A 54808-nucleotide genomic window follows, 5' to 3' on the forward strand; every position below is an offset into this window, starting at 1 on the left:
CGAGCAGCGCACGCTGGCCGGGCTGTACATGCGCTCCAGCGCCACCCACGTCGCGCGTTTCGAGATCGAGGCCAGCCGCCGCGGCGGCACGCCCTTCCCGGCCGAGGTGTCGCTGTCGCGCACCGAGACCGACGACGGCCTGCGCTACGCCGCGGTGGTGCGCGACATGACCGAGCAGCGCATGACCTTCTCGATGCTCAAGCTGTACAGCCGGGCGCTGGAGTGCACCAACAACGGCGTCATCATCTGCGACATGTCGCTGCCGGGGTTCCCGATCTTCTACGCCAACCCGGCATTCAGTCGCATCACCGGCTACGCCAGCGACGAGACGATCGGCCGCGGCTGCGGCTTCCTGCAGGGCGAGGACCGCGAGCAGCCGCAGCTCGCCGAGCTGGCGCAGGCCATCCGGCAGGGCCGTTCGACCCAGGTCGTGCTGCGCAACTACCGCAAGGACGGCGCGCTGTTCTTCAACGAGCTGACGGTCTCGCCGGTGCCCAATGCCGAGGGCGCGCCGCAGCACTACGTCGGCGTGCTCAACGACGTCACCGAACGCGAACGGGCGCGCATGGCGATCGCCGAGCGCAGCGCGCGGCTGAACGCGGTCTTCGACCTGTCGCCCGACGGCTTCGTCGTCTTCGACGGTGCCGACGGCGGCCAGCTCGTCTACTGCAACCCGGCCTTCCTCGTGATGTCGGGCTGGGACGCGGCCAGCGCCGAGGCCGGCATCGGCGTCGACGAGTTCGACCGCCGTTTCCTCCGGCAGTGCGACCCGGCGACCCCGTACGCGCCGGTGTCGCTGGCGCTGGCCGCGGATGAGCGCAGCGAGGGCCCGGACATGCTGCAGCTGCTGCGTCCCGAACGCCGCGTGCTCGCGCGCATGGCGCGCCGCGCCGGCGACGGCCATCACGAGACGATCCTGTTCTTTCGCGACGTCACGCGCGAGACCGAGGTCGACCGCATGAAGAGCGAGTTCCTGAGCACCGCCGCGCACGAGCTGCGAACGCCGATGGTCAGCGTCTTCGGCTTCACCGAGCTGCTGCTGCGCCGCCCGGTCTCCGAGGAGCGCCGTCGCGACATGCTGGAGACCATCCATCGCCAGGCCTCGCTGCTGATCAACATGGTCAACGAGTTGCTGGACCTGGCGCGCATCGAGGCGCGCCAGGGCAAGGACCTGAAGCGCGAGCCCTGCCGCCTGGACAGCCTGATCACGCAGGCGGTGGGCCCGCTGCTGATCGCCGGCGGCGCACACGACCTGCAGATCGACGTCGCCCACCCCGACTGCGTGCTCGACGTCGACCCCGAGAAGACGAACCGCGCGCTGACCAACGTGCTGTCCAACGCGGTGAAGTACTCGCCCGAGGGCGGCGCGATCCTCGTCACGACGCAGTCCGGCGAGCTGCGCGGCGAGCCCGCGGTGGGCGTGCGGGTCACCGACCACGGCATCGGCATGGCACCCGAGCAGCTGGCCCGCATCTTCGAGCGCTTCTACCGGGCCGACCCGTCGGGCAGCATCCCCGGCACCGGGCTGGGCATGAGCCTGGTCAAGGAGATCGTCGAGCTGCAGGGCGGCCGCGTGGACCTGTCGAGCACGCCCGGGCGCGGCACGACGGTGACGCTGTGGCTGCCGTTGTCGCGTGCCGGCGGCACGCCCGGCCGTCATGCCGATGCCGCGGGTGCGATGCAATAATTCCAGCTTCCCCGTTGAGCGGGACCACCCCATGGAACAGCCACCTAGTCGCTGACCGTCGGCTCCGGCATCGAACTGGAGCGCGGCGGTCTCCCCCAGCCCCTTCAGACCATCGACCGCGCCGGGCCGCTCCGCGGGGGGCGTCGTGGCGCGATGCCGAGATACCGCGATGCTCAACGTCTTCACGCTGGCCAACGGCCGGCTGTTCCAGGAAGAGATCGACAACCCCACGGCGCTGGCCGGCGTGCAGCCGGTGTGGGTCGATCTGGAAGCTCCCACCGCCGAGGAAAAAGGCTGGGTCCGCGCCCGTTTCGGCCTCGCCATCCCCGAGGACGTGGTCGACGAGGACCTCGAGGAGTCCGCCCGCTTCTACGAGGAGGACAACGGCGAGCTGCACATCCGCTCGGACTTCCTGATCGACGCCGACAGCGGCCCCGACGGGCAGGGCTCGCGCAACGTGCGCGTGGCCTTCATCCTCTACGAGAAGGTGCTGTTCTCGGTGCATGCCGAGGACCTGCCGGTGTTCCGGCTGCTGCGCCTGCGCGCACGCCGCATCCCGGCGCTGATCGAGGACGCCAAGGACGTGCTGCTCAAGCTCTACGACGCCGACGCCGAGTACTCGGCCGACGCGCTCGAGGGCGTCTACGACAACCTGGAGAAGGTCAGCGCACGCGTGCTGACGCAGGACGTCGACGACCGCAGCGCCGGCGAGGCGCTGGCGGCGATCGCGCGCGAGGAAGACCTGAACGGCCGCATCCGCCGCAACATGATGGACACGCGGCGCGCTTTGAGCTTCCTGATGCGCAGCCGCATGCTCAACGCCGAGCAGTTCGAGGAGGCGCGCCAGATCCTGCGCGACATCGACTCGCTGGACTCGCACACCGCCTTCCTGTTCGACAAGATCAACTTCCTGATGGACGCCACCGTCGGCTTCATCAACATCAACCAGAACAAGATCATCAAGATCTTCTCGGTCGCCTCGGTCGGGCTGCTGCCGCCGACGCTGATCGCGAGCATCTATGGCATGAACTTCCGCCTCATGCCCGAGCTGAACTGGGACTACGGCTACCCCTTCGCGATCGGGCTGATGGTGGCCTCGGTCGCCGCGCCCTTCCTGTACTTCCGCCGAAAAGGCTGGTTGCGTTAGTTCCTGCTCGGCCATTGCGGCGGCGGCCCGTGGGCCTCAGCATGGCCGGCCACCGACCATCGTGTAGTCTCTCGTCGCGGCCGCGCTTGCCGGCCGCGCCTCCACGATTCGGACGCAGGACCCATGAATCGACTCCCGCCCCTGACCGCGAGTGCCCGCCTGCGCCACGCCGCCGCGGTGGCCGTGCTGGCGGCCCTGGCGTTCGCCGGCCCGGCACGCGCGCAGTTCGCCTCCGTGCCCGCGCCGGTGCTCGACCAGCCGCCGGCGGCATCGGCCGCCGAGCACGAGAAGCAGTACCGCGTCGACGCCGCCCGGCACGTCTACGCGGCCTATCCGGCGCGCATCTACAAGGGCCGGCTGCCACCGCTGCTGTATTCGGTGATGGTCGTCGAGACCGAGATCGACGCGATGGGCCAGGTCGCCGGCGTGCAGGTCGTGCGCAAGCCGGCGGCCGACGAGGTCGCGCCCTGGGTCGTCGCGATGATCAAGCGCGCCGCGCCCTATCCGGCGCCGGCGCGCCTGGGTGTCGCGCGTTTCACCGAGATCTGGCTCGTCGACAAGAGCGGGCGCTTCCAGGTCGATGCGCTGACCGAAGGTCAGCGTTAGCAGTCCGGGCGGCGTCGCTGCCCGGACTGCTGCCGCTGTCGCTGAACGTTGGGCTCCCCGCGGCCCCCTCCAGGAGGGGGCTCCGGCTCGTTCGACGGCTCCCTCCAGCCTCCCTCCGTGAGGGAGGCTCCAGACGGTTTGACGATGGGCGGCGTGCGCGCGAGCGAGGCACGCCCCGCGATCAGCTCGACGCGCGGCGCTTGAGCCAGCGCATCGCGGCGCCGACGGCGGGCAGCTTCTCGTACAGCTCCTCGGCGGCGTCCCAGTAGTCGCGGTGCAGCGCGACGCGGCCGTCGGCGGCAAAGCGCAGGTGCGTGGCGCCGCGGATCGTCTGCTCGCCGCGCACGAAACGTTTCATGCGGTAGTGCATGTCCCAGGTCAGGAAACACTGGTCGCCCGCGGCCACCGCCTCGTGCACGACGAAACGCGGTGCCTCCAGGGTGCGGAACATGTGCTCGAAGATCGCCGCGATCGCCGGCACGCCGCGCACCTCGTTGAACGGGTCCTTGAACACGGCCTCGGCGGCGTAGACCTCGCCCAGCCCCGCCAGCGCGGCCGGCGACAGCGTCTCGAAGGCCTCGACGAGGCGCTGCACGCGCGGATCGGGATGCGGGCTCTTCATCGTCACAGCCCGGTGGAGCGCCGCACCGCGGCGAAGTACGGCCCGTAGCCGACGTGGCGCAGCGCCTTCAGCCACAGCGTGAATCGGCGCGGGAAGTGGATCTCGAAGTCGCCGCGCGCCCAGCCGCGCAGCATGGCCTCGGCGGCTTCGTCGGGGGTCAGCAGCGCCGGCATGCGGAAACCGTTCTTGGCCGTCAGCGGCGTCTCGACGAAACCCGGGTTGACGATGGACACGCCGACGCTGGCCGGGTGCAGGTCCAGGTACAGCGTCTCGGCGAGGTTGATCAGCGCCGCCTTCGTCGGCCCGTAGGCCAGCGACTGCGGCAGGCCGCGATAGCCGGCGACGCTGCCGACCAGGCTCAGGTGCGCGCCCTGGCCCGCGGCGGCGCGGGCACGCATCGCCGGCAGCAGCGCGTCCAGCCAGTGCAGCGCGCCGACGTAGTTGACCTGCACGTGGTGCAGCGCGAGGTCCAGGTCGAAGGCGGTGGCGCGCATCGGCGTGTAGGTGCCGGCACAGTACAGCGCCAGGTCCGGCGTGCCGCTCTGTGCGATCACCTGCCTGGCGGCGGCCTGCACCGCGGCGCGGTCGGTCACGTTCAGCGGCAGGGCGACACTGCCCGGATGGGCGGCGACGAAACGCGCCAGCGCGTCGGCGTCGCGCGCCGAGACGGTGACACGCGCACCCAGCGCGTGCAGCCGCGAGGCCGTGGCGCGGCCGATGCCGGTGGAGGCGCCGACCAGCCAGGCGCTGCGGCCCTGCCAGTCGCGCAGCGGAGGGTTCAGGGGCATGGTGTTCAGCGTTTGTGGAAGGCGAGCGTGACCTCGCCCAGGCGCACGCCGAACTTGCTCATCTCGGCCTTGTTCAGCATGACCTTGTCGTCCATCTGGAACATCCAGTCGTCGAACTGGACCTCGTAGACGCTGCCGTCGACCGGCAGCTTCAGCGTGTAGCGCCAGTTCAGCGCGTTGCCGGCGGCCGTGCCCTGGGCGACGCCGACGACGTCGTCGGCGCGGCCCTCGTAGCGCCCGCCGCCCAGCGACTTGAGCTTCCAGACGCGGCGCTCGGTCTTGCCGTCGCTGTAGGTGAAACGTTCGTCGAGCACGCCGTCGTCGCCGGTCCAGGTGCCGGTCATCTGCACCGTGAAGCGGCGCACGACCTTGCCCGAACGGTCGCTGAAGATGCCGTGCGCCGTCATCTCGCCGTCGAAGAAGGTCTTCAGGTCGAGCTTCGGGGTCTCGGCGGCGTAGTCGGCGGGCGTCGGGCCGGCGCAGCCGGCCAGTGCCGCCGCGGCGGCCAGCCCGAGCAGCAGGCGTCGGTTCATCGTGGGTTCTCCTCGTCGAGTCGGTGCCGCCAGCGCCACAGCAGCACGGCGGCGGCGGTCTTCAGCACACAGGGCAGCAGGCAGTAGGCGGCGGTGAGCGCCGCCAGCGCCTGGGGTTCACGGGCGCCGGGCGCGTAGCCCAGCAGCCCGAGCAGCGGCAGCGCCAGCCCGGCGGCCAGCGCCAGGTTGAGCTTGGTGGCCAGGTTCCACCAGCCGAAGTACGCGCCTTCGCCGCCGCCGTGCCCGGCGCGGCGCACGATGCCGGCGAGCAGCGCGCCGGGCAGCGCCAGGTCGGCGCCGAGCGCCACGCCGCTGGCGATGCAGACCGCGGCGAAGCCGGCGGTGTCGCCCTCGCCCAGCGTCGCCGCCCAGACGAAGGCCGCGACGGCCAGCGCCATGCCGGCCAGCCAGGCGCCGGCCAGGCCCAGACGCGGCACGAGCCGCACCCACAGCGGCATCGCCAGCGCCCCGGCGGCGAAGTAGGCGGCCAGGAACACCGGCTCCCAGGCCGGTGCCTGCAGCCGGTCGCGCACGAAGAACAGCACCAGCGTCGCCGGCACCGCGCTGGCGATGCCGTTGACGAGGAAGACGGCGAGCAGGCGGCGGAAGGCCGGTGTCGCCAGCGGGGCGCGCCACTCGACCCGGGCCGCGGCCGGCGTCGCCTCGGCGCGCGGCGCGCCGGCCAGCAGCACGAGGCCGACCACCAGCGTGACGGCGAAGACGGCGCTGGTGGCCGGCAGCCCGGCCGTCGACGGCAGCACGCTGGCCACCAGCACGCCGGCCAGCGCCAGGCCTTCGCGCCAGGAGACGATGCGCGCGCGCACCGCGGCGTCGCCGCCCAGCCGCGCACCCCAGGCCTGGTGCAGCACCGAGAGCAGGCTGTAGGCCAGGTAGGCGGCGACGAGCAGTGCCGCGCACCAGGCCAGCAGCGCCGTGCCGCCGGTCACCGGCGGGAAGAACAGGCCGTGGAAGGCCGCCGCCAGCAGCACCGCCGCTGCCGAGGCGACGGCCAGCAGCCGCGCCGGCGAGCCGGTGAACAAACGGTCGACGAGGCGGCCCAGCGCCGGGTCGATGACGGCGTCGAGCCCGCGCACGGCCAGAAGCAGCGCCCCCAGCGTCGCCAGCGGCACGCCGTACGTGGCAGCGTAGTGCGGCGGCAGCAGCACGTACAGCGGCAGCGCGACGAAGGCCAGCGGCAGGCCCAGCGCGCCATAACGCAGGCCGTCGCCGAGGCCGCCGCGCCAGCGCGGCGCCGCGGCTCCGGGCCCGCGTGCGTCCAGGCCCGCAGTGTTCATGCCGTCTGCCCGAACAGTCGCGCGCGCAGCGTCGGCTGCGAGGTCTGCGGTGCCAGCCAGATGCCGAAGAAGCGGCGGCCGAACTCGGTGTCGTCGACCTCGCCCAGGCGGCGGCCGTTGGCGTAGAAACGCGTGCCGCCGTCGGTGCGGCGCACGCCGACCAGGCGGTCGCCGGGCTTCACGTCGGGGAACAGTGCCGCCATCGCCTGGCGCCAGCGCTGCGCCTGCGGCTCGGGCAGTTCGCCCTGGCGGCGCATTTCGTCCAGTGAGCGGGCGGCGATGTCCGAACCCTCGAAGGCGCGGGCGTAGCGGATCTCCAGCGCCAGCGGCGCGTCGGCCCAGCGTTCGGGCGTGAAGCCTTCGCCGACCCACAGCCGGGCGTCGTAGACGGCAAAACCCAGCACGCGCAGCCGGCCTTCGCCCTGCAGTGCCAGCGGCGCGTAGGCGGCAAGCTCGGGCGGCGCCGGCGTCCGGCCCGCGGCCGCGTACGCCGGGACCAGCGCGGCGGCGAGCAGGGCACGGCGGGCGTGGTCCATTCAGGCACGGCGCAGCGTGAACTGCACGACGTCGGTGTTGCCGGTGGCGAAGGCCGCCTCGCAGTACGCGAGGTAGAACTCCCAGATGCGCACGAAACGCGTGTCGAAGCCCTGGCCGCGCACCGCGTTCTCGTTGGCCAGGAAGGCGACGCGCCAGCGGCGCAGCGTCTCGGCATAGTCGGCACCGAAGGCGAGTTCGCCGACGACCTCCAGCCCCGCCTTGCGCGCCTCGGCGCGGAAGGCCGACGCGCTGGGCAGCAGGCCGCCGGGGAAGACGTACTGCTGGATGAAGTCGGTGGAACGCAGGTAACGCGCGAACAGGTCGTCGCGGATCGTGATCGACTGGATGCAGGCGCGGCCGCCGGGCTTGAGCCGGTCGCGCACGGTGCGGAAGTAGCTGCCCCAGTACTCGCGGCCGACGGCCTCGAACATCTCGATCGAGACCACGGCGTCGAAGGGGCCGTCCTGGATGTCGCGGTAGTCCTGCAGCCGCAGGTCGGCCCGGGTGCCCAGGCCCAGGCGCGTCAGGCGCTCGCGGGCATAGGCCAGCTGCTCGGTCGACAGCGTGACGCCGGTGACGCGGGCGCCGAACTCGTTGGTCGCGGCCTCGGCCACCGCGCCCCAGCCACAGCCGATCTCGAGCACGCGGTCGCCGGCACGCACGCCGCACTCGCGCAGCGCGCGCCGCACCTTGGCGCGCTGGGCCTCGGGCATGGGCTTGGCGGTGTCGCCGTCGAACCAGGCGCTCGAGTAGTTCATCGTCTCGTCGAGCCAGAGACGGTAGAACGGGTTGCCCAGGTCGTAGTGGGCGTGGATGTTCTTGCGGCTGCCGCGGCGCGAGTTGCGGTTCAGCAGGTGCTTCAGGCGGTGCGCCAGCGAACCCCACCAGCGGCCGTAGATCGCGTCCTCGACCGCGTCGCGGTTGGCGATGAACAGCCGCAGCAGCGCGACCACGTCGGGCGAGGTCCACTGGCCGTCGATGTAGGCTTCGGCGAAGCCGATGTCGCCGCTCTTCAGCGTCGCCGAGCAGACGTTCCAGTCGAGCAAACGCATCGACGCGCGCGGCTCGCCGTCGCGGCCGGTGCCGAAGTGGGCCAGGCTGCCGTCGGGCAGCTGCACGTCCAGCTGCCCGACGGCCAGCCGGCGCAGCAGGCGGAATACGGTGCGGGCCGCCGCGGGGGCGGATTCGGGCAGGGCGAAGGCGTTGGCGGTCGTCGTCGTCATGGCGGTTCCTGGAATCAGCGGGTCGTGAAGGCCCGGGGCGGCTCGGGCTTGCTGATGAACGGCACGCGCTTGAGCCACAGCTGCAGCGCCTGCCAGTGGATGCGCACGATGACGCCCAGGGACATCATCGGCATGCCGAAGAAGGCCGCGCGGGCGGCCTTCGCGGTCAGCGGGGCGAGGCGGCCGCTGACGCTCGTCAGCAGCAGCGGGCCCTCGTCGTCGTCGTGGTCGACACGCGCCACCGTGCGCTCGGCGGTGCGCAGGAAGCGGAAGCGGTAGCGGCCCTCGACACGGCAGAACGGCGAGACGTGGAAGACCTTGCGCGCGACGAGCTCGCGGCCCCAGCGCAGGTCCTCGCCGGCGAGCAGGTAGCAGTGGCGCTCGCCGAAGGTGTTGTTGACCTCGGCGACGATCGCCGCCAGCGAGCCGTCGCGGCGCTCGCAGTACCAGAAGCTCACCGGCTTGAAGACGTAGCCCAGCACGCGCGGGTAGGTGTGCAGCCAGATCTCGCCGTCGGCGTCGGCGATGCCTTCGGCGGCGAGCAGCTCCTCCAGCCAGGCGAGCGAGTCGGCGCGGCCGTCGCCGTGGTCGGCGTCGTGGAAGGCGACGAGGCCGAAGCGGTTGCGCCGCACCGCGGCCTCGGGCTGCGCCCGCAGCCGGCGCATCGGCAGCAGCATGAAGTAGGTCGGGTACTCGAAGGTGTGCCCGGCCGGCTTCAGGCGCCGGTGGCGCACGACACCGGTGCCCAGCAAGGCCTGCGGGGTGGCGCCGTCCATCACGCCGCCTCTTGCAGCGCCGGGCGGCCGGCCTGCCAGTGCGCACGCAGCGAGCGCACCACGTCCAGCGCCGAGGCCAGGCCGTCCTCGTGGAAGCCGTAGCGTGTCCAGGCGCCGCAGAACCAGGTGCGGGCGCGGCCCTGCAGCGCCGGCACGCGGCGCTGGGCCTCGATCGCGGCGAGGTCGAACACCGGGTGCGCGTACTCGATCTCGCGGAACACGGTGCCCGGCGCGGGCTCGGTGACGGGGTTCAGCGAGACGATGACCGGCGTCGTCCAGGGCAGCGGCTGCAGCCGGTTGAGCAGGTAGTGCAGGCAGACACCGGCCTGTTCGCGGCCGCGGTCGGGCGAGCGCACGTAGTTCCACGAGGCCCAGGCCAGCTTGCGCCTGGGCAGCGCGGTGGCGTCGGCGTGCACGACGGCGCGGTTGGGCTGGTAGCGGATCGCGCCGAGCACGGCGCGCTCGTCGTCGCTGGCGTCGGCCAGCAGCGCCAGCGCCTGGTCGCTGTGGCAGGCGAGCACGACCTCGTCGAAACGCTCGGTGCCCGCCGGCGACGTGACGGCCACGCCCTCGGCGTCGCGACGGATCGCGGACACCGGGCTCGAGATGCGCGCGTCGGCGATGCGCGGCAGCATCTTCTCGACGTAGTTCCGGGCGCCGCCCTTGACCGTGTGCCACTGCGGACGGTCGTTCACCTGGATGAGCCCGTGGTTGTGGCAGAAGCGGATCATCGTCGCCACCGGGAAACGCAGCATCTGGTCGGTCGGGCAGGACCAGATGCAGCCGATCATCGGCAGGAAGTACCAGTCGCGGAAGTCGTTGCCGAAGCCGTGGCGGTCCAGGAACTCGCCGATCGGCTCGGCCAGCGCGTCCTCGGCCGCCGCCTCCGCGATCGCGGTCGCCAGGCGGTTGAAGCGCACGATCTCCGCGAGCATCTTCAGGAAACGCGGGCGCAGCAGGTTGCGGCGCTGGGCGAAGACCGTGTTCAGGTCCGAGCCGCTCCACTCGAGGTCGTGCTCGCGCGCCTGCACAGAGAACGACATGTCCGACGGCGCGGTCTCGACACCGAGCTCGGCGAACAGGCGCAGCAGGTTCGGGTAGGTGCGGTGGTTGAAGACCAGGAAGCCGGTGTCCACGCCGTGCGTGACGCCGTCGATGCGCAGGTCGATGGTGTTGGTGTGGCCACCGAAGTAGTCGCCCGCCTCGAACAGCGTGACGCGCGCATCGGAGGACAGTTCGTAGGCTGCGGCCAGACCGGAGATCCCGGAGCCGACGACGGCGACGCGGCGCATCAGCGGCTCCCCACCGCGCCAGGCGCGTTCAGCGGGGCCTGGCCCCGGAGGGCCGGCGTACCGCGCGGGGCGGTACGTCGGGAAAGAAAGGCCGTCGTGCGGCGGCGCTGAGCGAACGAGGGAGGGAGGGAGGAGGAGGAGAAACGCTCAGGCTTGGCAGACAGGGAACCCGTGAGTCCGCACGACAGGAAAACCGTGGCCGCGCTGGCGGCCTTCTTGCCCGCTGTGACCGGCGCCAGGGCGCAAAGTTCCGCAGCCGCGGCCTGCGGTGCTGGGCAGGAAACGATCCTGGGGATCGGCAAGGGCTTCGACATCGTGTGAACCTCTCGGTATGCAACGCGACTATACAGTCATCTTTCGATGTCTGCAGTTCATCTCTTGGCTTTGACGAAGACATGTCCTGTTCAAAACCGCGACTTGGACCTATATTAGGGCAGATTCAGAGAATTGGCATGTTTGTGTCCAGGACAAATACAAGGCGAGTGCGATGAATGACCGCAGTTCGGCCGACAAGCTGACGCTGTCCATCGCGGCTGTCGAGCGTGACACCGGCCTGAGCAAGGACACGCTGCGTGTGTGGGAGCGGCGTTACGGCTTCCCTTCGCCGGCGCGGGACTCGCAGGGCGAACGCGCCTACCCGCTGGAGCAGGTGGAGAAGCTCCGTCTCATCAAGCGCCTGCTCGATGCCGGCCATCGGCCGGGCCGCATCGTCCCGATGCCGGCGAGCGAGCTCAACGAGCTCACCGCGTCCACCGTCGACCAGCCGCAGCGCAGTGCCGGGAACCCGGTGGTGGCGGCCGATCTGGAGCGTGCGCTGGACCTGTTGCGCAGCCACGATCCGGCCGGCCTGCGGCGCGAGCTCGGCCGCATGCTGGTGCGCCACGGCATCTCGCGTTTCGTCATCGATGTCGTCGCGCCGCTGAACACCGCGGTCGGCGACGCCTGGCTGCGCGGCCAGGTCGAGGTCTACGAGGAGCATCTCTACACCGAGACCGTGCAGAGCCTGCTGCGCCAGGCGATCGCCTCGGTGCCGGAGCCGCTCGGCGGCGGTGCGCCGGCGGTGCTGCTGACCACCTTTCCCGGCGAGCCGCACGGCCTGGGGCTGCTGATGTGCGAGACCCTGATGGCGATGGACGGCTGCCGCTGCGTCGCGCTGGGCACGCAGACGCCGCTGTGGGACGTGGTGCTCGCGGCGCGCAGCTACCGCGCCGACATCGTGGCGCTCAGCTTCTCCGGCTGCATGAGCCCCAACCAGGTGGTCGACGGCCTGAGCGAACTGCGCGAGAAGCTGCCCGCCGCCACCGAGCTGTGGGTGGGCGGCAGCGCGCCGGTGCTCTTCCGTCGCCGTGTCGACGGCGTGCTGCCGATCGAGGCGCTGGAGCACATCGGCATCGAACTGCGGCGCTGGCGCGACGCACGCGGCTGAACACCCCGCTGCGCACGCGGGAGGTCGGCGCTGCCTAGACTGGGGCGTCCCGACACCTTTGGCCCGTCATGCTGTATCCCGAACTCTTCAAGCAGCTCGAAGCCGTGCGCTGGAATCTCGACACGGACATCCCGTGGCAGAGCTTCGACGCCGCCTGCCTCAGCGACGAGCAGGCGCAGACCATCAAGATGAACGCCATCACCGAGTGGGCGGCGCTGCCGGCCACCGAGATGTTCCTGCGCGACAACCGCGGCGACAGCGACTTCTCGGCCTTCATCAGCGTCTGGTTCTTCGAGGAGCAGAAACATTCGCTGGTGCTGATGGAGTACCTGCGGCGCTTCCGCCCCGAGCTCGTGCCGACCGAGGACGAGCTGCACGCGGTGCGCTTCGAGTTCGACCCGGCGCCGGCGCTGGAGACGCTGATGCTGCACTTCTGCGGCGAGATCCGGCTCAACCACTGGTACCGCCGCGCCGCCGAATGGCACACCGAGCCGGTCATCAAGGCGATCTACGAGACGCTGGCGCGCGACGAGGCGCGCCACGGCGGCGCCTACCTGCGCTACATGAAGCGGGCGCTCGTGCGCTGCGGCGACGAGGCGCGCACGGCCTTCGCCAAGGTCGGCGTGCTGATGGCCAGCGCACGCCGCACCGCGCAGGCGCTGCACCCGACCAACCTGCACGTCAACGCCAGCCTGTTCCCCAACGACACGGTGCAGAGCCGCCTGCCCGACCCGGCCTGGCTCGAAGCCTGGCTGGACCGCCAGATCCGCTTCGACGCCGACTGGGAAGGCCGCGTCGTCGAACGCATCCTGCACAACCTCGGCCTGCTGTTCGGACGCAGCTTCGCCAACGTCCAGGACCTCAACCGCTACCGCAAGGAACTGGGGCGCGGCGCCCAGCCGGCCTGAATCCCGGCCCGGCCGCCACGCGGGCGTTCAGCCGCGGTTGACCAGCGCGATCCCGGCGCACACGGCCGCCAGCGCGACCAGCAGCTGCGCCGTCGCCGGCTCGCCGAGGATGAGCACGCCGGCGACCAGCCCGAAGACCGGCGTCAGCAGCGTGAACGCCGACAGCCGCGTCGCCGGGTAGTGGCGCAGCAGCCAGAACCAGGCGAGGTAGCTGGCGAAGGTCACGACGACGATCTGGAAGGCCAGCGGCCACAGCGCGCCCGGCCCCGGGGTCATCACCAGCGTCTCGCCGCCGGCCCAGGACGCGGCGGCCAGCGCGACGGCCGACACCGCGAGCTGCCACAGCAGCGTCTTCTCGGGCGCCGCGCGGGCCAGCCGGCTGCCGCGCAGCGTCAGCGTCGTCAGCCCCCAGATCACCGCCGCGGCGACGCCCAGCGCGTCGCCCAGCCATTGCCGCTCGCCGGCCGTCGGCGCGTGCAGCCCCTCGGCGAAGGCCCAGACGACGCCGCCGAAGGCCGCCGCCAGCCCGGCCAGCTGTGCCGGGCGCAGGCGTTCGTCGCGCGCGACGAAGGGCATGCCCAGCGCGACGACGAAGGGCGCGAGGTAGATGAAGACCACCATGCGCGACGCGGCGGTGTGCTGCAGGCCGATGAAGATGCAGCCGAACTCGAGCGCGAACAGCAGCCCCATCGCCAGCCCGGCGCGGGCCGTGCCGTCAGCCTCGAACAGCCGGATGCCGCGCCAGCGCGCCCAGGCCGCGACCAGCAGCGCGGCGCCGGCCGAGCGCATCGCGGCCTGCATCAGCGGCGGGATCTCGGCCAGCGCGAGCTTGGTCGCGACCTGGTTCAGGCCCCACAGCGCGCAGCAGACGACGACGAGCACGACGGCGCGGCCGTCCAGCCGCGCGCGGCGGTCGGTCGGGGACATCGGGCGGGTCAGCCTGCGCCGAAGACGGCGCGCCAGAGCGCCAGCACCGCGTCGCGCTGCGGCGCCAGCCCTTCGGGCTCGAACTGCGTCGGCTGTTCGTCCAGGCGCGCGGTGTGCTGCGCGCGGCGCAGCTCGCGGTAGGCGTCGGCGGCGGCGCGGCCGACGCCGGCCGGCAGCAGGCCGCCGTCCTCGGCGATGTGCAGCAGCGCGATGTTGCCGAGGTTGCCGATCAGCGCCGGGTGGGTGCGCGAATGCGCCAGCACCAGGTACTGGACGGCGAACTCGACGTCCATCATGCCGCCCGGCGAGTGCTTGACGTCGTAGCGCCCGGCACGCACCGGATGCGCGTCGCGCACCTTGCGGCGCATCGCGCCGATCTCCTCGCGCAGCGCCTGCGGGTCGCGTTCGGCCACCAGCACCGCGCGCCGCGTGGCGTCGAAGGCCGTGGCCAGCGCCGGGCTGCCGGCGGCGCAGCGTGCGCGTGTGATCGCCTGGTGCTCCCAGGTCCACGCGGTGTTGCTGCCGCGGCCGACCTGGTAGCGCTCGAACGAGGCGATCGAGGTCACCAGCAGCCCGGAGTTGCCGTTGGGCCGCAGCGCGGTGTCGATGTCGAACAGCTCGCCGGCGGCGGTGCGCAGCGTCAGCCAGGTGATCAGCTTGCGCACGAAGGCGCCGTAGATCTCCTGCGCGCGTGCCGGGTCGGCCTCGTCGGCGTCGTCGAAGAGGAAGACGACGTCGAGGTCGCTGCCGTAGCCCAGCTCCTTGCCGCCGAGCTTGCCGTAGGCGATGACGGCCAGCGCCGGCTGCTCGCGGTGGGCCTGGCGCAAGCCGCTCCAGGCCCAGCGCACGGTGACGGCGAGCATCGTGTCGGCCAGCGCCGACAGGTCGTCGGCGACCTGCTCGACCGTCAGCTCGCCCTCGACGTCGCGCACCAGCGTGCGGAAGACCTCGGCGTGGTGCGCCTGGCGCAGCATGTCCAGCAGCCGCTCCTCGTCGCACTCGCCGGCACGGTCCCAGGCGGCGCGGCGCTCTTCGAGCTCGGCGGCGAAGCTCTCGCGGTCGAAACGCTGGTGCTGCAGCCGCGTGTCGGCCAGCTCGTCGATGACGCCCGGGTGGCGCATCAGGTACTGCATCGGCCAGCGCGCCAGGCCCAGCAGGCGCAGCAGCCGGCGCTGGACCTCGGGGCGCTCGGCGAGCAGCGCGAGGTAGCTCTCGCGGCGCAGCAGCGGCTCGACCCAGTCGACGAACCGCAGCGCCGCCTGCTCGGTGCAGCCGCCGTCGGCGATGCCGCGCGCCGCGGCCTGCATCAGCCGGCCCAGGCGCAGCCGGCTCTCGTCGCGCAGCGCCTGCACACGCGGCTGCGTCGCCCAGTGGCGCAGGCGCTCGGCCAGCGCCGGCGGCATCTTCTCGAGCAGCTGCTCGCTGTCGATCGGCAGCGGCCCGCCGCCGCACTGGCGGCAGCCGTTGCGGCCGTGGCCGTTGCCACCCCCGGCGCCTTCCATCAGCAGTGCGTCGAACTCGGCGGCCACGGTCTCGCGCGCCTCGCAGAGGCGGTCGAGCATGGTGCCGGTGTCGCCGCCGTCCGGGGCCAGGCTGGCGGCGATCCAGGCCAGGTCCTCGTCGCCGGTGGGCAGCAGGTGCGTCTGCTGGTCGTCCAGGTACTGGATGCGGTGCTCGATGCAGCGCAGCAGCACGTAGGCGTCGGCCAGGCGCTGCGCGGTCTCGGCCGACATCAGCCCGCCGGCGGCCAGCTTGCCCAGTGCACGCAAGGTGCTGCGTGTGCGGATCTCGGGGAACTGGCCGCCGCGCACGACCTGCATCAGCTGGACGATGAACTCGATCTCGCGGATGCCGCCGCGCGACAGCTTGACGTCGTTGGCGCGCTCCGGGCGGCCGGCAGCGCGGCGCTGGGCCTCGTCGCGGATCTTGCGGTGCAGCTGGCGCAGGCCCTCGAAGACGCCGTAGTCCAGGTAGCGCCGGTAGACGAAGGGCGTGACCAGTGAGCGCAGCGCCAGCGCGCGCTGGGTGCCGACGGCCGCGCGCGGCGCGACGATGCGGCTCTTCAGCCAGGCGAAACGCTCCCACTCGCGGCCCTGGACCTGGAAGTACTCCTCCAGCATGCCCAGGCTGACGACCGGCGGCCCGGAGTTGCCGTTGGGCCGCAGCGCCAGGTCGACGCGGAAGACGAAGCCGTCCTCGGTGGTCTCGCCGATCAGCGCGTACAGGCGCTTGGCGACGAAGGCGAAGTACTCGTGGAACGAGACCGGGCGCTCGCCCGTGGTCTGGCCTTCGTCCTCGTAGACGTAGATCAGGTCGATGTCCGACGAGACGTTGAGCTCGCGCGCGCCGAGCTTGCCCATGCCGATGATCCACAGGTCCACCGGCTGGCCTTCGGCGTCCAGCGCCGCGCCGTAGCGTTCGTCGGCGTCCTGTCTTGCCTGGGCCAGTGCCAGGTCCAGCGTTGCCTCGGCCAGCCAGGTCATCGTCGCGGTGACGGTGTCCAGCGGCGCTGCCTGCTCGACGTCGAGTACCGCCAGGCGTTCGAGTACCAGCTGGCGTGCGACACGCAGCGCGGACGGCAGCTCGCGGCCGCGTTCGCGCAGCGTGGCGACGAGCGCGACGATGGTCTCGAAACCGGGCGCTCCCGGCGGCAGCAACGCACGCTCGGCTTCGTAGCGGCGCCGGATGCGCTGCACGAAACGGCTGTGCGCCGCTGACACGGCGGCGCTCTGGACGGCTGACATGGACGACCCTCCGAAGGTCTTTGCTCTTGTCGAGGGCGCCGATTCTGCGCTGAAGGCCCTCGGCGTGCAGGCGGCAGGGCCGATGGCGATCTGCTATGGCGCTGAAGCAGAATGGCCCCATGAAGGTCGCCGCCGTCCAGATGGTCAGCACGCCCGATCTCGGGCGCAATCTCGAAGCCGCCGCCCGCCTGGTCGGCGAAGCCGCCGCCGCCGGCGCCGGTCTCGTCGCGCTGCCCGAGTACTTCTGCCTGATCGGCCTGCGCGACACCGACAAGCTGCCGTTTGCCGAGCCCGAGGGCGACGGCGCGATCCAGCGTTTCCTCGCCGACATCGCGCGCCGCCACGGCGTCTGGCTGGTCGGCGGCACGCTGCCGCTGCGTGCGCCCGACGGCCTGCGTGTCTACAACCGCTGCTGCGTCTACGGGCCCGACGGCGTCGAAGCCGCGCACTACGACAAGATCCACCTCTTCGCCTTCGACAACGGCCGCGAGCGTTATGCCGAGGCGACGACGCTGGCGCCCGGCGACACCCCGGTGGCGCTGCAGTGCGGGCCGCTGCGTGTCGGCCTGTCGGTCTGCTACGACCTGCGTTTCCCCGAGCTGTACCGCGCGCTGATGGCGCCGCCCTGCGACCTGCTGTGCGTGCCGGCGGCCTTCACCTACACCACCGGCCGCGCGCACTGGGAGCTGCTGCTGCGCGCCCGCGCCGTCGAGAACCAGTGCTACGTGCTCGCGCCGGCGCAAGGCGGCCAGCACGAGAGCGGCCGCCGCACCTGGGGCCACAGCCTCGTCGCCGACCCCTGGGGCGAGGTGCTGGCGGTGCGCCCGGAAGGCGAAGGCGTCGTGCTCGCCGAGGTCTCGCCGCAGCGCCTGGCCGAGGTGCGCACTCAGCTGCCGGCGCTGGCGCACCGGCGGCTGTAGTCAGCGCGATCCGAACATCATCCTGCGTGCCAGCCAATGGCGCGCCGGCGCGACCTGCTGCAGCGCTGCCAGCCCGAGACCGCGTGCCAGGCCCAGCCCGGGCAGCTGCCAGGTGAAGCTGCGCGCCAGGAAGTCGGTCGTCGCGATCGTCGCCCAGCGGTCGGGCGAACGTGCCCATTCGACCCGCGCCAGCGCGGCGTCGACGTCGGCGGCATGGCGCAGCGCGGCGACCAGTTCGTGCGCGTCGCGCAGCCCCAGGTTCAGGCCCTGGCCGGCGACCGGGTGCAGCGTCTGCGCGGCGTTGCCGATGCGCACCGAGCGGCCGTCGACCAGCGTGCGTTCGGCGTTCAGGCCGAGCGCGAAGTCCTTCAGCGGCGTGATCTCGCGCGGACGCCCGGCGGCGGCCGGCAGGCGCTCGGCCAGCAGCGCCAGGCGCTGGCGCGCGGCCAGCGGGCGCACCGGGTCGTCGTCGCTGGGCACGCACCAGACCAGCGAGGCGCGGCCGTCGGCGCGTGGCAGCAGCGCCAGCGGACCGTCGCGCGTGAAACGTTCGAAGGCCACGCCCGGCGGCAGCCCGTCCAGCGCCAGCGTGCCGACCCAGGCCGTCTGGCGGTAGTCGTGCACGACGGCCTTGCGCACCTGGCCGGCGAAGACGCCGCCTTCGGCGACGACCGCGAGGTCGAAACACTCGGCGATGTCGGCGTCGAGCTCGACGCCGCCGGCCATCGGCTTGACCGCCTGCACCGCGGTGCCCAGGCGCAGCCGCAGCCGGCGCGGCTCGGCGGCCACGGCCGCCTCCCAGCCGCGCTGCAGCGGCGCGACGACTTCGCCATACGTCGCCACCGCGCCGAGCAGCGGCACGCCCATCTCGGCGGCGCGGATGCGCACCTCGGCGTCGCCGAAGGACGGCGGCTGCTGCGAGACCTGCACCTCGGCGATCGGCTGCGGCGGTGCCCAGCCGACGAGGCGCTGCAGGAACTGCACGCTGCCCAGCGACAGCGCCAGCGTGCGCGGGTCGGCGGCGACGTCGTGTGTCGCCGGGCGGGCGTCGAAGACGGTGATGCGCGCCGCCGGCAGCAGCCGCGCGGCGTGCAGGGCCAGCGCCAGCCCGACCGGGCCGGCGCCGACGACGGCGATGTGGACCTCGTGCATCGCCCGATTCTCGCCGGCCGGCTTGGGCCCGCTCAGGTCGAGGTCACCCAGCCCCGGCGTTCCGGATGGTCCAGGTGCGGCAGGTGGTTGAAGGCGACGAGCATCAGCCGCTTCGGCGTGATCGCGACTTCGGTCAGCGCGCTGTTGCGGATGCGCAGGTTGAGGTCGATCGTCACCTCGTGCGGCGTGCGCAGCAGGTGGCCGACGGCGGTGCAGATCGGCCCGCCGCTGGCCACCAGCAGCACGTTGCCGCCCTGCACGCGCTGCACCTCGTCGAGCACGCCGACGATGCCGGCGCGCCAGTCGGCGTAACTCGGCATGCCGGCGGGCGCGATCTCGCCGGCCATCCAGCGCCCCAGCGCCGTGCGCAGCAGCTGGAAGTACTGGCGGTAGGACTCGGGCGTGTCGGCCGCCGGCAGCGGCTCGGGGTGGGTGGCCTTCAGCAGCGCCAGGCTGTCGTATTCGTCGAGCTGCGGCCGCAGCGCCGCCGGCGGCACCGCGCCGTGGCCTTCGGCGATCGCCTCGCAGGAGGCGCGCTGGCGCTTGAGCGAACCGTGGAACGCGGCCTCGAACGTGATGCCGCGCTCGCGGAACCAGATGCCGAGCTGGCGGCACTGGCGATGGCCGAGTTCGCTCAGCACGTCGTAGTCGTCGGCGCCGAACGAGGCCTGGCCGTGGCGCACGAGGTAAAGCGTTCCCATCGCGCCGATTGTGGCTGCCCGGTGCGGGCGCTGCTGTCGCCGCAGCGACCCACTAGCATCGGCCGCATTCCTTTCATCCGTCGGATCACCGCATGCAATACCGCCGTCTGGGCCGCTCCGGCCTGCGCGTCAGCGCGCTCTCGCTGGGCTCCTGGGTCACGTACCACAACCAGGTCGACGTCGACGCCGCCGTCGAGATGATGGCCGCCGCCTACGACGCCGGCGTCAACTTCTTCGACAACGCCGAGGCCTATGCCGGCGGCCAGAGCGAGCTCGTGATGGGTCAGGCGCTGCGCCGCCTGGGCTGGCCGCGGCTGAACTACGTCGTCACCAGCAAGTACTTCTGGGGCCTGGACCGCCAGGGCGAGGCCGTCAATCGCAAGGACACGCTGAACCGCAAGTACCTGATGCAGGCCGTCGACGCCTCGCTGCAGCGTTTCGGCCTGGACTTCATCGACGTCATCTACTGCCACCGCCCCGACCCGAACACGCCGATCGAGGAGACCGCGCGCGCGATGAACGACCTCATCGTGCAGGGCAAGGCGCTGTACTGGGGCACCAGCGAATGGAGCGCCGCCGACATCCGCGCCGCCTGGGAGCTGGCCGAGCGCCACGGCTGGCACAAGCCGGTCGTCGAGCAGCCGCAGTACCACCTGTTCCACCGCCGCCGTGTCGAGCAGGAATACGCCCGGCTCTACGAGGATCTGGGCCTGGGCCTGACGACCTGGAGCCCGCTCGCGTCGGGCCTGCTGACCGGCAAGTACCGCGGCGGCGTGCCCGCCGGCAGCCGCGGCGCGATGGACAGCATGGCCTTCCTGCGCGACGGCCTGACCGACGCGGCGAAGAACGCGGCCGTCGCCCAGCTCGAGCCGATCGCCGCTGAACTCGGCGGCACGCTGGCCCAGCTGGCGATCGCCTGGGCGGCCTGCAACCCGCGGGTCAGCAGCGTCATCACCGGCGCCTCGCGTGTCGATCAGCTGAAGGCCAACCTGGGCGCGATGGCGCTGGTCGAGCGTCTGACGCCGGAGATCCTGTCCCGCATCAATGGGGTTACCCAGGGTCTAGTGGACTGACGTTTGTCATGTCTCTGTCGCGAGCGCCCGGGAGCATCCGGGCTTTCGCGGCAGGCCCCCGCCTGCCCAGCACCCCAGCAGGAGCCAGGCATGAAGGGCAAGCAGCATCCGCGCAACGATGTCTCCCTCAACCCGTCGACGGCGCGTGACATCCACGCCGTCGTCGACGCCGTCGACCCGGCGCGCCGGCGTTTCGTCGGCCGCGGCCTGGGCGCCGCGGCGCTGGCCTCGGCCGGCGGGCTGACGCTGGGGGGCCTGGTCGACAGCGTCGAGGCGCGCCCGCTGGAACGCGCCACCGCCTCGTCCGGCCTGCCGGGCATCGGCTTCACCAGCGTGCCGCCCAGCCTGGCCCCGGTGGCCGACCGCGTGACCGTGCCGGCGGGTTACACCGCGCGTGCCTTCGTCGCCTGGGGCGACCCGATCATGCCGGGCGGCCCGGCCTTCGCCGGCGACGCACGCGAGAGCGCCGCCGAGCAGGCGCTGCAGTTCGGCATGCACAACGACGGCATGCACTTCTTCCCGTTCCCGCGCCGCGACGGCAGCGAGAACCCCGAGCACGGCCTGCTGTGCGTGAACAACGAGTACACGCACGAGGAAGTGCTGCACGCCGACGGCCTGGTCGGCGCCGGCTACACGCTGGCCAAGACGCGCAAGTCGCAGGCCGCGCACGGCGTGTCCGTCGTCGAGGCGGCGCGTCTGCGCGGCCAGTGGCGCGTCGTCAAGCGCTCGCCCTTCGGCCGGCGCATCACCTCCAACACCTTCATGCGCATCTCCGGCCCGGCGGCCGGCCACGCGCTGCTGAAGACACGCGAGTTCACGATCACCGACGCCGCGACCACGCCCACCGGCGGCACGACCGACGGCACGGTGGCCTACGGCACGATCAACAACTGCGCCCACGGCTGGACGCCCTGGGGCACTTTCCTCACCTGCGAGGAGAACTGGAACGGCAACTTCGGCGCCAACGGCACGCTGGACACCTCGGCGGCCACCGAAACGGCCAAGCTCAACCGCCGCTACGGCCTCAGCGCCTCGGGCAACGGCTATCGCTGGCACACCACCGACCCGCGTTTCGACCTCAGCGGCAACCCGAACGAGCCGCACCTGTTCGGCTGGGTCGTCGAGATCGACCCCTTCCGCCCCGACAGCACGCCGGTCAAGCGCACCGCGCTCGGCCGCTTCAAGCACGAGAGCGTGCAGCACGTCGTCGACGCCGACGGCCGGATCGCCTTCTACATGGGTGACGACGAGCGCAACGAGTACATCTACAAGTACGTCGCCAAGCGCCGCTACAACCCGGCGCTGCGAGCGGCCAACCGCCAACTGCTCGACGAAGGCACGCTGTACGTCGCGCGTTTCGACAGCGACCTGACGGGCGTCTGGCTCGCGCTCGCGCCCGACACCGTCGGCGTCGACGGCGTCAAGCTGCGCGACAACCCGAACTTCGCCGGCACTGACGACGCCGAAGTCCAGGCCAAGATCCTGATCAAGACGCGCATGGCCGCCGACGCCGTCGGCGCGACGATGATGGACCGCCCGGAGTGGACCGGCGCGCGCCCGCGCATCGCCGGTTTCGACGAGATCGAGGTCTATTGCACGCTGACCAACAACAACCGCCGCGGCACCAGCACCGCCTCGTCCAACGCCGCCGACGGCAGCACCGCCGCCGCCTCGGCGCGCCCGCCGGTGGACGCGGCCAACCCGCGCGAGGACAACGTCTACGGCCACATCATCCGCTGGCGCGAAGCCGGCCGCAGCGTCGCTGCGACGCGTTTCGCCTGGGACCTGTTCGTGCAGGCCGGCGACAGCGCGACGACCAAGACCGCCAAGCCGAGCAACGACTACCGCGGCGACATCGCCGACGACCCGAACGGCAGCGCCGACTACGGCGCGCCCGACGGCCTGTGGTTCGATGCCTTCGGCCGCCTGTGGGTGCAGACCGACCAGGCCGGCAACGCCGAGGGCGACTGGGTGCACATCGGCGCCAACTGCATGGTCTGCGCCGACCCGGCCACCGGGGCCACGCGCCGCTTCCTGACCGCGCCGCCGCACGCCGAGGTCACCGGCGTGACGATGACGCCCGACGGCCGCACGATGTTCGTCGGCGTCCAGCACCCGGGCGAGGACTCGACGGCGGCCAACCCGACGCAGTACTCGAACTGGCCGCAGGCGCAGTGGACGGTCGAGGCCGACGGCGTCACGCCGCTGCCCGGCGGGCGCCCGCGTTCCACGGTGGTCGTCGTCACCAAGGACGACGGCGGGATCATCGGGACCTGAGGCCGATCCGGGGCGGCCCTTCGGGGCCGCTCAGCCTAGCGCCGCGAGCTGCGCCGGCGTGCCGACGTTGTGCCACTCGCCGCGCCAGGGCTCGCCCGACAGGCGGCCCGCCGCGGCGGCGGCGAACAGCGGCGGGCCCAGCGGCGCACGCGTGCCGGTCTCGATCCCGGCGACGATCGCCGGGCGCAGCAGCGCGAGGTTGGCGTAGGTCCAGGCGCGTTCGCCGTCGCGCGACAAACGGCCGCCGGGGCCGAGCGCGAAGTCGCCGCGGGTGTTGAACTCGGGGTTGGGCACCAGCCAGAGGTGGCCCAGGTCGCCGCTGTCCTCGAAGCGGCGGCGCTCGGCGTCGTCGAAGCCGAAGTCCGGCGCGACGATGTCGCCGGACACGACCCAGAAGGCTTCGTCGCCGTGCGGCGCCAGCCACGGCAGCGCAGTCGCGATGCCGCCGGCGGTCTCCAGCGCGCCGCCGTACGTGGCCCCCTCGGCCGACCAGCGGATCACGAGCCCCCAGCGCGAACCGTCGCCGAGCGCGGCCGGGAACTGCTCCTCCCGCCACGCGGTGTTGATGACCACCTCGCGCACGCCGGCGCGCGCCAGCGCCAGCAGATGCCACTCGATCATCGGCCGCCCACGCACCGGCAGCAGCGGCTTCGGCGTGGTGTCGGTCAGCGGTCGCATGCGCTCGCCGCGGCCGGCGGCGAGGATCAGGGCTCGGGCGCTCATCGGCCGGCAGTGTAGGGGCGCCCTAGAATCGACGGCTTTCTCCACCCACGACGGCGCCCTCGCGGCCGCCGGCGCAGCATGGCCAAGACTTCCTCCCCCGACACCGCGCTGATGGCCAACGCGGTGCGAGCGCTCGCGATGGACGCGGTGCAGCAAGCCAACTCCGGCCACCCCGGCGCCCCGATGGGCATGGCCGAGATGGCCGTCGCGCTCTGGGGCCGCCACCTCCGGCACAACCCGGCCGACCCGAAGTGGGCCGAGCGCGACCGCTTCGTGCTCAGCAACGGCCACGGCTCGATGCTGATCTACGCGCTGCTGCACCTGAGCGGCTACGACCTGCCGGTCGAGGAACTGCGCAACTTCCGCCAGCTGCACAGCAAGACCCCGGGCCACCCCGAGGTCGACGTGACGCCGGGTGTCGAGACGACGACCGGCCCGCTGGGCCAGGGCATCACCAACGCCGTCGGCATGGCGCTGGCCGAGAAGCTGCTGGCCCAGCAGTTCAACCGCCCGGGCCACGAGATCGTCGACCACCGCACCTACGTCTTCCTCGGCGACGGCTGCCTGATGGAAGGCATCAGCCACGAAGCCTGCGCGCTGGCCGGTGCCTGGAAGCTCAACAAGCTGGTCGCGCTGTACGACGACAACGGCATCTCGATCGACGGCCAGGTCACGCCCTGGTACGTCGACGACGTCGCCAAGCGCTTCGACGCCTACGGCTGGAACGTCGTCGGCCCGGTCGACGGCCATGACGTCGCCGCCGTCGACGCCGCGCTGACCCAGGCCCGCGCCTCGGCCACCCAGCCGACGCTGGTGATCTGCAAGACGACGATCGGCAAGGGCTCGCCCAACCGCGCCGGCACCTCCAAGGCGCACGGCGAGCCGCTGGGTGCCGCCGAGATCGCGCTGGTGCGCGAAGGCCTGGGCTGGACCCACGAGCCCTTCGTCGTGCCCAAGACCGCCTACGCCGCCTGGGACGCGCGCAAGACCGGCGCCGCCGCGCAGGCCGCCTGGAACAAGGCTTTCGCCGCCTACCGCAGCGCCTTCCCCGAGCTGGCCGCCGAGTACGAGCGCCGCATGAAGGGCGAGCTGCCCGCCGGTTTCGCGCGCATCGCCGCCGACGCCGCGATCGCCGCGCACGACAAGGCCGAGACGGTGGCCACGCGCAAGGCCAGCCAGCTGGCCCTGGAAGCCTTCACCAAGGCCCTGCCCGAGCTGCTCGGCGGCTCGGCCGACCTGACCGGCTCCAACCTGACCAACACCAGCTCGACGCCGGCGCTGCGTTTCGGCGACGACGGCGCGGCCAACGGCGGCCGCCACATCAACTACGGCGTGCGCGAGTTCGGCATGGCGGCGGTGATGAACGGCGTCGCGCTGCACGGCGGCTTCATCCCCTACGGCGGCACCTTCCTCACGTTCAGCGACTACAGCCGCAACGCGATCCGCATGGCCGCGCTGATGAAGCAGCGTGTCGTGCACGTCTTCACCCACGACTCGATCGGCCTGGGCGAGGACGGCCCGACGCACCAGAGCGTCGAGCACGCCGCGTCGCTGCGCCTGATCCCGAACCTGGACGTCTGGCGTCCGGCCGACACCGCCGAGACGACGGTGGCCTGGACGGTGGCGATCGGCAACACCGAGCGCCCGACGGCGCTGCTGCTGTCGCGCCAGAACCTGCCCTACGCGCCCAAGGCGACGCTGGAAGACATCGGCAAGGGCGCCTACGTGCTCGCCGAGCCCGGCGAGGTGGGCCTGAAGAAGGCGCCGCAGGCGGTGATCATCGCCACCGGCAGCGAGGTGCAGCTGGCGCTGCACGCGCAGGCCCAGCTGGCCGCCGCCGGCATCGCCGTGCGTGTCGTCAGCATGCCCAGCACGACGACCTTCGACCGCCAGAGCGTCGAGTACAAGCTCTCGGTGCTGCCGGCCAAGCTGCCGCGCATCGCCGTCGAGGCCGGCGTCACCGACGGCTGGTGGAAGTACGGCTGCGCGGCCGTCGTCGGCCTCGACCGCTACGGCGAGAGCGCGCCGGCCGGCGTGCTGTTCAAGCTCTTCGGCTTCACGCCGGAGAACGTCGCCGCGGTCGTGCGCAAGGTGCTCGACCGCTGACCCGGTGGCCGGCGCATCCCGCCTTTGCCCACCACCGCCTACAGGGCGGCGCGTGACCCGTCGCGCCGCCTGCGGCAAGATCGCTCCCTAGTGGCGCCGGCCGGTCCGCGAGGCCCGGTCGCCCAGGCGCCGAAGCCCGTTCACCTTCACCGTTCAGGAGAGACGACATGACCATCAAGATCGGCATCAACGGCTTCGGCCGCATCGGGCGCATGGTGTTCCGCGCCGCGATCAAGCATTTCGACGACATCGAGGTCGTCGCGATCAACGATCTGCTGGAACCCGACTACCTGGCCTACATGCTGCAGTACGACAGCGTGCACGGCCGCTTCAAGGGCGACATCTCGGTCGACGGCCACACGCTGATCGTCAACGGCAAGAAGATCCGCCTCACCGCGATCAAGGACCCGGCCGAGCTGAAGTGGGGCGAGGTCGGCGCCGACATCGTCGTCGAGTCCACCGGCCTCTTCCTGACCAAGGAAACCGCCGAGAAGCATCTGGCCGCCGGCGCCAAGAAGGTCATCATGAGCGCGCCGTCCAAGGACGACACGCCGATGTTCGTCTACGGCGTCAACGACAAGACCTACGCCGGCCAGGCCATCGTCTCCAACGCCAGCTGCACGACCAACTGCCTGGCGCCGGTCGCCAAGGTGCTGAACGACAACTTCGGCATCAAGCGCGGCCTGATGACCACGGTGCACGCCGCCACCGCGACGCAGAAGACCGTCGACGGCCCGAGCAACAAGGACTGGCGCGGCGGCCGCGGCATCCTCGAGAACATCATCCCCAGCTCCACCGGCGCCGCCAAGGCCGTCGGCAAGGTCATCCCCGAGCTGAACAAGAAGCTCACCGGCATGTCCTTCCGTGTGCCGACCTCTGACGTCTCGGTCGTCGACCTGACCGTCGAGCTGAACAAGGAAACCTCGTACGAGGAGATCTGCGCGGCGATGAAGGCCGCCAGCGAGGGCCCGATGAAGGGCGTGCTCGGCTACACCACCGACAAGGTCGTCGCCACCGACTTCCGCGGCGAGAGCTGCACCTCGGTCTTCGACGCCGACGCCGGCATCGCGCTGGACAAGACCTTCGTGAAGATCGTCGCCTGGTACGACAACGAGTGGGGCTACTCCTGCAAGGTCCTCGAAATGGTGCGAGTGATCGCGGCCTGAAGACCCTGAACCCGGCTGTGGCCGGGACTCGAAGACGGCCCCCACGCGGGGCCGTTTTTCATGGCCGGCTTCAGGCCGCCCAGTAGTCGCGTGCCGGCGGCGGCAGCGCCGCGAGGGCGCGTTGGAAGGCGGAGGGATCGATCTGCTCGCGCAGGGCCCGCGCGACGGCCTCGATCGCGTGATCGGGCGAGAAGTTGTGCTCGCGGCGCACGGCGCGCACCTCGGCCAGCAGTTCGGCGCGGCTACCGAAGGGCGTGGGCGATCGGCGCGGGTCCCAGTCCTCGGTGAACAGTGCCCGCACGACTGGCGGCAGCACCTGGGCGAAGTCGACTGCCTGTTCCAGCGTCAGGTGGTCGCGGAAGGTGTGCAGCACGCCGACCACCATGTTCCAGGCCATGTTGGTCGTCGCCAGGCCGGCGTGGTCGCGCGCGGCGACCAGGAAGCGCTCGAACTGCAGCGTCGGGTTCTGGTACTCGAACGGTGGCGGCATCGCGGCGCTATCAGCGCGCGCAGCGGTGGAAGCGGGTGCCGCCGGGCAGCGCGGTCTCGCCCAGGCGGCCCTGCAGCGTGGCGTCGGCGCGTGCGATGCGCAGCCAGTGCTGCAGCGGTGGCGGCGGCAGCGCGACGGCGCGCGCGGTCTTCACGCCCTTGGCCGACACGGCGGCGAGTGCACGTTCGGCGTCCTCGCGCGAGTCGTGGCGCGACAGCACGAGGCCGGGGGCCAGTTCGGGCGGCGCCTCCAGCGTCTCGTAGGCCACCCGCAGCTTCTGTAGCGCGTCGCTGCGCGCGCGCATCTGGGCCGAGTCGGTGAAACGTCCCATGTAGACCAGCCAGACCGGCGGCTGCTGCAGCTCGCGGCGTTTCCACAGGTCGCCGGGCAGGCCGGCGGCGATCAGTGCCTGCTCGGCACTGGCGACGTCGGCGTCGCTGAACGGGCCGGCCTCGACGCAGGCGACGGTGGCGACAGCGGCGCTGGCGGCCTCCGGGGCGACGAGGCGGATCGTCTCGGGCTGGACCTGGGCCGCCAGCCGAGCCGGTTCGCGCTGGCCGTGCTGAGGTGGCGGCACGACCGGGTCGAGCCAGCCCCGCGCCCAGGCGAAGAACAGCAGGTTGGCGCCGATCAGCAGGGCGGCCAGGGCCCTCAGCATGCGCCGTCCCGCAGGCGCACGCTGACCTCGCCGCTGACCAGCGTGTGCAGCGTGCCGGCGCGCACACGCAGGGCGCCACGTTCGTCGACGCCTTCGGCCACGCCGTGCATCGGCTCGGGCCCGGTGGTCGTCACCGGCATGCCGGCGAGCAGGTCGCGGCGCTCGAAGCCGGCCTGGAAGGCGGCGAAACCCTCGGCCTCGAAGCGCTGCAGCGCGCGGACCAGCGGCGCAGCCACCGCGGCCAGGGCGCGGGGTGCGCTGGCGTCACCGTCCAGCTCCTGCAGGCAGGCGTAGCCGTGCGTCAGGCCCTCGGCCGGCTGCGGCAGCACGTTCAGGCCGACGCCGACGATGCACATGCGGCGCTGGTTGACCGGCACGGTCTCGATCAGGATGCCGCCCAGCTTGCGGCCGCGGCCCGGGCCGTCGAGGATCCACAGGTCGTTGGGCCACTTCAGCCCGATGCGCGGCGGCGCCGTGTCCAGCGCCTCGGCCAGCGCGACGCCGACGGCCAGCGACAGCCCCGACCAGTCGCGCGGCGCCAGCGGCAGCGACAGCGAGAAGGTCAGCGACGCGCCCGGCGTGCCCAGCCAGTCGCGGCCCAGGCGGCCGCGGCCGCCGGTCTGGTGTTCGGCCACCAGCAGGCAGGGCTCGGTGTCGCCTGCGCGGCGGCCGTAGGGCGCGCGCGGCAGCTCGCCGAACACCTTCAGCTCGCCCGGCCGCGTGACCGGGGCGTCGCGCTGCCCGGCCTGGGCGCGGGCACGTTCGATCAGCCGGGTGTTCGTCGAGTCGGTGCGCGCGACGACCTCGACGCTGACGCCGGGCAGCAGCGGCTGCAGCTGCTGCCAGATCTCCTCGGCGCCCCAGCGCAGCGGCGCGCTGCCGCTGGCGTGAAAAGGCGTGGGAACCGGCGCGTCCATCGGGTCAGCGGCGCTTGGGTGCGAGCATCGTGCCGCGGCAGTTCGGGCTGCCGCAATGGCAGGCGTATTCCTTCTTCAGCCTGGCGGTGTAGCGCTCGTCGATCACCAGGCCGTAGTCGTAGAACAGCTCCTCGCCGGGCAGGATGTCGCGCAGCGCGTCGATGAAGACGCGGCCGTCGTCGAGCTGCTGGGCTTCGCAGTTCGGGTCGCAGGCGTGGTTGATCCAGCGCGAGGCGTTGCCGCCGACGTTGGCGTCGATGACGTGGCCGTCGTCGACGTGGAAGTAGAAGGTGTGGTTGGGCTGCGCCGGGTCGTGCGGGTGGCGGCGCAGCGCCTCGGGCCAGCCGATCAGCTCGCCCTTGTATTCGATCAGCCGGGTGCCGGCGGCGATGGCCTGCAGTGCGAACACCCCTTTGCCGTGCACCCCGCTGCGCCGCACCTGGATGCGCCGCGAATCGCTCTTTGGCGCCGCCGGTTGCACGGTCTTCTTCATTGGGTACATTGAAATTACAGGGGCGCGCGCGTGTGTGTGCGTGCGCGCGAAAGACGGCGGATTGTAGGCACGGCTTGCGTCGCCGTGAGCCAAGGCAGACATGACCAAGACTCTCATCATTGCGGAGAAGCCCAGCGTCGCGCAGGACATCGCGCGTGCGCTGACGCCGGTCGCCGGCAAGTTCGAAAAACACGCCGACCATTTCGAGAACGACCAGTACGTCGTCACCTCGGCGGTCGGCCACCTCGTGGAGATCAAGGCCCCCGAGGCCTACGACGTCAAACGCGGCAAGTGGAGCTTCGCCCACCTGCCGGTGGTGCCGCCGCATTTCGAGCTGGCGCCGATCGACAAGTCCAAGTCGCGGCTGTCGGCGGTGGTCAAGCTGGTCAAGCGCAAGGACGTCACCGAGCTCGTCAACGCCTGCGACGCGGGGCGCGAGGGCGAGCTGATCTTTCGCCTGATCGTCCAGTACGCGGCGGCCGGCAAGCCCTTCGCCAAGCCGATCCGCCGCCTGTGGCTGCAGAGCATGACGCCGCAGGCGATCCGCGACGGCTTCGACAAGCTGCGCAGCGACGAGCAGATGCAGGGCCTGGCCGACGCGGCGCGCAGCCGCTCGGAGGCCGACTGGCTCGTCGGCATCAACGGCACGCGCGCGATGACGGCCTTCAACTCGCGCGACGGCGGCTTCTTCCTCACCACGGTGGGCCGGGTGCAGACGCCGACGCTGTCGATCGTCGTCGAGCGCGAGGAGAAGATCCGCAAGCACGTCGCACGCGACTACTGGGAAGTGCGCGCGGCCTTCGACGCCCAGGCCGGGCAGTACGAGGGCAAGTGGTTCGACCCGAAGTGGAAGAAGAACCCGGACGACGCGGAAGCACGCGCCGACCGCCTGTGGAACGAGGCCGATGCCCAGGCCATCGCCGCCGCCGTGCGCGGCCAGCCGGCCACCGTCACCGAGGAGGCCAAGCCCAGCTCGCAGAGCAGCCCGCTGCTGTACGACCTGACGACGCTGCAGCGCGAGGCCAACTCGCGTTTCGGCTTCTCGGCCAAGACCACGCTGTCGATCGCCCAGGCGCTGTACGAGAAGCACAAGGTGCTGACCTACCCGCGGACCGACTCGCGCGCGCTGCCCGAGGACTACGTCGACGTTGTCAAGCAGACCTTCTCGATGCTGGCCGACGAAGACCTGCCGGGCCCGCTGGCGCTGCTGTCGCAGCACGCGCGCAAGGGGCTGGCTGCGGGCTACGTGAAGCCGACCAAGCGTGTCTTCGACAACACCAAGGTCTCGGACCACTTCGCCATCATCCCGACGCTGCAGGCCCCGAAGAGCCTGACCGAGATCGAGGCCAAGCTCTACGACCTGGTCGTCAAGCGTTTCATCGCCGTGTTCTATCCGGCGGCCGAGTACATGGTCACGACGCGCATCAGCAAGGTCGCCGTGGCCGAGGCGACGCACCACTTCCAGACCAACGGCAAGGTGCTGGTCAACCCGGGCTGGCTGGCCGTCTACGGCAAGGAAGCCCAGGACGAGGACGCCAACCTCGTGCCGGTGACGCAGGGCGAGACCGTGCGCACCGAGGGCGTGGACGTCAAGCAGCTGAAGACCAAGCCGCCGGCGCGCTACACCGAGGCGACGCTGCTGTCGGCGATGGAAGGCGCGGGCAAGCTGATCGACGACGACGAGCTGCGCCAGGCGATGGCCGAGAAGGGCCTGGGCACGCCGGCGACACGCGCCGCGATCATCGAAGGCCTGATCCTCGAGAAGTACATGCTGCGCGAAGGCCGCGAGCTGCAGCCCACCGCCAAGGCCTTCCAGCTGATGACGCTGCTGCGCGGCCTGGCGATCGAGGATCTGACCAAGCCCGAGCTGACCGGCAACTGGGAGTACCAGCTGTCGCAGATGGAGCACGGCAAGCTCAGCCGCGAGCGCTTCATGGCCGAGATCGCCAAGATGGCCGAGCGCATCGTCAAGAAGGCCAAGGAGTACGACCGCGACACGATTCCCGGCGACTACGCGACGCTGGCCACGCCGTGTCCGAACTGCGGCGGCGTGGTCAAGGAGAACTACCGCCGCTTCGCCTGCACCGGCGCCGCCGGTTCGCCCGAAGGCAGCGGCTGCGGCTTCAGCATCACCAAGCTGCCGGCCGGCCGCACCTTCGAGCTCGCCGAGGCCGACGCCCTGCTGCGCGACAAGCGCCTGGGGCCGCTGGAAGGCTTCCGCTCCAAGGCCGGCTGGCCGTTCAGCGCCGAGCTGCGCATCGTGCGCGACGAGGAGATCGGCAACTGGAAGCTGGAGTTCGACTTCGGCGACGACGACAAACCCGGGGAGGGCGAGGCCGAGGAGGTGGACTTCAGCGGCCGCCAGAGCCTGGGCCCGTGCCCGAAATGCCGCGGCCACGTCTACGAACACGGCACGAGCTACGTCTGCGAGCACACCGTCGGCGCGCACGCGACCTGCGACTTCAAGAGCGGCGCCGTGATCCTGCAGCAGCCGGTGACGCATGAGGAGATGACCCGCCTGCTGACCACCGGCCGCACCAAGCTGCTGGAGGACTTCGTCTCGAACAAGACCAAACGCAAGTTCAAGGCCTTCCTCGTCTACGACACCAAGGAAGGCAAGGTCGGCTTCGAGTTCGAGCCGCGTGCCGCACGGCCGCCGGCGAAGAAGGCGCCGGCGCGCAAGACCGCGGCGTGAACGACGCGCCGCCGTGCCTGAGCGTGGCCGGCGCGGCGGCCAGCCGGCTGCGCGTGGCGGTCGTGCCCAACGCGCGCCGCACCGGCGCCGACGGGCTGCACGACGGCGCGCTGCGGGTGCGCCTGAACGCGCCGCCGGTCGACGGCAAGGCCAACGACACGCTCCTCGCCTGGCTGGCCGACGAACTGGACCTGCCCAAACGTGCGGTGCGGCTGACCCACGGCCAGACCGGGCGGCGCAAGACGATCGAACTCGACGCCGCGCCCGATGCCGTCGCGGCCTGGCTCCAGCGCGTGCTCGCCGCCTGAGTCAGCGCAGCAGCGCCACCAGCTGCCAGAGTGCGAAGCCGGCCAGCAGCGCGGCCGACACGAGGTTGACCCGGTGCTGCCAGCGCGCGTCGAAGCGTGTGCGCAGACTGCCGACGGCGCCGGCGAGGATGAACCACCACAGCGCCGAGCCGGCGGCGACGCCGGCCACCATCACCCAGGGCGAGGCGACCGCGCTGCGGCCGGCCAGCGCGCCGAAGACGGCGATGAAGGACAGGATCGTCGTCGGGTTGGCCAGCGTCAGCACGAAGGTGCCGGCGAAGAGCCGCGTCAGCGGTGCCCGTTCGCCGGGGCCGCCTGCGCGCCGCGCCGGCGGCTGGCGCGCGATGCGCCAGGCCATCCACAGCAGCAGCGCCGAGCCGCCGCCGGCCAGCAGCGTGCGCTGCTCGACGAGAAAGGCGATCAGCGCCGTGACGCCGAAGGCGCCGACGGCGCCGTAGATCGCGTCGGCGACCGCCGCGCCCAGCCCGGTGGCGATGCCGGCGGCGGCGCCGTACTGCAGCGTGCGCTGGATCGCCAACAGGCCGATCTGGCCCACCGGCGCGGCGATCGACAGGCCGATCGTGGCGGATTGCAGGAAGAGGGTGAGTTGAGCGTCCACGGCTTCATTGTGCGAAGCCTTTGGCGGTGGATCCAGGCGATTATTCAGGCAATATTGTTGCGGCTGACTAAAATTTCAGGCCAAACTGCCGCATGACTGAAAACGTGCTCGACGACAAAGCCTGGAAGCTGCTGCTCGCGCTGCAGCGCGACGGCCGTGCCCCGCTGAAGGTGCTGGCCGAGGCCGCCGGGCTGTCGATCCCGGCGACGGCCGAACGCCTGAAGCGGCTGCAGGACGCCGGCGTCGTGCGCGGCGTCGTCGCCGACCTCGACGCGGCCCGTGCGGGTTACACGGTGCGTGCGATCGTCGGCCTCACCGTCGCCGGCCAGGCGGCGAAGAAGGCTTTCCTCGAGCAGATCGGCCGCGCCGCCGAGGTGCTGGAATGCCACCACGTCGCCGGCGCCGACTCCTATCTTCTGACCGTCGTCGCCGCCGACCTGCCGGCGCTGGAGGCCTTTCTCGGCTCGATCAACGCCTGGGGTGAGACGCGCACCCAGATCGTCTTCTCGACGCCGATCCCGCGCCGCGGCCTGGTGCCGCCGGGCACGCTGCGCTGAAAGCCCGCCGGGGCGGATGCGGGACAATCCCGCCATGAACCCGATCGACGACATCGCCGCCTACATGGACCGCGTCGGCGCCGCCGCGCGTGCCGCCTCCACCGCGATGGCGCGTGCCGGCTCCGCCGCCAAGGACGACGCGCTGCGCCGCCTGGCCGCCGCGCTGCGCACGAAGCTCGGCCCGCTGCAGCAGGCCAACGAACTCGACCTCGCCGCCGCGCGCGCCGCCGGGCTGGCCGAGCCGATGGTCGACCGGCTCAAGCTCACGGCCAAGGTCGTCGAGACGGTCGCCGAAGGCTGCGAGCAGATCGCCGCGATGCCCGACCCGATCGGCGAGATCGGCGAGCTGCGCCGCCGCCCGAGCGGCATCTCGGTGGGCCGCATGCGCGTGCCGCTGGGCGTCTTCGGCATGATCTACGAGAGCCGCCCGAACGTGACGATCGAGGCCGCGTCGCTGGCGATCAAGAGCGGCAACGCCTGCATCCTGCGTGGCGGCTCGGAGGCGCTGCATTCCAACCTCGCGCTGTGGACGCTGGTGCAGGCGGCGCTGGTCGAAGCCGGCCTGCCGGCCGACGCGGTGCAGCTCGTCGAGACCACCGACCGCGCCGCGGTCGGCCGGCTGATCACGATGCCGCAGCACGTCGACGTCGTCATCCCGCGCGGCGGCAAGAGCCTGATCGAACGCATCGCCGCCGAGGCGCGGGTGCCGGTCATCAAGCACCTGGACGGCAACTGCCACGTCTATGTCGACGCCGAGGTCGACCTGGAGCAGGCGGTCACCGTCACCGACAACGCCAAGACGCAGAAATACAGCCCCTGCAACGCGACCGAGTCGCTGCTGGTGCACGAGGCGCAGGCCCGGGCCTTCCTGCCGCGCATCGGTGCCGTCTTCGCCGCCAAGGGTGTCGAGATGCGCTGCTGCCCGGCGGCCAAGGCGATCCTCGCCGCCGTGCCCGGCGCCCGCGTCGTCGACGCGACCGAGGCCGACTGGGGCACCGAGTACCTGGCGCCGGTCATCAGCGTCAAGGTCGTGACCAGCCTCGACGAGGCCATCGCCCACGTCAACCGCCACGGCTCGCACCACACCGACACGATCCTGACGACGAACCACCCGAACGCGATGCGTTTCCTGCGCGAGGTCGACTCGGCCAGCGTGATGGTCAACGCCAGCACGCGTTTCGCCGACGGCTTCGAGTACGGTCTGGGCGCCGAGATCGGCATCTCGACCGACAAGTTCCACGCCCGCGGCCCGGTCGGCCTGGACGGGCTGACCTCGCTGAAGTGGATCGTGCTCGGCCAGGGCGAGATCCGGCGCTGACGCCGTGTCCTCCGGTCAGATCCTCGTGCTGGCCCTGGCGGCCGTGCTCGTGTTCTGGATGGTCGGTGCCTACAACCGGCTGATGGCGCTGCGCACGGCCATCGGCGCGGCCTGGCAGCAGGTGGCCGAGGCGCTGGCGCGCCGCGGCGAGGCCGCGCGCATGCTGGCCCAGGCGCTGCGTGAACCGATGGCCGGCGAGGCCAAGGCGCTGGACGCGCTGCTGGCCGCCGAGGCCCAGGTGCGCGAGGCTGCCGAGGCGCTGGGCGCGCGCCCGGTGCGGCTGGAGGCCGCGCTGGTGCTGGTCAAGGGCGAGGCGGCGATGGGCGCCGCCGCCAGCCGCGTGCTGGCGCTGCTGGAGCAGCACCCGCTGCTGAAGGTGGAGCCGTCGATTGCCGAGCAGGCCGTGGTGCTGGCCGACGGCGGCTCGCGCCTGGCTTTCGCGCGCCAGCGTTTCAACGAGGCCGGCGCCGCCTACGACGAGGCGATCGCCGAGTTCCCGACGCGGCTCTTGATCCGGCTGTACCGCTTCGGGCCGGCCGGGCGGCTCTGACTCAGGACTGGCCGACGATGGCCGCGGTGGCCACCAGTTCGTCGAACAGCGCCTTGCTGACCTGGCCCGAGACCGCGTAGGGGTCCAGCGTCGCGGTCTCCGAGTACTTCAGCAGCAGCGCCGGGTTCAGCCGCGCGACGCTGACCTGGCCCATCGACCAGCCGGCGAAACGGCGTTCGCCGATCTCCTCGTAGCTGAGGATCTCGACCTCGGTGTGCCGCGGGTCGCCGACGATGCGTGCGTACAGGCGGTTGACGGCGCTGCGGCCGCCTTCGAGCACCTGCACGAAGATGCCGTCGGAGTAGCAGAGCACCCCGGTGATGCCCAGCGCCGGGTTCTGCGCGCGCGAGGCGCGCAGGATGGACTGCAGCTCCTCGGGGTCCAGCGCCGGCACGGCGCGGCTGACGTACATGAGGCGGACGAGCATCGCGGGCCTTTCAGTCTTGCTTGCGCGGCAGCAGCGAGAGGAATTCGCGCCGCAGGTTCGGATCCTTCAGGAACGCGCCGCGCATCACGCTGTTGACCATCGCGCTGTCGGTGTCCTTGACGCCGCGCCAGTGCATGCAGAAGTGGTCGGCTTCCATCACGATGGCCAGGCCGTCGGGGCGCACACGCTCCTGCAGTTCGTTGGCGAGCATGGTCACCGCCTCCTCCTGGATCTGCGGCCGGCTCATGATCCAGTCGGTGATGCGGGCGTACTTGGACAGCCCGATCAGGTTGCTGTGCTCGTTGGGCAGCAGGCCGATCCAGACCTTGCCGAAGATCGGGCACAGGTGGTGGCTGCAGGCGCTGCGCACGGTGATCGGGCCGACGATCATCAGCTCGTTCAGGCGCTCGGCGTTCGGGAACTCGGTCACCGAGGGCATCGGGTGGAAGCGGCCGCGGAAGACCTCGTCGATGTACATCTTGGCCACCCGCTTGGCCGTCTCCTGCGTGTTGTGGTCGCTCTCGGTGTCGATGACCAGCGCGCGCAGCAGCTCCTCGACCTTGGCCTGGACTTCCTTCTTCAGCTCGGGCAGCTCGCCCTCGCGCACGAAGTCGGCGATGTTGTCGTTGGCGTGGAAGCGCTTGTCGGCGCAGACCAGGCGGTAGCGGATGCGCTCGGACACCGGCATCGAGGCCAGTTCCTCCTCGCTGCGCAGCAGGCGCGTCGGCGCGGGATCCAGGGGCAGGACGGTCTTGGCCATGGGAAGAGGCGGGCCGGTCGGCCGGTGGCGAAGGGACTCGGTATTGTGCGGCGCGCTTCGCCGGCGTGCAGGCTCCGCTTAGACTGCCCTGGTGACCACTCCGACTTCGTCCGTGCCGCTGTCGCGGCTGCTCGACCTGACCGCCGACGCCGTGCTCGCGGTGCGCCAGGGCCGCTCCCTGACCGACGTGCTGGCACGCGTGGCGCCGGATGCGCGCCCCGGCGTGCAGGCGCTCACTTTCCACGTGATGCGCTGGCTGGGCAGCGCCGGCGAGGTGCGTGCGCTCGTCGCGCCGAAGACCCCGCCGCCCAACGTCGAGTCGCTGCTGCTCACCGCGCTGGCATTGCTCTGGCCCACCGGCGAGGCGCCGCCCTACGCCGACCACACGCTCGTGGACCAGGCGGTGAACGCGGCACGCCAGCGCACGCCGGTGGCCGCCGGTTTCATCAACGCCGTGCTGCGCCGTTTCGTGCGCGAGCGCGACAAGCTCGCCGCGTCGGCGCGCCACCAGCCGCTGGGTGCCTTCAACCATCCGCTGTGGTGGATCGAACGCGTGCGCCACGACTGGCCCACGCAGTGGCAGGCGCTGCTGGAGGCGGCCAACCTGCACCCGCCGTTCACGCTGCGCGTCAACCGCCGGCGCGGCAGCGGCGAGGCCTATGTCCAGCGCCTGGCCGCGCAGGGCCGCGCCGCCAGCCTGGTCGATGACCCGCCGCTGCTGGGGCAGGCCGTCGTGCTGGCCGAGCCCTGCCCGGTGACGCAGCTGCCCGGTTTCGCCGAGGGCGAGGTCTCGGTGCAGGACGCGGCCGCCCAGCGCGCCGCGCCGCTGCTGGTCGGCGCCGGGCTGCCGGCCGGCGCGCGTGTGCTCGACGCCTGCGCCGCGCCGGGCGGCAAGACCGCGCACCTGCTGGAGCTCGCCGACCTGGATCTGCTGGCGCTGGACAGCGATCCGGCGCGCCTGGTGCGCGTGCAGGAGAACCTGCATCGCCTGCAACTGCAGGCCCAGGTGCGCGCCGGCGATGCACGCGACACCGCCGCCTGGTGGGACGGCCGCCCCTTCGACGCCATCCTGCTCGACGCGCCCTGCAGTGCCGCGGGCATCGTGCGCCGCCATCCCGACGTGCGCTGGTTGCGCCGCCCCGACGACATCACCGCGCTGGCGCGGCTGCAGGCCGAGATGCTGGACGCGCTGTGGCCGCTGCTGGCGCCGGGCGGGCGCCTGGTCTATGCCACCTGCTCGCTGTTCCGCAGCGAAGGCGCCGAGCAGATCGACGCGTTTTTGCAACGTCACGGCGACGCCGGCGCGAGCCTGGATCCGCTGTCGCCGGGGCACCTGCTGCCGCTGGCCGACAATTCGCCGCAACCGTCGGGGCCCGCGCGCCGCGCGCTGCACGACGGCTTCTACTACGCCCTGATCCACAAGGCCTGACGCCCGCGTCCCACCCGTCATGCGATCGCCGCCGGTCCGCCGAAGACTGCTGCAGGGCCTGGGGCTGTGGCTCGTGCTCGGCTGGATGGCGCTGGCCGGCGTGGCCGCCAATGCCCAGGGCGTCGAGCTGATCCAGCTGCAGACCGGCCGCAACGAAGGCGCGCTGACGCTGGAGTTCGCCGCCCGCGTGACCCTGCCCAAGGCGGTCGAGGACGCGATGATGCGTGGCGTTCCGGTCTATTTCGTCGCCCAGGCGACGCTGCGCCGCGACCGCTGGTACTGGCGCGACGAGCGCATCGCGCGTGTCTCGCGCAACTGGCGCGTCGTCTACCAGGCGCTCACCTCCAGCTGGCGCGTCGGCCTGGGCGGCCTGAACCAGACCTACCCCACGCTGGCCGAGGCGATGGCGGCGGTCACGCGCAGCGCCGGCTGGCGCATCGCCGACCTGTCGCAGCTGGAGTCCGACAAGGACTACTACATCGAGTTCAGCTGGCGGCTGGACACCAGCCAGCTGCCCAGCCCGATGCAGATCGGCCTGGGTGGCCAGGCCGACTGGGCCATCGGCGCGGAGCGCGAGTTGCCGGTCGAGCTGCCATGAGCCGCGGGGCACGCTGGATCTGGATCGTCGCGATGGTCGCGGGCACGGGCGCCGCGCAGGTGCTGGCCTTCGTGCTGTCGCTGTCGACGGCCGGCGGCGGTTTCTACGAGCGCCACTTCGTCTGGCTCTTCTGGGTCAACGTGGCGGTCGCCGGGCTGCTGCTGCTGGTCATCGGCATCGCTTCGGTGCGGCTGGTGCTGCGGCTCAAGCGAGGCAAGTTCGGCAGCAAGCTGCTGATCAAGCTGGCCGGCATCTTCGCGCTCGTCGGCGTGCTGCCCGGGCTGGTGATCTACACCGTCTCGTACCAGTTCGTCTCGCGCAGCATCGACGCCTGGTTCGACGTCAAGGTGGCCGGCGCGCTGGACGCCGGGCTGTCGCTGGGCAAGACGACGCTGGACGCGCTGCAGGCCGACGTCGGCGCGCGCGCACGGCTGGCGGCCGAACGCCTGGGCGACACACGAACGCCCTCGCCGCTGACGCTGGAGCGGCTGCGCGAGCAGCTCGGCGCACGCGAGCTGGCGCTGCTCGGGCACTCGGGGCAGATCCTGGCGACGGCCGGCGTCGCGCCGGGCGCCACGCCGCCGGAGCGGCCTTCGACGACGCTGCTGCGCCAGGCGCGTTCGCTCGGCTGGGCGAGCCAGATCGAGGGCCTGGACGAGGAGGCGCTTTCCGCCGGCGAGCAGACCGCGCCGCGCGTGCGCGCGCTGGCGCTGCTGCCCGACGCCAGCATCCGCCTGGCGCCTGGCGACGACCGCTTCCTGATGGTGATGCAGCCGCTGCCGCGCAAGCTGGCGCTGGACGCGCTGGCCGTGCAGGCCGCGCACGGCGAGTACCAGCAGCGCGCGCTGGCGCGCGACAGCCTGTCGCGCATGTACATCGGCACGCTGACGCTGGCGCTGATCCTGGCCGTCTTCGGCGCGGTGCTGCTCGCCATCCTGCTGGGCAACCAGCTGGCGCGGCCGCTGCTGCTGCTGGCCGACGGCGTGCGCCAGGTGGCCGCCGGCGACCTCAAGCCCAAGCCGGTGTTCGCCTCGGGCGACGAACTCGGCGGCCTGACGCGTTCGTTTGCCGACATGACGGCGCAGCTGGCCGACGCGCGCGAGCAGGTGCAGCGCGGCGTCGCCCAGCTCGAAGGCGCACGCACGCGGCTGCAGACCATCCTGGACACGCTGACCGCCGGGGTCATCGTCTTCGACCGCGAGGGCTGCATCGACACCGTGAACCCGGGCGCCACGCGCATCCTCGGGCTGCCGGTGGCGGCCTGGCGCGGCCGCCACCTGGGCGAGCTGCCCGAGCTGGAGGCCTTCGCGCGCAGCGTCGAGCAGCGCTACGAGCAGCTCGCCGACCGCGCCGAAGCCGGCGGCGACCACTGGCAGGACGCCTTCGAGCTGGCGCGCCCCGAAGGCGTGACGCTGACGCTGCTGGTGCGCGGTGCGCCACTGCCCGGCGAGCAGCGGCTGATGGTGTTCGACGACATCACCGAGGTCGTCTCGGCGCAGCGCTCGCAGGCCTGGGCCGAGGTGGCGCGCCGGCTGGCGCACGAGATCAAGAACCCGCTGACGCCGATCCAGCTGTCGGCCGAACGCCTGCAGCACCGGCTGGAGAGCAAGCTCGAAGGCGCCGACCAGGCGCTGCTGCTGCGCTCGGTGGCGACCATCGTCGCCCAGGTCGACGCGATGCAGCGCCTGGTCAACGAGTTCCGCGACTACGCCCGGCTGCCGGCCGCGCAGATGAAGCCGCTGGACCTGAACGCGCTGGCCAACGAGGTGCTGGCGCTGTACGGGCAGGCGCACGACCGCGGCCAGATCGTCGTGCGTCTGGCCGAGCCGCTGCCGCGCATCCAGGGCGACGCGACGCAGCTGCGCCAGGTGATCCACAACCTGGTGCAGAACGCGCTCGACGCGGTTGCCGACCAGCCCGATGGCCGCGTCGAGATCGGCACCGCGCGTTCGGTGGGCGAGAGCGGCGAGCTGCGTTCGGTGCGCCTGTTCGTGCAGGACAACGGCCCGGGTTTCCCGGAGAAGGTGCTCAAGCGCGCCTTCGAGCCCTACGTGACGACCAAGGCCAAGGGCACCGGTCTCGGGCTGGCCGTCGTGAAGAAGATCGCCGACGAACACCACGCGAGACTGCGGGTCGTCAATCTGCATTCGGACGAAGGGCCGCAATCGCCGCTTGGCGGGGCCCGAGTTTCGCTATCATTTTCAGTACTCGCACCTGCGCCCAACCCCGAGGCCGACGACGGTCCGGCCACGGCATCCGGTGACGCAACGCAGGTGCATTGACCTCAGCGCATGGCAACGATTCTGGTAGTGGACGACGAGCTGGGCATTCGCGCCCTGCTTTCGGAGATCCTCAGCGACGAAGGCCACACGGTCGAACTCGCGGAGAACGCGGCCCAGGCACGCCAGGTGCGCGAGTCATTGCGCCCCGACCTCGTGCTGCTGGACATCTGGATGCCCGACGTCGACGGCATCTCGCTGCTCAAGGAGTGGGGCTCGTCGGGTCTGCTGACGATGCCGGTCATCATGATGAGCGGCCACGGCACGATCGACACCGCGGTGGAGGCCACCAAACACGGCGCCGTCGCCTTCCTCGAGAAGCCGATCACGCTGCAGAAGCTGCTGCGTGCCGTCGAGCAGGCGCTGGTGCGTCCGGGGCAGCGCCTGGCGGCGGCCGCGCCTGCGGCGCCCGGGGCCCGTGACGCGCTGCCCGCGTCGCGGCCTTACGTCAACGGCAACCCCGGCAGCGCCGCGGTGCTTCCCGCCGCCGCGCCGGTGCCCACCGGCCCGCGTCCCGAGCAGAGCTTCGACCTCGACCGCCCGCTGCGCGAGGCGCGCGACGCCTTCGAGAAGAGCTATTTCGAGTTCCACCTCGCCAAGGAAGGCGGCTCGATGACGCGTGTGGCCGAGAAGACCGGCCTGGAGCGCACCCACCTGTACCGCAAGCTCAAGCAGCTGGGCGTCGATCTCACGCGCAACAAGCGTGGCGCTTCCTGAAACCTGTGCTATAGTCGCGGGCTCTTGGCCTGGTAGCTCAGTTGGTAGAGCAGCGGATTGAAAATCCGCGTGTCGGTGGTTCGATTCCGCCCCAGGCCACCAGGTTTTCATAGGAAGCCCCGCTCGGTTAGCCGGTCGGGGCTTTTCTACAACTGGCGCCGCCGTTCTACAAACCTGGTCTGTTCGCGCCCACCGATGAACAGCCGCTGACCAGGTGTCGGGCCGTGGTGCGCGCCCGCCTCAGCGCAGCGGCTGCACCAGTTCACCCTTCCGCTTCCTCACGTAGTGCTCGGTCATGCCGCGGTTCTTGTGGCCGAGAAGCTGCTGCGCGTGCGCCAGGTTCCCGGTGTCGGTTGCCGCCTTCGCGCGGATATCGCGGAACTGGAACGACACGCCGGCCAGGCGTCGGGCAGCATCGAAGCGCGAGCGCATGGCTCCCACGCTCAGCGGCTGGCCGTCGTCGTCTTGGATCAGGAACGCGCTGTAGCGCACCCTCGGCCGCTTGGTGATGCGTTCGATAACCGCCTGCAGCTCCCCGGCGATCTGGATGGCCCGCTTCACGCCGGTCTTGTTCTGCTCGACGTGCAGCGCTCCATCGCGGATGTCGTCACGCCGCAGCTTCAGCACGTCGGCCGGCCGCTGGCCGGTGAGTAGCGCCAGGTCCATCGCATCGCGCAGGGTCGGGTGAGCCGCTGCGCGCACGGCTGCGAACTCGTCGTCGGTGACGTACCGATCGCGCCCGGCTTCCCTGAAGCCCTTCACGCCCTGGCAGGGGTTGGGCGCGTCGGTGTAGCCCCACTCCCGGGCCTTGTTGAACACGTGGCTCAGCAGCGCCTTTTCCCGGTTCGCTCGGGCCTTGGCCGACTGCCCGCGCACGTCGAGGTACTGGCGCACGTGGAACGGCTTGATGGCGTCGATCAGCACGTCGCCGAAGACGGCGATCAGCTTGTCGAGTTCCTTGAGGTTGTCGCTCTGCGTGCGGGGCGCCTTGGTCGGGATCACCTCGCGGGTGTAGCGGGCCGCGACGACGCGGAACAGCCGCGCCTCGGGCTCCGGCTCGGTGCCTTCGATGCGTGCCCAGGCGATCAGCGCCTGCAGGCGATCGGTGCCCAGCGGGGTCCACTTCCGCGGCGCCGTCGTCGTCACGTGGTAGTACCGGCCGCCCTTGACCTGCAGGCCGCGCGGCAGCCCCTTGTTGACGGTGCGTTTGCGTCCCATGGGGTCAGCGCCTGTTCAGGGCGGCGAAGTTCGGTTGCGCGGCGCGCGCCGCGGCGTCGACGGCCGCAGCCGTCGCCATCGAGCCGGCGCCGACGCGGGCCGCGAAGTACTCGCGCGCGACCCGCGGTTGCCGGCTGTTCGTGAGGGCGTAGCGCCAGTGGTGCTGGTCGAGCCAGCGAGCCTGGCCGCGAGCCGACCGGAAGCCGGTCAGCTCCTGCAGCTCGGCGGCGGAAAGGAACAGGCCGGCCATGTTCATGCTCCGGCGCCTGCGCCTGCGCCAGCGATGCGGCTGCGCCAGGTGGCGCCAGCCTTGGTCTGGCCGTGGCGGCGCTGCCATCGCAGGGCCTGCGGCTGAACGGTCAGCAGTGCGGCATAGCGCTGCAGCCGGCGCACGTTGTGCATCAGCCTGAGGCAGGGGTAGACGCGGAACTCGCGGCGCGCTCTGGCGCCCGGCTTGGCCGGGACACGGGTCTTGAACTGGCTGGTGAAACTCTTTCGCGGTTTCATGGTGGAACTCCCGTACGTACGAGGGTGGAACTTGGTTCAGCGTTGGTTTTCCCGCGGTCGCACCGTGGTGCTACCGCGGTGTGCCGGCGGTTGCGCGGGCGGCATCGGCCGGCGCCTGGCCGGCGCCTGAGTGGCGTTCACCAGGCGGATGCACGAGCACCAGGCGCGGCCCGGGGGCGTGCGATTCGAGGGTCGGGGCGTTGGCCGATCCGAAGTCGGCCAAGCCGGTCAGCCAGGCGAGCTGGGCGTGCAGCCGGTCAACTTCGCGCTGCAGGGCGACGGCGATGCTGGCGTGCAGCCGGGACGCGTTGACTGCATCGGCGTCGACTGCGCTCTGACCCCAGCGCGTCAGCCAGAACAGGGCCAGCAGGACCGGCCGCGGGGCTTCATCGAGCGCACGCCATTTCTTCGCGACGCGCTCGGTGACGCCGAACGCTCGCGCCAGCTCAGCGGTCGACGGTGAGCCGATGTCGCCGAGCATCACGCTCAGCGGCGGCAGGTAGGAGGGAAGGCGGTTCAGCATGGCGGTGTGGGTTCGTGGTGTGGCGGTGGTTCTTGCGGTCCCGGCGCGGCCGGCTAAGCTGCTGGCCTGCTCGATCTCCACTCGGCACGTGTCGCCCCGGGTAGCGGTGCCCGGGGCGGCACACCTCTCCCCCTCGCCCCCTCCGACCAACTGCCCCCGGGCTCCCGGGCGGGCGCCGCCGTGGGCGGAAAAAGGCCTGTGAAATCAAGGCCTGCGCAGTTATTGAATCGAGTCCAAGGGGGCTCAGCGGCCGGCGTCGCGTGCTGCGGTTGCCGCGGTTGGATGCGCCAGGTGTCGACGCGCGTGATGACGTCGACAGGGCGCGCCAGGTCTGCGGCGTGCACGCGCAGCCCTTCGATGGCGCGCGTCGTCTCGTCGCGGTAGCGGGTGCTCGGCCGGGCGGCGTAGAGGACGCTGAAGCGCATCCCGTGGGCCTCGCAGGCCGACAGCCAGGCGGCGTAGTCGTTGGCCTTGCAGGCGGCGTGTGCGGCCGGCAGTGCGGCCCCAGGCAGGCCGGCGGCGTCGACGCGGAACAGCTCGCGCGTCGGCGTGATCGGGGGCACACCGAAGAACTGGAACTGTCGGACGCCCCACAAGCGCGCCCAGGCGACGCGCCGGGCTGCGCCGTCGCGGCCGTCGCCGCCGTGTTCGTCGTCGCCGTCCAGGCCTTCGCCGTCGATGCTCTTGGACACGTACTTCGCCACGTAGGCGAGAGCGCTGCCCTTCTCCGGGTCGATGTGCTCGACGACGAATCGGCGCTCGGCGGCGCCGGGCTCGTTGGGTGAGTCGGCCATGGCGTAGCTGCGCAGCACGCCGAGCAGCGCTTCGGCGTCGGCCGGCGCCGTGAACATCAGCACGTGCCAGTGCGGGCATGCGTCGTGGTGAGGCTCGACGACACGCAGGCCGTAGGGCGCGAGCCCTTGGTGCGCCGCGGCGCGCAGGCTGCGGCGCCACACGCGGTTCAGGTAGGTCTGCACCTGGCGCGGCGTCGTGCCGTCGTGGGTGGGGTTGGCCTGGCCGCTGCGGTGCTGGCGGGCGTGCATCCGGCTCGGGGCCGTGATGGTCACGAACAGGCCGACATGGCCGCGTGCCTTGGCCTGGGCTTCGATGCCCTTGATGCGGACCATCATCGCCCTGCGGCGGTTGGACGGGTTCGCCTGGCTGGCGGCGACCAGCTCATCGAGCGGCCGAACCTCGCCGGTGCTTTCGTTCACCGCCTCCATCGAGGCCAGCATCTGGGCATTCCGCGAGCGCTGGCGGTGGAATCGCTTCAGCGCCTTGTCGGAGACGCAGGGGGACGCATGGTTGTGCACCGCGCCGCGGTGGATCTGCAGCAGCTCGACGGTCTGGAACCGCTTCCGCAGCGCGCGGCGCCACCAGGCAGCGTCACGCATCCGGTTCACCTGGCGATCGAGCTGGCGGTGTGCCGGCAGCGCGATGCGGTGGCGGCGGGCGATGTCCCGCAGCGTGCGCCGGATGGCTTCTTCGGGCGTCTGCTTGAGGTTCCAGAGTTCGGCCAGGCGCTCGACCTGGCCGGCTGCTCGGCGCGCCGTGTCGTCTATCGCTGGCTCGCTGACGTCGAAGGCCTCGGCCAGCGTCTCCAACGTGTGGGGCTGGCGGCCGTCGAAGACCTGGGCGGGCTCGACAGCGCGGCAGGCTCCCGCATCGAGCACCTTGAGCGCTCGGATGTACTCGCCCCGCATGGTCAGCCCCCGATGAGCGTCAGTTGGGCTTCGCGCGGGTAGTACGGCCGCAGCTCGACGCGCGCGCCGGTCGCGTCGATGACGTCCTGCCCGAACGTCTCGGCTTCGTCCTCGGGGAGGCGGCGCGCCTCGTGGGGGTCGGGCGTCGTCGTGAGGCGACCCGTCGTCAGGTCGGCGTGCCGCAGGTAGGCGCGGCACTCGCGCAGCCACAAGACGCAGAGCATCGGCGCCAGCTTGTGGGTGGCCTTGCTCGGGGCGTACTCCTGCTGAACGCTGCCGACCAGCGGCCGGCCACGGCCGGCGGTGCGACGGGTGAACGGGGCGGGGAAGACGGGCGCGCGGCGCCCGCCGTGAGCTTCGGTGTGCATGCTGATCTCCGGTGAGGTGCAGGCTGTAGCGGTGGGCCTGCAGGGGTGCGGTCGGTCAGCCGAACAAGGCGCTGAGCAGCGTGTCGGCGGGCTTGGCGGCCTGCTTGCGGCGCAGGGCCTCGCGGTCGCCGTTGGCGGCCTTGTGCGCGTCAGCCTGGCGGCGATGCAGCAGGTCGGCGTGGGTGCTCGGCACCTTCTTGCCGTCCAGCGCTTCAGCGCTGGGGGCGCCGCCGATGTCCCGGCCGAACAGGCGCGCGTAGAGACGGCCGTTCTCGGCCATCAGCTTCAGTACCTCGGCGTGCGTGGCTTGGGACCGCTCGCTGAGGCCCCCGATCAACCACTCTTCCTTCACGGGCTGCTTCAGCAGCTCATCGATGCGGTCTTCGTTCGCCTCGATCACGTCCAGGGCGTGGCCGATGGCGTCGCCCTTCAGGGCGATGCGCATGTGGTGAACCTCGGTTGGCTGCGCCCGGGCAGAGCGCGCGCCGGTCGGGGTGCTGCCCTCGTCGTCGGGCTCGGCGTCGGCGACGACGCCGGCCGGGAACACCTTGCCTTGCGCCTTGGCCTTGGCGCCCGGCTCGGGGGTGTCGTCGAAGCGGTGGCCGCGGCCCTCGTAGAACGCGCGGAGGTCGACGAGGAAGGGCTCGTCGGGGATGTAGTTGCCCGCCTCGAAGCGCTTGATCTTGTGGAGGGGGAGGCCGGATTGGTCCGCCGCGGTCGCTTGGGTCATGCCGAGCTGGCGGCGCGCGTTGCTGGCTGCCTTCGGCTGGAGTGCCAGGTAGGGAAGTTCGTAGCTCATATCGTTCGCCATGTTCCGTGGAGTTGTGGAAACGGTGCGTTGCACCGCTGGGCGAACTATAGAGCCGTGGCACCGTGCATTGCAACGGTGCAACGAAAAATTTACTTCCGGTTCAGCTTCTCGCGTTGTTCCAGGCGCTCGCGCAGTCGATCTGCCATCTCAAGCAGCGCCGCATTGGCGCGACCCTGGGTCGCCACGTCGAACTCTTTGTTCCAGCCTCGGTGGAGGTCTAGAGCCAGCTTCATGATCGCGTCGAAGTGGTTGTGATGCAGCGTCGCGAAGACGTGCGCCATCCAAGCGAACCCCTCCGGGTCGCTGCGCCTGCGCGTTCCTAGCCGCTCTTCATCCCGAAGCGCGTCGAACGGGTGATCGTCGCCGTAGATCAGGAAGCTCGGCGTCAGCCGTAGGGCTTCGCACAGCAGTCGGATTTCCCTAGGTGACGGTCGGTTCGTCCCCGCCTCATACAGCGAGATCACGGCCCGGGAGACACCCTTTTCGTCGGGGTCGAGGCTCCGCGTCAGCTCGGCCAGTTCCCCTTGAGTCATTCGCCTCGCTTCGCGCGCCTCTCTGACCCGTGCCCCAAGCTCATCTTCGGGGCGCCCAGGAAAGCGGCCGGGCTGTACTGGCGTCGCTGCCGCTTCCTCGGACGCCACGCGATCCAGGTGCTCGGCTTCCGCCGCGAGTTCGTTCAGTCTCGCTTCACGTTCAGCGGCCGAGGTGTCGCCCGCGGCCTTCTTCTTTCGAGGCGCCATGTCACGTTTGGATGGTTGGTCTCCGAGGATACACGCCGCCTCTTGGCATCAACGTGCTCTACAAAGGTCGCCAGCCCCGGCGGTGAGCCCAGGCGACGTGTAGGAGCTCGGTTCAGATTTTTGTAGACGTCGCGTCTTCTAAGCTGTTATGATCACGGGCTCGGTTTGGGGGATTGAAAATCCGCGTGTCGGTGGTTCGATTCCGCCCCAGGCCACCAAGAGATGCGGGATTAGCTCAGTTGGTAGAGCGATACCTTGCCAAGGTATAGGTCGAGAGTTCGAGCCTCTTATCCCGCTCCAAGATTTGAGGGCCCGGTTTCAGCAGAAGCCGGGCCCTTTGTCTTTTCCGCGGCCCGCTTCAGCTCTCGGCGGTGAAGAAGCTCAGCCGGCCCAGCTCGCAGCGCGCCACGGCGCTGTCGTAGGCCTGACTCAGCGAGGCGCTGCACAGCACCTCGTCCGGGTGCCCGGCGGCGAGCACACGGCCCTCGGCCAGCAGCGTGACGTGGTCGCAGTAACGCGCCGCCAGGTGCAGGTCGTGCAGCACCACCAGCACCGCGGCGTCGGCGGCGCAGGCGCGCAGCAGGCGCATCAGCTGGTGCTGGTGCGGCAGGTCCAGGTGCGCCGCCGGTTCGTCGGCCAGCAGCAGCGGCGGGCGGTGCGCGATGGCGCGCGCCAGCGCCGCGCGCGCCGCTTCGCCGCCGGACAGCGTGTGCAGCCGGCGCTGGCGCAGCGGCCCGAGTTCGCAGGCCTCGATCAGCGCCGCGCTCGGCGGTGCCAGCGCCAGCTGCAGCAGCTCGTCGACCGTCAGGTCCCAGTGGCTGTGCGTCTGCTGCGGCAGGTAGCCGATGGCCTGCGCCAGTGCGCGCGGCTTCCAGCCGGCCAGCGGACGGCCGAGCAGGCGCACCTCGCCGGCGTGTGCCGGGCGCAGCCCGATCAAGGCCTGCAGCAGCGTGCTCTTGCCGGCGCCGTTGGCGCCGACCAGTGCGAACAGGCCGCGTGCCGGCCACGCCGCGGTGATGCCGTGCAGCAGCGTGCGAGCGCCGGCACGCACCTGCAGCCCCTGCACTGCCAGGGCCGGCGATGTCGTCGTGTCCATCGTCACTCGCGTCGCCTCAGCAGCAGGCCCAGGAAGAACGGCCCGCCGACCAGCGCCGTCAGCAGCCCGGCCGGGATCTCGCTGGGCGCCAGTGCCGCGCGTGCGATCAGGTCCACCAGCACCATCGCCGTGCCGCCGGCCAGCACGCAGGCCGGCACCAGCCGGCCGTGCAGCGGCCCCAGCCACCAGCGCAGCAGATGCGGCACCACGAGGCCGACGAAGCCGATCAGCCCGCCCCAGCAGACCGCCAGCGCGGTGGCCAGCGCCGCCAGCAGCACCGCCTGCGCGACCAGCCGTGGCACGCGCACGCCCATGCCGTGCGCCGCCTGTTCGCCCAGGCCCAGCGCGTCCAGCCCGAAAGCCAGCCGCCGGGCGCCGGCGGCCAGCAGCACGAGCAGCGGCACGAAGGCCGCGCACTGCGCCGCGGTCGGCGTCTGCACCCCGCCCAGCTGCCAGGAGATCAGTGCGCGCAGGTTGGTCGACTCGTCGCCGAAGAGCATCAGCAGCAGCCCGCGCAGCGCCGACAGGATGGCTGCCAGCGCGACGCCGGCCAGCAGCAGCCGCGCCGGCTGCCAGCCGCCGCCGGCACGGCCGACGGCCAGCACCAGCCAGCTCGCGCCCCAGGCGCCGGCAAACGCCAGCAGCGGCAGCGACCAGCCCGGCGGCAGCCATTGCGGCAGCAGCAGCGCGATGGCTGCACCCACCGCGGCACCCGAGGCGCTGCCCAGCAGATAGGGTTCGGCCAGCGGGTTGCGGAACACGCCCTGGAACAGCAGCCCGGCCAGCGCCAGGCAGGCGCCCACGAAAAACGCCGCCGCGACACGCGGCGCGCGCCAGACCCAGACCAGGTCGTGCATCAGCCCGTCGCCGCCCAGCCACTGCGCCGGCGCCACCCAGGCCGCGCCGCCGCTCAGGGCCAGCAGCAGCGCCACCAGCAGCGCGGCCGCCAGCAGCGGCGTCGCATGCCGCGCCCGCCGCGCCTTCATGCCGCCGCTCCGAAAGCCTGCGGATGCAGCGCGCGCGCGTAAGCCAGCACGGCCTCGGTCTGGCGCGGCCCGGGGATCAGAAAGTGGCTGCGCGGCAGCACGACGACCCGTCCCTCACGCACCGCGCGCAGCCGCGACCAGCCCGGCCGGGCCGCGATCTCCTCGGCTGGCTTGGGCACCGCCTGCAGCGACACGATGACTTCCGGGTCGCGCAGCAGCACCGCCTCGGCGCTGACCTGCTGCGCGCCGGCCAGGTCGCTGAAGACGTTGCGCCCGCCGGCGCAGGCCAGCGCGTCGTCGGCGTAATGGCCGCGGCCGACGGTCTGGTAGGCGCCGCGTGCCGCGGCCGCGGTCTCCAGATACACCGTCGGCTGCGGCCGGCCCTGCCAGGCCTGGCGGATGGCCGCCAGCGAGCCGTCGAAACGCGCCAGCAGCGCCGCCGCGGCGGCTTCGCTGCCGGTGGCGCGGCCCACCAGGTCGATGTTGCGCCGCACCGCCGCCAGGTCCGGGTGCGCCAGCACCAGCACCGCGACGCCGGCGCGTTCGAAAGGCTCGACCAGGCCCAGCGCGCTGCCGTGTGACGGCGTCAGCACGATCAGGTCGGGCTTCAGCGCCGCCAGCGCCTCGGGCGAATAACCGAGCGCGCCGCCGACCGACGGTTTGGCCAGCGCCGCCTCGGGATATCGCACACGCCCGCCGATCGCCGCGACGCGCGCCTCCAGCCCGAGCGCGAAGACGATCTCGATGTTGCTCGGGAAGATCGCGACGATGCGCTGCGGCGGCGCCGCCAGCCGCAGCGTGCGCCCCTGCGCGTCGACGACGCAGCGTGGCCAGGGGCCGGCGGCCGCCTGTGCCTCGCGCCCGACGCCGCACAGCGCCGCGCCGGCCAGCAGCGCACGCCGCGCCGGCGACCGCGGCGCGGTGTTCACCACTGCGCCTTCAGCCGCAGGAACAGGCTGCGCGGCGTGCCGAAGCAGCCCGCCTCCTGCGACGAGAAGTCGTCGGCGATGTACTCGACGTCGGCCAGGTTGTCGACGCCGGCCTGCACCGACAGCCGCGGCGTGGCCTGCCAGGTGACGGCCGTCGCCAGCAGCGTGTACGAGGGCAGGATCTGCGAGTCCTCGACGTTGTCGCGCAGCGGGCGCCGGCCGACGTAGTTGGCGCTGCCCGTCCACTGCCAGTCGCCCTGCGACCAGGCGAGGCCGGCGCCGGCGATGTGGCGCGCCGACATGCGCATGCGGTTGCCGGCGTAGTTCGGGCCCGGGTTGCCCGAGGCGTCGAAAGTCGGGAAGTCGCGCAGCCGCGCGTCCTGCCAGGTGTAGTGGGCGTAACCCGACCAGGCGGCCGACAGCCGCCCGCGCAGCAGCGTTTCCAGCCCGCGCACGCGCGAGCTGGCGTTGGTGAAGATGAAAGTGTCGGGCCCGGTGCGAAACGATCGCTGGCCGTCGGTCTTGTCGGCCTGGAACAGCGCGACCTGGTAGCTCCAGCGATCGTCCAGCGAGCGGCCCTTGGCGCCGATCTCGAGGCTGCGTGTGACCTCCGGGCGCAGCAGCGCCGGCACGACGACGCCCGAGCGCGTGTTCAGCGCCACGGCTTGCGGCCTGAAGCCTTCGGCCCAGTTGGCGAACAGCGCGTTCTCGCTGGCGGCCGAGGCTGCGTAGCGCCAGTCGGCGCCCAGCCGCGGGCTGGTGCGGCTGGCTTCCTGGTGCGCCTGCACGGCGGTGCCGCTGCGCCACAGCGTCTGCTCGAAGCGGTCGTGGCGCAGCCCGGCGCTCAGGCTCAGCGTGCCGATGTCGATGCGGTCCTGCAGGTACAGGCTGCGCACGCGCTGGTCGAAACGCGAGTCGGTCACCGCGCCGCGGATGCCCTTGGGGTCGTTGCCGACGTTGCTGACCGGCGTGTCGTAGTCGGGGCCGAGGTAGGTGGGCGCGCCGCTGAACGACGGCGAGGCCTGGTCCTGCCAGCCGGACTCGAGGTTCAGCCCGAGCTGCAGCGCGTGTTGCGTTGCCCCGATCTCGCCCTTGGCGTTCAGCGTGAACTCGTGGAACAGCCCGCGGTCTTTCGTGTCGGTCTCCGACCAGCCCTTGGTGACGGCGGCCGGCGGCGGCACGATGGTGATGCCGCCCTGGAACAGGCGGTCGTAGCGCGCCATGCTGCTCAGGTGCTCGAAGCTCAGCGCCGGCGTCAGGCGCACGCGGTTGCGCCAGGCCAGGCTGAGGTACTCGCCGTCGACGTGGGCGCCGGGGATGCCGTAGTTGTCCTCGGGATCGATGCCGAACATCGGGTGGCCGTCCTGCAGCGGCACGATCGAGCCGCGTTTGGCGTTCACCTGGCTGGAGAACAGCTGCACGCTGCTGGCCCAGTCGCGTGTCATCGCCAGCTCGCCGCCGACGCTGGCCGTGGCCTGGTCACGCGCCGTGCCGTCCTGGAAGCCGTCGACGCGGCTGTAGGCCGCGCCCACCGACAGATGGCCGCGTTCGCCGTCCCAGCGCTGGCGCAGGCCGAGGTCGCGGCGGCCGAAGCTGCCCAGCGTCGCGCGCGCGCTGCCGCCTTCGGCCTCGGGCTCGATGAACATCTGCACGACGCCGCCGATCGCGTTGCGGCCGTACAGCGCCGAAGCCGGGCCCTTGATGAACTCGATGCGCTCCAGCAGGTCGGGCGCGACCAGCGTCAGGTCGGCGTTGCCCTGCAGCAGGCGCAGCGGCACGCCGTCGATCAGCACCAGCACGTCCTGGGTGTCGCGCAGGCCGCGGGTCTCGAATCGCGTGAAGTAGTTGCCCTGGGTGCCGTGCTGCAGCCCGGGCACGGCGCGCAGTGCGTCCTCGAGCGTGCGCGCGCCGACGGCGTCCATCTCGTCGCGGCCGACGGCGTAGGTGCTGAACGGCAGGTCCAGCGGGTCCTCGGCGAGGCGGGTCGCGGTGACGACGCGGCGTTCGGCGGTGATCTGCACCGTCTCGACGGCTTCGCTCTGGGCCTGGGTGGCGGCCGGCAGCAGCAGCGCCAGCATGGCGGGGCGCCAGTGGCGCGACGGTGATTTTTCCTGTGGTTTCATCTTCTTCGTCTCTTCTTCGGGAGGGAGGGAAAGCGGGGGTCAGTCGCGGCGCCAGAGCAGCACCGCGCTGCGTTTGGCGCAGCCCAGGCGCAGGCCGCGGCTGGCGGGCCGCGCCGAGGCGGCGACCTGGGCCAGCACCTGCGGCCGGCGTTCGTCGCCGGGCGGCAGACGCAGGCGCTCGATGACGTGCGCCTGGGCCGCGGCCAGCGACTCGAAGTGCACCTCGTAGCGCCAGTCGGCGAAGTGCAGCGCCTGCGGTGCACGCCCGGGGCCCAGCGCGGCGAGCACACGTTCGACGACCGGGCGCGTGTCGGCGCCATGCAGCTCGGGCGTCAGCACGCCGGCCAGGCAGAACGTCGCCGGCCCGGCCTGTGCCGGCACGACCCAGGCCATGCAGCGGCGCCAGCGTGTGGCCATCGCGTCGTGGAAGGCGGCAGGTTCACGCTGCGCCGGCGGCAGGTGCGCGGCCAGCAGCGTGTCGGCGGCCACGGCGGGGTCCAGCTGCGTCCAGTCGACCGGCGAGAGTTCGAGCCGGATGCCGCGTGCGGCCAGCGCCGGACGCAGCTCCTGCAGCCGGCGCTGCATCTCGGGCTGCGGTTCCACCGCGTGCCAGTGCGCCCCCGGCGCCAGCATGCGGCGGCTGAGCACGCCGTTGCCGGCGCCGATGTCGAGCAGATCGGGCAGCGAGCGCGGCAGCAGCGGCAGCACGGCGCGGGCATAGCCGCTGCGCACGATGCTGCGGGCGTAGAACGCGGCTTCGGCCTCGCCCCAGGCGCAGGGCGTGGCGGCGTCGGGCCGGAGTTCCGGCGCGTTGGAAGACATGGGAATACCGGCGGGCGCGCCCTGGCCGCTTCCCCGCAGCCTGGCGCCTTACGGCGTGCCGCTCGCGCGCGCACGCCACCTCGTTGGCCGGTATCCGGGCTGGCGGAGACGACCCGTGTGTCCTTCCCAGGAGAAGACTCCCAGTGGCTTCGACACGAGCTGGGGCCGGTGAGGCCCCGTCCGCTTACCGTTGCGGGGGCAGCTCAGGTTGGGGGCTTGAGGCCCCTCCCTGATTCCCGTTGAACTGCAGCCACCGGAGGGTGGGCGCGAGCACCAACGGCCGGAATCATAACCAGCGCCGCCGGCGGCCCCGTCGCGGGACCTGACCTGTATCATGCGTCGCGTTGGTGCTCGCCGAGGCTTTCCGCCGAGGCGGTTCAACGGGAATCAGGAAGGGCGAGGCCGTCACGGCGCGAGCCCCAACCTGAGCTGCCCCCGCAACGGTAAGCGGACGGAAAAGACGGCCTCGTGCCGGCCCTTCCGGCCCGTGACACGGCCACTGGGAAGGCGGCGCGCCAGCGTCGCCACCGGGAAGGCGTCACGGACAGGTCCGCCAGCCCGGATACCGGCCAACGAGGTGGCGTGCGCGCGCGAGCGGCGCGCCGTGTAGCGCCAGCCGCGGGGAAGCGGCCGGGCGCGTCGAACCGTCTTTCCTTTCCGAGCCGTCCCCTCCCGCGCGTGCCCTGCCGCCGCGCCCGAACCGCTTCGTGCGGCGGCGGGCGGCCGTCGTCGCGCCGTCTCGACCCAGGAGCACCCGATGCACATCGAACCCGGCGTCCTCGCCCAGACCAAGATCCTCGCCGCCAACGTCGCCGCCAGCGGCGTGCTGCTGGCGCACCTGCCCGCGCTCGCCAGGCGCCCGGCGCTGTGGCTGCGCACGCTGCTCGCGGCGGTGTTCTTCTCGCTGTTCATGCAGTCCTTCCACATGGCCGTCGGCCCGTCGGAGCTGCACTTCATCGGCGCGATGCCGATCTACCTGCTGCTGGGTTACCTGCCGACGCTGTTCGGCTTCGCGCTCGGCCTGCTGCTGCAAGGCCTGCTGTTCGAGCCGCAGGACCTGATGCACCTGGCGGTGAACACGCTGTCGCTGGTCGTGCCGCTGACGGCCGTGCACTTCGGCATCGGCCGCCGTCTGTCGGCCGCGCAGGTCAGCGAGGCGCGTGTCGCCACGGTGCTGCGCCTGGACGCCGCCTACTACGCCGGCGTCACGCTGATGGTCGGCTTCTGGCTGGCCATCGGCCAGGAAGCGACGCCGTTCGCCGACTGGGCGCGTTTCGCTTCGTCCTACCTCGTGCTGGTGGCGCTGGAGCCGGTGTTCACGCTGCTGATCGTGCGCACCGTGCGCCGCTGGCGCGAAGCCGGCTGGGCGCGCGCCTGCCTGGACGAGCGGCTCACCGCCGCCGCCTGACGGACGCCGCCATGCAGATCGAAACGCCCCCGTTCGATCGCGACAAACCTCGCCCTCAGGGCGAACGCCGGGGGCTGGTGATCGTGCACACCGGGCCGGGCAAGGGCAAGAGCACCGCCGCCTTCGGCCT

At 71.8% G+C, this 54808-nt stretch carries 55 protein-coding genes, 2 tRNA genes and 2 riboswitches (2 of these 59 running past the window's edge); of the genes, 24 read left to right on the forward strand and 33 right to left on the reverse strand.

What is annotated here, in order from left to right; translation table 11 throughout:
• The 3 genes from EV684_RS17190 to EV684_RS17200 form a co-directional block, all read left to right on the forward strand.
• A protein-coding gene (locus EV684_RS17190; RefSeq protein ID WP_132648522.1) for a PAS domain S-box protein crosses the window boundary here: on the forward strand, window positions 1-1687 show its 3' portion. It extends 938 nt beyond the left edge of the window; 1687 of the gene's 2625 nt are visible here — the last part of the coding sequence; the start codon falls outside the window, past its left edge; its stop codon occupies window positions 1685-1687.
• A gap of 169 nt (window positions 1688-1856) precedes the next feature.
• Window positions 1857-2834, forward strand: coding sequence for a magnesium/cobalt transporter CorA (gene corA / locus EV684_RS17195; protein WP_132648523.1), 978 nt, complete (start codon window positions 1857-1859; stop codon window positions 2832-2834).
• A 123-nt stretch (window positions 2835-2957) separates the two neighbouring features.
• The gene (locus tag EV684_RS17200; protein ID WP_132648524.1) at window positions 2958-3440 is read left to right on the forward strand and encodes a hypothetical protein; all 483 of its coding nucleotides are present in this window, start codon (window positions 2958-2960) and stop codon (window positions 3438-3440) included.
• Window positions 3441-3621: 181 nt separating this feature from the next.
• On the opposite strand, the gene EV684_RS17205 is transcribed toward EV684_RS17200, so the two are convergent.
• The 8 genes from EV684_RS17205 to EV684_RS17240 are packed head-to-tail and all read right to left on the reverse strand — an operon-like array spanning window position 3622 to window position 10506.
• Entirely contained in the window at window positions 3622-4068 is a 447-nt protein-coding gene (locus EV684_RS17205; RefSeq protein ID WP_132648525.1) for a nuclear transport factor 2 family protein, read from the reverse strand.
• Window positions 4065-4850, reverse strand: a complete 786-nt coding sequence (locus tag EV684_RS17210; protein ID WP_132648526.1) for an SDR family NAD(P)-dependent oxidoreductase — start codon at window positions 4848-4850, stop codon at window positions 4065-4067. Before EV684_RS17210 ends, EV684_RS17205 begins: the two co-directional genes overlap by 4 nt.
• 5 nt (window positions 4851-4855) lie before the next feature.
• Window positions 4856-5383, reverse strand: coding sequence for a DUF3833 domain-containing protein (locus EV684_RS17215; RefSeq protein ID WP_132648527.1), 528 nt, complete (start codon window positions 5381-5383; stop codon window positions 4856-4858).
• Window positions 5380-6678, reverse strand: a complete 1299-nt coding sequence (locus EV684_RS17220; protein WP_242478421.1) for an MFS transporter — start codon at window positions 6676-6678, stop codon at window positions 5380-5382. The genes EV684_RS17215 and EV684_RS17220 overlap by 4 nt, the downstream gene beginning before the upstream one ends.
• Entirely contained in the window at window positions 6675-7214 is a 540-nt protein-coding gene (locus tag EV684_RS17225) for a chalcone isomerase family protein (protein ID WP_132648528.1), read from the reverse strand. Before EV684_RS17225 ends, EV684_RS17220 begins: the two co-directional genes overlap by 4 nt.
• On the reverse strand, window positions 7215-8438 hold the full coding sequence (locus EV684_RS17230; RefSeq protein WP_132648529.1) for an SAM-dependent methyltransferase: 1224 nt from the start codon (window positions 8436-8438) through the stop codon (window positions 7215-7217).
• Between the two features lie 14 nt (window positions 8439-8452).
• A complete protein-coding gene (locus tag EV684_RS17235; protein WP_132648530.1) occupies window positions 8453-9214 on the reverse strand; it encodes a DUF1365 domain-containing protein in 762 nt (253 codons plus the stop codon).
• Window positions 9214-10506 carry an NAD(P)/FAD-dependent oxidoreductase gene (locus tag EV684_RS17240; protein ID WP_132648531.1) on the reverse strand — a complete coding sequence of 431 codons (1293 nt, stop codon included), beginning with the start codon at window positions 10504-10506 and terminating at the stop codon, window positions 9214-9216. Before EV684_RS17240 ends, EV684_RS17235 begins: the two co-directional genes overlap by 1 nt.
• A gap of 171 nt (window positions 10507-10677) precedes the next feature.
• Between EV684_RS17240 and EV684_RS24060 the strand changes: the two genes are divergently transcribed.
• The 3 genes from EV684_RS24060 to EV684_RS17250 all read left to right on the forward strand — a co-directional run bounded on the left by EV684_RS24060 (window position 10678) and on the right by EV684_RS17250 (window position 12840).
• The gene (locus EV684_RS24060) at window positions 10678-10827 is read left to right on the forward strand and encodes a hypothetical protein (RefSeq protein ID WP_165908520.1); all 150 of its coding nucleotides are present in this window, start codon (window positions 10678-10680) and stop codon (window positions 10825-10827) included.
• 166 nt (window positions 10828-10993) lie between these two features.
• Window positions 10994-11932 (forward strand): MerR family transcriptional regulator, encoded by a 939-nt coding sequence (locus tag EV684_RS17245; RefSeq protein WP_132648532.1) that lies wholly within the window; start codon window positions 10994-10996, stop codon window positions 11930-11932.
• A gap of 68 nt (window positions 11933-12000) precedes the next feature.
• Complete coding sequence (locus EV684_RS17250; protein WP_132648533.1) at window positions 12001-12840, forward strand: ferritin family protein; 840 nt, start codon at window positions 12001-12003, stop codon at window positions 12838-12840.
• A gap of 27 nt (window positions 12841-12867) precedes the next feature.
• Here the strand turns inward: EV684_RS17250 and EV684_RS17255 are convergent, their stop codons facing one another.
• Window positions 12868-13767 (reverse strand): DMT family transporter, encoded by a 900-nt coding sequence (locus tag EV684_RS17255; RefSeq protein WP_132648534.1) that lies wholly within the window; start codon window positions 13765-13767, stop codon window positions 12868-12870.
• An 8-nt stretch (window positions 13768-13775) separates the two neighbouring features.
• Window positions 13776-16511: a bifunctional [glutamate--ammonia ligase]-adenylyl-L-tyrosine phosphorylase/[glutamate--ammonia-ligase] adenylyltransferase gene (gene glnE, locus EV684_RS17260; protein ID WP_132648535.1), complete on the reverse strand. Its 2736-nt coding sequence runs from the start codon at window positions 16509-16511 to the stop codon at window positions 13776-13778.
• A 119-nt stretch (window positions 16512-16630) separates the two neighbouring features.
• Here glnE and EV684_RS17265 point away from each other — a divergent pair, with 119 nt between their 5' ends.
• Window positions 16631-17431, forward strand: a complete 801-nt coding sequence (locus tag EV684_RS17265; RefSeq protein WP_132648536.1) for a carbon-nitrogen hydrolase family protein — start codon at window positions 16631-16633, stop codon at window positions 17429-17431.
• Here the strand turns inward: EV684_RS17265 and EV684_RS17270 are convergent, their stop codons facing one another.
• Together EV684_RS17270 and EV684_RS17275 are read right to left on the reverse strand one after the other, a co-directional pair.
• The gene (locus tag EV684_RS17270; protein WP_132648537.1) at window positions 17432-18583 is read right to left on the reverse strand and encodes an FAD-dependent monooxygenase; all 1152 of its coding nucleotides are present in this window, start codon (window positions 18581-18583) and stop codon (window positions 17432-17434) included.
• A 32-nt stretch (window positions 18584-18615) separates the two neighbouring features.
• Window positions 18616-19284: a histidine phosphatase family protein gene (locus EV684_RS17275; protein WP_132648538.1), complete on the reverse strand. Its 669-nt coding sequence runs from the start codon at window positions 19282-19284 to the stop codon at window positions 18616-18618.
• 92 nt (window positions 19285-19376) lie between these two features.
• Between EV684_RS17275 and EV684_RS17280 the strand changes: the two genes are divergently transcribed.
• Both EV684_RS17280 and EV684_RS17285 read left to right on the forward strand, forming a co-directional pair.
• The gene (locus tag EV684_RS17280) at window positions 19377-20357 is read left to right on the forward strand and encodes a potassium channel beta subunit family protein (RefSeq protein WP_132648539.1); all 981 of its coding nucleotides are present in this window, start codon (window positions 19377-19379) and stop codon (window positions 20355-20357) included.
• A 90-nt stretch (window positions 20358-20447) separates the two neighbouring features.
• On the forward strand, window positions 20448-22634 hold the full coding sequence (locus EV684_RS17285; RefSeq protein ID WP_132648540.1) for a PhoX family protein: 2187 nt from the start codon (window positions 20448-20450) through the stop codon (window positions 22632-22634).
• A 30-nt stretch (window positions 22635-22664) separates the two neighbouring features.
• Here the strand turns inward: EV684_RS17285 and EV684_RS17290 are convergent, their stop codons facing one another.
• On the reverse strand, window positions 22665-23357 hold the full coding sequence (locus EV684_RS17290; protein ID WP_132648541.1) for a nucleotidyltransferase family protein: 693 nt from the start codon (window positions 23355-23357) through the stop codon (window positions 22665-22667).
• A 78-nt stretch (window positions 23358-23435) separates the two neighbouring features.
• Here EV684_RS17290 and tkt point away from each other — a divergent pair, with 78 nt between their 5' ends.
• Both tkt and gap read left to right on the forward strand, forming a co-directional pair.
• Window positions 23436-25463 (forward strand): transketolase, encoded by a 2028-nt coding sequence (gene tkt / locus EV684_RS17295; RefSeq protein ID WP_132648542.1) that lies wholly within the window; start codon window positions 23436-23438, stop codon window positions 25461-25463.
• A 167-nt stretch (window positions 25464-25630) separates the two neighbouring features.
• Window positions 25631-26629 (forward strand): type I glyceraldehyde-3-phosphate dehydrogenase, encoded by a 999-nt coding sequence (gene gap, locus EV684_RS17300; protein ID WP_132648543.1) that lies wholly within the window; start codon window positions 25631-25633, stop codon window positions 26627-26629.
• A gap of 70 nt (window positions 26630-26699) precedes the next feature.
• Here the strand turns inward: gap and EV684_RS17305 are convergent, their stop codons facing one another.
• From EV684_RS17305 to EV684_RS17320, 4 genes are read right to left on the reverse strand one after another with little or no spacing between them, the layout of a single operon-like run.
• Window positions 26700-27119: a DUF2267 domain-containing protein gene (locus tag EV684_RS17305; protein WP_132648544.1), complete on the reverse strand. Its 420-nt coding sequence runs from the start codon at window positions 27117-27119 to the stop codon at window positions 26700-26702.
• A gap of 10 nt (window positions 27120-27129) precedes the next feature.
• On the reverse strand, window positions 27130-27777 hold the full coding sequence (locus tag EV684_RS17310) for a hypothetical protein (RefSeq protein WP_132648545.1): 648 nt from the start codon (window positions 27775-27777) through the stop codon (window positions 27130-27132).
• Window positions 27771-28694 (reverse strand): biotin--[acetyl-CoA-carboxylase] ligase, encoded by a 924-nt coding sequence (locus EV684_RS17315; protein ID WP_132648546.1) that lies wholly within the window; start codon window positions 28692-28694, stop codon window positions 27771-27773. The genes EV684_RS17310 and EV684_RS17315 overlap by 7 nt, the downstream gene beginning before the upstream one ends.
• Before the next feature lie 4 nt (window positions 28695-28698).
• On the reverse strand, window positions 28699-29187 hold the full coding sequence (locus EV684_RS17320; RefSeq protein WP_132648547.1) for an SET domain-containing protein: 489 nt from the start codon (window positions 29185-29187) through the stop codon (window positions 28699-28701).
• 100 nt (window positions 29188-29287) lie between these two features.
• Between EV684_RS17320 and EV684_RS17325 the strand changes: the two genes are divergently transcribed.
• Window positions 29288-31882, forward strand: a complete 2595-nt coding sequence (locus EV684_RS17325) for a DNA topoisomerase III (RefSeq protein ID WP_132648548.1) — start codon at window positions 29288-29290, stop codon at window positions 31880-31882.
• The gene (locus EV684_RS17330; protein WP_132648549.1) at window positions 31879-32190 is read left to right on the forward strand and encodes a DUF167 domain-containing protein; all 312 of its coding nucleotides are present in this window, start codon (window positions 31879-31881) and stop codon (window positions 32188-32190) included. The genes EV684_RS17325 and EV684_RS17330 overlap by 4 nt, the downstream gene beginning before the upstream one ends.
• Before the next feature lies 1 nt (window position 32191).
• On the opposite strand, the gene EV684_RS17335 is transcribed toward EV684_RS17330, so the two are convergent.
• Window positions 32192-32809 (reverse strand): LysE/ArgO family amino acid transporter, encoded by a 618-nt coding sequence (locus EV684_RS17335; protein ID WP_132648550.1) that lies wholly within the window; start codon window positions 32807-32809, stop codon window positions 32192-32194.
• Between the two features lie 92 nt (window positions 32810-32901).
• Here EV684_RS17335 and EV684_RS17340 point away from each other — a divergent pair, with 92 nt between their 5' ends.
• From EV684_RS17340 to EV684_RS17350, 3 genes are read left to right on the forward strand one after another with little or no spacing between them, the layout of a single operon-like run.
• On the forward strand, window positions 32902-33366 hold the full coding sequence (locus EV684_RS17340; protein WP_132648551.1) for an Lrp/AsnC family transcriptional regulator: 465 nt from the start codon (window positions 32902-32904) through the stop codon (window positions 33364-33366).
• Between the two features lie 34 nt (window positions 33367-33400).
• Entirely contained in the window at window positions 33401-34684 is a 1284-nt protein-coding gene (locus EV684_RS17345; protein ID WP_132648552.1) for a glutamate-5-semialdehyde dehydrogenase, read from the forward strand.
• A 4-nt stretch (window positions 34685-34688) separates the two neighbouring features.
• Window positions 34689-35234 carry a LemA family protein gene (locus EV684_RS17350; protein ID WP_132648553.1) on the forward strand — a complete coding sequence of 182 codons (546 nt, stop codon included), beginning with the start codon at window positions 34689-34691 and terminating at the stop codon, window positions 35232-35234.
• A gap of 1 nt (window position 35235) precedes the next feature.
• Here EV684_RS17350 and EV684_RS17355 read toward each other — a convergent pair whose 3' ends face one another.
• Together EV684_RS17355 and folE are read right to left on the reverse strand one after the other, a co-directional pair.
• Window positions 35236-35661 carry a BLUF domain-containing protein gene (locus EV684_RS17355; RefSeq protein ID WP_132648554.1) on the reverse strand — a complete coding sequence of 142 codons (426 nt, stop codon included), beginning with the start codon at window positions 35659-35661 and terminating at the stop codon, window positions 35236-35238.
• A 10-nt stretch (window positions 35662-35671) separates the two neighbouring features.
• Entirely contained in the window at window positions 35672-36349 is a 678-nt protein-coding gene (gene folE / locus EV684_RS17360) for a GTP cyclohydrolase I (protein WP_242478424.1), read from the reverse strand.
• Between the two features lie 163 nt (window positions 36350-36512).
• Between folE and rsmB the strand changes: the two genes are divergently transcribed.
• From rsmB to EV684_RS17385, 5 genes are all read left to right on the forward strand, one after another.
• Window positions 36513-37850: a 16S rRNA (cytosine(967)-C(5))-methyltransferase RsmB gene (rsmB, locus tag EV684_RS17365; protein ID WP_375138669.1), complete on the forward strand. Its 1338-nt coding sequence runs from the start codon at window positions 36513-36515 to the stop codon at window positions 37848-37850.
• A 19-nt stretch (window positions 37851-37869) separates the two neighbouring features.
• Window positions 37870-38448: a DUF4390 domain-containing protein gene (locus tag EV684_RS17370; RefSeq protein ID WP_132648556.1), complete on the forward strand. Its 579-nt coding sequence runs from the start codon at window positions 37870-37872 to the stop codon at window positions 38446-38448.
• On the forward strand, window positions 38445-40730 hold the full coding sequence (locus tag EV684_RS17375; RefSeq protein ID WP_132648557.1) for a sensor histidine kinase: 2286 nt from the start codon (window positions 38445-38447) through the stop codon (window positions 40728-40730). The genes EV684_RS17370 and EV684_RS17375 overlap by 4 nt, the downstream gene beginning before the upstream one ends.
• A 9-nt stretch (window positions 40731-40739) precedes the next feature.
• Complete coding sequence (locus EV684_RS17380; protein ID WP_132648558.1) at window positions 40740-41444, forward strand: response regulator; 705 nt, start codon at window positions 40740-40742, stop codon at window positions 41442-41444.
• A 26-nt stretch (window positions 41445-41470) separates the two neighbouring features.
• A tRNA-Phe gene (locus EV684_RS17385) sits at window positions 41471-41546 on the forward strand.
• A gap of 138 nt (window positions 41547-41684) precedes the next feature.
• Here the strand turns inward: EV684_RS17385 and EV684_RS17390 are convergent.
• The 8 genes from EV684_RS17390 to EV684_RS17420 form a co-directional block, all read right to left on the reverse strand.
• Window positions 41685-42662 carry a tyrosine-type recombinase/integrase gene (locus EV684_RS17390; protein WP_132648559.1) on the reverse strand — a complete coding sequence of 326 codons (978 nt, stop codon included), beginning with the start codon at window positions 42660-42662 and terminating at the stop codon, window positions 41685-41687.
• Window positions 42663-42666: 4 nt separating this feature from the next.
• Window positions 42667-42912 carry a DUF4224 domain-containing protein gene (locus tag EV684_RS17395; protein WP_165908521.1) on the reverse strand — a complete coding sequence of 82 codons (246 nt, stop codon included), beginning with the start codon at window positions 42910-42912 and terminating at the stop codon, window positions 42667-42669.
• A 2-nt stretch (window positions 42913-42914) separates the two neighbouring features.
• Window positions 42915-43169 carry a hypothetical protein gene (locus EV684_RS24065; protein ID WP_165908522.1) on the reverse strand — a complete coding sequence of 85 codons (255 nt, stop codon included), beginning with the start codon at window positions 43167-43169 and terminating at the stop codon, window positions 42915-42917.
• 70 nt (window positions 43170-43239) lie between these two features.
• Window positions 43240-43692 carry a hypothetical protein gene (locus tag EV684_RS17400; RefSeq protein WP_132648561.1) on the reverse strand — a complete coding sequence of 151 codons (453 nt, stop codon included), beginning with the start codon at window positions 43690-43692 and terminating at the stop codon, window positions 43240-43242.
• Between the two features lie 53 nt (window positions 43693-43745).
• Window positions 43746-45296, reverse strand: coding sequence for a replication endonuclease (locus tag EV684_RS17405; RefSeq protein ID WP_165908523.1), 1551 nt, complete (start codon window positions 45294-45296; stop codon window positions 43746-43748).
• 101 nt (window positions 45297-45397) lie between these two features.
• Window positions 45398-45763: a hypothetical protein gene (locus EV684_RS17410; RefSeq protein ID WP_132648563.1), complete on the reverse strand. Its 366-nt coding sequence runs from the start codon at window positions 45761-45763 to the stop codon at window positions 45398-45400.
• A gap of 55 nt (window positions 45764-45818) precedes the next feature.
• Window positions 45819-46562 (reverse strand): RodZ family helix-turn-helix domain-containing protein, encoded by a 744-nt coding sequence (locus EV684_RS17415; protein ID WP_132648564.1) that lies wholly within the window; start codon window positions 46560-46562, stop codon window positions 45819-45821.
• A 101-nt stretch (window positions 46563-46663) separates the two neighbouring features.
• Window positions 46664-47314, reverse strand: coding sequence for a helix-turn-helix domain-containing protein (locus EV684_RS17420; protein WP_132648565.1), 651 nt, complete (start codon window positions 47312-47314; stop codon window positions 46664-46666).
• Between the two features lie 224 nt (window positions 47315-47538).
• Between EV684_RS17420 and EV684_RS17425 the strand changes: the two genes are divergently transcribed.
• A tRNA-Gly gene (locus tag EV684_RS17425) sits at window positions 47539-47614 on the forward strand.
• A 58-nt stretch (window positions 47615-47672) separates the two neighbouring features.
• Here EV684_RS17425 and EV684_RS17430 read toward each other — a convergent pair.
• Genes EV684_RS17430 through EV684_RS17450 form a run of 5 tightly spaced genes read right to left on the reverse strand, consistent with a single transcriptional unit; the run spans window position 47673 to window position 53270 of the window.
• Window positions 47673-48410 (reverse strand): ABC transporter ATP-binding protein, encoded by a 738-nt coding sequence (locus tag EV684_RS17430; RefSeq protein WP_132648566.1) that lies wholly within the window; start codon window positions 48408-48410, stop codon window positions 47673-47675.
• A 2-nt stretch (window positions 48411-48412) separates the two neighbouring features.
• The gene (locus EV684_RS17435; RefSeq protein ID WP_132648567.1) at window positions 48413-49396 is read right to left on the reverse strand and encodes a FecCD family ABC transporter permease; all 984 of its coding nucleotides are present in this window, start codon (window positions 49394-49396) and stop codon (window positions 48413-48415) included.
• The gene (locus EV684_RS17440; RefSeq protein ID WP_132648568.1) at window positions 49393-50325 is read right to left on the reverse strand and encodes an ABC transporter substrate-binding protein; all 933 of its coding nucleotides are present in this window, start codon (window positions 50323-50325) and stop codon (window positions 49393-49395) included. The genes EV684_RS17435 and EV684_RS17440 overlap by 4 nt, the downstream gene beginning before the upstream one ends.
• The gene (locus EV684_RS17445) at window positions 50322-52448 is read right to left on the reverse strand and encodes a TonB-dependent receptor (protein WP_132648569.1); all 2127 of its coding nucleotides are present in this window, start codon (window positions 52446-52448) and stop codon (window positions 50322-50324) included. The genes EV684_RS17440 and EV684_RS17445 overlap by 4 nt, the downstream gene beginning before the upstream one ends.
• 39 nt (window positions 52449-52487) lie before the next feature.
• On the reverse strand, window positions 52488-53270 hold the full coding sequence (locus EV684_RS17450; protein ID WP_132648570.1) for a class I SAM-dependent methyltransferase: 783 nt from the start codon (window positions 53268-53270) through the stop codon (window positions 52488-52490).
• A 68-nt stretch (window positions 53271-53338) separates the two neighbouring features.
• A riboswitch (cobalamin riboswitch) is annotated at window positions 53339-53563 on the reverse strand.
• A 35-nt stretch (window positions 53564-53598) separates the two neighbouring features.
• Window positions 53599-53858, forward strand: a riboswitch (cobalamin riboswitch).
• A 169-nt stretch (window positions 53859-54027) separates the two neighbouring features.
• On the opposite strand from EV684_RS17450, the gene EV684_RS17455 reads away from it, so the two are divergent.
• Both EV684_RS17455 and cobO read left to right on the forward strand, forming a co-directional pair.
• Complete coding sequence (locus EV684_RS17455; protein ID WP_132648571.1) at window positions 54028-54678, forward strand: energy-coupling factor ABC transporter permease; 651 nt, start codon at window positions 54028-54030, stop codon at window positions 54676-54678.
• Window positions 54679-54689: 11 nt separating this feature from the next.
• Window positions 54690-54808 carry the beginning of a cob(I)yrinic acid a,c-diamide adenosyltransferase gene (gene cobO / locus EV684_RS17460; protein WP_014430638.1) on the forward strand. The gene runs 451 nt beyond the window's last position, so only the first 119 of its 570 coding nucleotides appear in the window; it begins with the start codon at window positions 54690-54692; its stop codon lies off the right edge, out of view.

It is taken from the genome of Rubrivivax gelatinosus (genome assembly GCF_004340905.1).
Classification (GTDB): domain Bacteria; phylum Pseudomonadota; class Gammaproteobacteria; order Burkholderiales; family Burkholderiaceae_C; genus Rubrivivax; species Rubrivivax gelatinosus.

Coding starts and splice junctions, on each gene's coding strand:
- corA (WP_132648523.1), top strand. CDS start 1,857: ATGCTCAACGTCTTCACGCTGGCCAACGGCCGGCTGTTCCAGGAAGAG.
- EV684_RS17200 (WP_132648524.1), top strand. CDS start 2,958: ATGAATCGACTCCCGCCCCTGACCGCGAGTGCCCGCCTGCGCCACGCC.
- EV684_RS17210 (WP_132648526.1), bottom strand. CDS start 4,850: ATGCCCCTGAACCCTCCGCTGCGCGACTGGCAGGGCCGCAGCGCCTGG.
- EV684_RS17215 (WP_132648527.1), bottom strand. CDS start 5,383: ATGAACCGACGCCTGCTGCTCGGGCTGGCCGCCGCGGCGGCACTGGCC.
- EV684_RS17220 (WP_242478421.1), bottom strand. CDS start 6,678: ATGAACACTGCGGGCCTGGACGCACGCGGGCCCGGAGCCGCGGCGCCG.
- EV684_RS17225 (WP_132648528.1), bottom strand. CDS start 7,214: ATGGACCACGCCCGCCGTGCCCTGCTCGCCGCCGCGCTGGTCCCGGCG.
- EV684_RS17230 (WP_132648529.1), bottom strand. CDS start 8,438: ATGACGACGACGACCGCCAACGCCTTCGCCCTGCCCGAATCCGCCCCC.
- EV684_RS17235 (WP_132648530.1), bottom strand. CDS start 9,214: ATGGACGGCGCCACCCCGCAGGCCTTGCTGGGCACCGGTGTCGTGCGC.
- EV684_RS17240 (WP_132648531.1), bottom strand. CDS start 10,506: ATGCGCCGCGTCGCCGTCGTCGGCTCCGGGATCTCCGGTCTGGCCGCA.
- EV684_RS17245 (WP_132648532.1), top strand. CDS start 10,994: ATGAATGACCGCAGTTCGGCCGACAAGCTGACGCTGTCCATCGCGGCT.
- EV684_RS17250 (WP_132648533.1), top strand. CDS start 12,001: ATGCTGTATCCCGAACTCTTCAAGCAGCTCGAAGCCGTGCGCTGGAAT.
- EV684_RS17255 (WP_132648534.1), bottom strand. CDS start 13,767: ATGTCCCCGACCGACCGCCGCGCGCGGCTGGACGGCCGCGCCGTCGTG.
- glnE (WP_132648535.1), bottom strand. CDS start 16,511: ATGTCAGCCGTCCAGAGCGCCGCCGTGTCAGCGGCGCACAGCCGTTTC.
- EV684_RS17265 (WP_132648536.1), top strand. CDS start 16,631: ATGAAGGTCGCCGCCGTCCAGATGGTCAGCACGCCCGATCTCGGGCGC.
- EV684_RS17270 (WP_132648537.1), bottom strand. CDS start 18,583: ATGCACGAGGTCCACATCGCCGTCGTCGGCGCCGGCCCGGTCGGGCTG.
- EV684_RS17275 (WP_132648538.1), bottom strand. CDS start 19,284: ATGGGAACGCTTTACCTCGTGCGCCACGGCCAGGCCTCGTTCGGCGCC.
- EV684_RS17280 (WP_132648539.1), top strand. CDS start 19,377: ATGCAATACCGCCGTCTGGGCCGCTCCGGCCTGCGCGTCAGCGCGCTC.
- EV684_RS17285 (WP_132648540.1), top strand. CDS start 20,448: ATGAAGGGCAAGCAGCATCCGCGCAACGATGTCTCCCTCAACCCGTCG.
- EV684_RS17290 (WP_132648541.1), bottom strand. CDS start 23,357: ATGAGCGCCCGAGCCCTGATCCTCGCCGCCGGCCGCGGCGAGCGCATG.
- tkt (WP_132648542.1), top strand. CDS start 23,436: ATGGCCAAGACTTCCTCCCCCGACACCGCGCTGATGGCCAACGCGGTG.
- gap (WP_132648543.1), top strand. CDS start 25,631: ATGACCATCAAGATCGGCATCAACGGCTTCGGCCGCATCGGGCGCATG.
- EV684_RS17305 (WP_132648544.1), bottom strand. CDS start 27,119: ATGCCGCCACCGTTCGAGTACCAGAACCCGACGCTGCAGTTCGAGCGC.
- EV684_RS17310 (WP_132648545.1), bottom strand. CDS start 27,777: ATGCTGAGGGCCCTGGCCGCCCTGCTGATCGGCGCCAACCTGCTGTTC.
- EV684_RS17315 (WP_132648546.1), bottom strand. CDS start 28,694: ATGGACGCGCCGGTTCCCACGCCTTTTCACGCCAGCGGCAGCGCGCCG.
- EV684_RS17320 (WP_132648547.1), bottom strand. CDS start 29,187: ATGAAGAAGACCGTGCAACCGGCGGCGCCAAAGAGCGATTCGCGGCGC.
- EV684_RS17325 (WP_132648548.1), top strand. CDS start 29,288: ATGACCAAGACTCTCATCATTGCGGAGAAGCCCAGCGTCGCGCAGGAC.
- EV684_RS17340 (WP_132648551.1), top strand. CDS start 32,902: ATGACTGAAAACGTGCTCGACGACAAAGCCTGGAAGCTGCTGCTCGCG.
- EV684_RS17345 (WP_132648552.1), top strand. CDS start 33,401: ATGAACCCGATCGACGACATCGCCGCCTACATGGACCGCGTCGGCGCC.
- EV684_RS17355 (WP_132648554.1), bottom strand. CDS start 35,661: ATGCTCGTCCGCCTCATGTACGTCAGCCGCGCCGTGCCGGCGCTGGAC.
- folE (WP_242478424.1), bottom strand. CDS start 36,349: ATGCCGGTGTCCGAGCGCATCCGCTACCGCCTGGTCTGCGCCGACAAG.
- EV684_RS17370 (WP_132648556.1), top strand. CDS start 37,870: ATGCGATCGCCGCCGGTCCGCCGAAGACTGCTGCAGGGCCTGGGGCTG.
- EV684_RS17375 (WP_132648557.1), top strand. CDS start 38,445: ATGAGCCGCGGGGCACGCTGGATCTGGATCGTCGCGATGGTCGCGGGC.
- EV684_RS17380 (WP_132648558.1), top strand. CDS start 40,740: ATGGCAACGATTCTGGTAGTGGACGACGAGCTGGGCATTCGCGCCCTG.
- EV684_RS17390 (WP_132648559.1), bottom strand. CDS start 42,662: ATGGGACGCAAACGCACCGTCAACAAGGGGCTGCCGCGCGGCCTGCAG.
- EV684_RS17395 (WP_165908521.1), bottom strand. CDS start 42,912: ATGGCCGGCCTGTTCCTTTCCGCCGCCGAGCTGCAGGAGCTGACCGGC.
- EV684_RS24065 (WP_165908522.1), bottom strand. CDS start 43,169: ATGAAACCGCGAAAGAGTTTCACCAGCCAGTTCAAGACCCGTGTCCCG.
- EV684_RS17400 (WP_132648561.1), bottom strand. CDS start 43,692: ATGCTGAACCGCCTTCCCTCCTACCTGCCGCCGCTGAGCGTGATGCTC.
- EV684_RS17410 (WP_132648563.1), bottom strand. CDS start 45,763: ATGCACACCGAAGCTCACGGCGGGCGCCGCGCGCCCGTCTTCCCCGCC.
- EV684_RS17415 (WP_132648564.1), bottom strand. CDS start 46,562: ATGAGCTACGAACTTCCCTACCTGGCACTCCAGCCGAAGGCAGCCAGC.
- EV684_RS17420 (WP_132648565.1), bottom strand. CDS start 47,314: ATGGCGCCTCGAAAGAAGAAGGCCGCGGGCGACACCTCGGCCGCTGAA.
- EV684_RS17430 (WP_132648566.1), bottom strand. CDS start 48,410: ATGGACACGACGACATCGCCGGCCCTGGCAGTGCAGGGGCTGCAGGTG.
- EV684_RS17435 (WP_132648567.1), bottom strand. CDS start 49,396: ATGAAGGCGCGGCGGGCGCGGCATGCGACGCCGCTGCTGGCGGCCGCG.
- EV684_RS17445 (WP_132648569.1), bottom strand. CDS start 52,448: ATGAAACCACAGGAAAAATCACCGTCGCGCCACTGGCGCCCCGCCATG.
- EV684_RS17450 (WP_132648570.1), bottom strand. CDS start 53,270: ATGTCTTCCAACGCGCCGGAACTCCGGCCCGACGCCGCCACGCCCTGC.
- EV684_RS17455 (WP_132648571.1), top strand. CDS start 54,028: ATGCACATCGAACCCGGCGTCCTCGCCCAGACCAAGATCCTCGCCGCC.